The organism is Uliginosibacterium sediminicola, assembly GCF_039631295.1.
GTDB classification, from domain to species: domain Bacteria; phylum Pseudomonadota; class Gammaproteobacteria; order Burkholderiales; family Rhodocyclaceae; genus Viridibacterium; species Viridibacterium sediminicola.
Genome location: NZ_JBDIVE010000017.1, coordinates 1 through 40,739, shown reverse-complemented (window position 1 = coordinate 40,739; position 40,739 = coordinate 1). Strand labels below are relative to the sequence as shown.

At 61.5% G+C, this 40,739-nt stretch carries 59 protein-coding genes; 45 read left to right on the top strand and 14 right to left on the bottom strand.

The features are described from left to right. The 30 genes from ABDB84_RS19495 to rplQ form a co-directional block, all read left to right on the top strand. A partial coding sequence (locus ABDB84_RS19495; protein WP_080248470.1) for an EF-Tu C-terminal domain-related protein occupies positions 1-99 on the top strand: 99 nt, incomplete at its 5' end. A gap of 104 nt (positions 100-203) precedes the next feature. Then, positions 204-515: a 30S ribosomal protein S10 gene (gene rpsJ, locus ABDB84_RS19490; RefSeq protein WP_345533810.1), complete on the top strand. Its 312-nt coding sequence runs from the start codon at positions 204-206 to the stop codon at positions 513-515. Between the two features lie 131 nt (positions 516-646). Then, a complete protein-coding gene (gene rplC, locus ABDB84_RS19485) occupies positions 647-1,285 on the top strand; it encodes a 50S ribosomal protein L3 (protein ID WP_345921454.1) in 639 nt (212 codons plus the stop codon). A gap of 11 nt (positions 1,286-1,296) precedes the next feature. Further along, entirely contained in the window at positions 1,297-1,917 is a 621-nt protein-coding gene (gene rplD / locus ABDB84_RS19480) for a 50S ribosomal protein L4 (RefSeq protein WP_345921452.1), read from the top strand. Further along, positions 1,914-2,222: a 50S ribosomal protein L23 gene (rplW, locus tag ABDB84_RS19475; RefSeq protein ID WP_345921451.1), complete on the top strand. Its 309-nt coding sequence runs from the start codon at positions 1,914-1,916 to the stop codon at positions 2,220-2,222. Before rplD ends, rplW begins: the two co-directional genes overlap by 4 nt. Beyond that, a complete protein-coding gene (gene rplB, locus ABDB84_RS19470) occupies positions 2,219-3,046 on the top strand; it encodes a 50S ribosomal protein L2 (protein WP_345921456.1) in 828 nt (275 codons plus the stop codon). The genes rplW and rplB overlap by 4 nt, the downstream gene beginning before the upstream one ends. A gap of 9 nt (positions 3,047-3,055) precedes the next feature. Then, complete coding sequence (gene rpsS, locus ABDB84_RS19465) at positions 3,056-3,331, top strand: 30S ribosomal protein S19 (protein ID WP_345921450.1); 276 nt, start codon at positions 3,056-3,058, stop codon at positions 3,329-3,331. A gap of 9 nt (positions 3,332-3,340) precedes the next feature. Continuing rightward, complete coding sequence (gene rplV, locus ABDB84_RS19460; RefSeq protein WP_345921449.1) at positions 3,341-3,670, top strand: 50S ribosomal protein L22; 330 nt, start codon at positions 3,341-3,343, stop codon at positions 3,668-3,670. Positions 3,671-3,679: 9 nt separating this feature from the next. Beyond that, the gene (rpsC, locus tag ABDB84_RS19455) at positions 3,680-4,468 is read left to right on the top strand and encodes a 30S ribosomal protein S3 (protein ID WP_345921448.1); all 789 of its coding nucleotides are present in this window, start codon (positions 3,680-3,682) and stop codon (positions 4,466-4,468) included. Then, on the top strand, positions 4,452-4,868 hold the full coding sequence (gene rplP, locus ABDB84_RS19450; protein ID WP_345921447.1) for a 50S ribosomal protein L16: 417 nt from the start codon (positions 4,452-4,454) through the stop codon (positions 4,866-4,868). Before rpsC ends, rplP begins: the two co-directional genes overlap by 17 nt. Before the next feature lie 2 nt (positions 4,869-4,870). Then, entirely contained in the window at positions 4,871-5,065 is a 195-nt protein-coding gene (gene rpmC, locus ABDB84_RS19445; RefSeq protein WP_345921446.1) for a 50S ribosomal protein L29, read from the top strand. After that, positions 5,062-5,334, top strand: a complete 273-nt coding sequence (rpsQ, locus tag ABDB84_RS19440) for a 30S ribosomal protein S17 (RefSeq protein ID WP_345921445.1) — start codon at positions 5,062-5,064, stop codon at positions 5,332-5,334. The genes rpmC and rpsQ overlap by 4 nt, the downstream gene beginning before the upstream one ends. Before the next feature lie 161 nt (positions 5,335-5,495). Next, on the top strand, positions 5,496-5,864 hold the full coding sequence (gene rplN / locus ABDB84_RS19435) for a 50S ribosomal protein L14 (RefSeq protein WP_345921444.1): 369 nt from the start codon (positions 5,496-5,498) through the stop codon (positions 5,862-5,864). Between the two features lie 10 nt (positions 5,865-5,874). After that, positions 5,875-6,192 (top strand): 50S ribosomal protein L24, encoded by a 318-nt coding sequence (gene rplX, locus ABDB84_RS19430; protein WP_345921443.1) that lies wholly within the window; start codon positions 5,875-5,877, stop codon positions 6,190-6,192. A 9-nt stretch (positions 6,193-6,201) separates the two neighbouring features. Next, entirely contained in the window at positions 6,202-6,741 is a 540-nt protein-coding gene (gene rplE, locus ABDB84_RS19425) for a 50S ribosomal protein L5 (protein WP_345921442.1), read from the top strand. A 7-nt stretch (positions 6,742-6,748) separates the two neighbouring features. Beyond that, a complete protein-coding gene (gene rpsN / locus ABDB84_RS19420; RefSeq protein WP_345921441.1) occupies positions 6,749-7,054 on the top strand; it encodes a 30S ribosomal protein S14 in 306 nt (101 codons plus the stop codon). Between the two features lie 12 nt (positions 7,055-7,066). Beyond that, positions 7,067-7,462 carry a 30S ribosomal protein S8 gene (gene rpsH / locus ABDB84_RS19415; protein WP_345921440.1) on the top strand — a complete coding sequence of 132 codons (396 nt, stop codon included), beginning with the start codon at positions 7,067-7,069 and terminating at the stop codon, positions 7,460-7,462. Between the two features lie 10 nt (positions 7,463-7,472). Beyond that, a complete protein-coding gene (rplF, locus tag ABDB84_RS19410; RefSeq protein ID WP_345921439.1) occupies positions 7,473-8,006 on the top strand; it encodes a 50S ribosomal protein L6 in 534 nt (177 codons plus the stop codon). 11 nt (positions 8,007-8,017) lie between these two features. Further along, entirely contained in the window at positions 8,018-8,371 is a 354-nt protein-coding gene (rplR, locus tag ABDB84_RS19405) for a 50S ribosomal protein L18 (RefSeq protein WP_345921438.1), read from the top strand. A gap of 11 nt (positions 8,372-8,382) precedes the next feature. Then, positions 8,383-8,907, top strand: a complete 525-nt coding sequence (gene rpsE / locus ABDB84_RS19400) for a 30S ribosomal protein S5 (protein WP_345921437.1) — start codon at positions 8,383-8,385, stop codon at positions 8,905-8,907. Between the two features lie 3 nt (positions 8,908-8,910). Then, a complete protein-coding gene (gene rpmD / locus ABDB84_RS19395; RefSeq protein WP_345921436.1) occupies positions 8,911-9,093 on the top strand; it encodes a 50S ribosomal protein L30 in 183 nt (60 codons plus the stop codon). After that, positions 9,093-9,542, top strand: a complete 450-nt coding sequence (rplO, locus tag ABDB84_RS19390; protein WP_345921435.1) for a 50S ribosomal protein L15 — start codon at positions 9,093-9,095, stop codon at positions 9,540-9,542. The genes rpmD and rplO overlap by 1 nt, the downstream gene beginning before the upstream one ends. Before the next feature lie 23 nt (positions 9,543-9,565). Continuing rightward, a complete protein-coding gene (secY, locus tag ABDB84_RS19385) occupies positions 9,566-10,894 on the top strand; it encodes a preprotein translocase subunit SecY (RefSeq protein WP_345921434.1) in 1,329 nt (442 codons plus the stop codon). Positions 10,895-10,897: 3 nt separating this feature from the next. Further along, the gene (gene infA / locus ABDB84_RS19380; protein WP_345921433.1) at positions 10,898-11,116 is read left to right on the top strand and encodes a translation initiation factor IF-1; all 219 of its coding nucleotides are present in this window, start codon (positions 10,898-10,900) and stop codon (positions 11,114-11,116) included. 24 nt (positions 11,117-11,140) lie between these two features. Next, positions 11,141-11,254, top strand: coding sequence for a 50S ribosomal protein L36 (rpmJ, locus tag ABDB84_RS19375; RefSeq protein WP_345533788.1), 114 nt, complete (start codon positions 11,141-11,143; stop codon positions 11,252-11,254). Between the two features lie 115 nt (positions 11,255-11,369). Then, positions 11,370-11,732, top strand: a complete 363-nt coding sequence (gene rpsM / locus ABDB84_RS19370; protein WP_345921432.1) for a 30S ribosomal protein S13 — start codon at positions 11,370-11,372, stop codon at positions 11,730-11,732. Positions 11,733-11,744: 12 nt separating this feature from the next. Continuing rightward, the gene (gene rpsK, locus ABDB84_RS19365; RefSeq protein WP_345921431.1) at positions 11,745-12,134 is read left to right on the top strand and encodes a 30S ribosomal protein S11; all 390 of its coding nucleotides are present in this window, start codon (positions 11,745-11,747) and stop codon (positions 12,132-12,134) included. A 13-nt stretch (positions 12,135-12,147) separates the two neighbouring features. Beyond that, on the top strand, positions 12,148-12,777 hold the full coding sequence (gene rpsD / locus ABDB84_RS19360) for a 30S ribosomal protein S4 (RefSeq protein WP_345921430.1): 630 nt from the start codon (positions 12,148-12,150) through the stop codon (positions 12,775-12,777). Between the two features lie 64 nt (positions 12,778-12,841). Beyond that, positions 12,842-13,822: a DNA-directed RNA polymerase subunit alpha gene (locus ABDB84_RS19355; protein ID WP_345921429.1), complete on the top strand. Its 981-nt coding sequence runs from the start codon at positions 12,842-12,844 to the stop codon at positions 13,820-13,822. A gap of 44 nt (positions 13,823-13,866) precedes the next feature. Continuing rightward, positions 13,867-14,265 (top strand): 50S ribosomal protein L17, encoded by a 399-nt coding sequence (gene rplQ, locus ABDB84_RS19350; RefSeq protein WP_345921428.1) that lies wholly within the window; start codon positions 13,867-13,869, stop codon positions 14,263-14,265. Positions 14,266-14,367: 102 nt separating this feature from the next. On the opposite strand, the gene uvrA is transcribed toward rplQ, so the two are convergent. Continuing rightward, complete coding sequence (gene uvrA, locus ABDB84_RS19345) at positions 14,368-17,190, bottom strand: excinuclease ABC subunit UvrA (RefSeq protein ID WP_345921427.1); 2,823 nt, start codon at positions 17,188-17,190, stop codon at positions 14,368-14,370. 194 nt (positions 17,191-17,384) lie between these two features. Here uvrA and ABDB84_RS19340 point away from each other — a divergent pair, with 194 nt between their 5' ends. Genes ABDB84_RS19340 through ABDB84_RS19325 form a run of 4 tightly spaced genes read left to right on the top strand, consistent with a single transcriptional unit; the run spans position 17,385 to position 20,264 of the window. Continuing rightward, a complete protein-coding gene (locus tag ABDB84_RS19340) occupies positions 17,385-18,608 on the top strand; it encodes an MFS transporter (protein WP_345921426.1) in 1,224 nt (407 codons plus the stop codon). Positions 18,609-18,651: 43 nt separating this feature from the next. After that, positions 18,652-19,152 carry a single-stranded DNA-binding protein gene (gene ssb / locus ABDB84_RS19335; RefSeq protein WP_345921425.1) on the top strand — a complete coding sequence of 167 codons (501 nt, stop codon included), beginning with the start codon at positions 18,652-18,654 and terminating at the stop codon, positions 19,150-19,152. Positions 19,153-19,174: 22 nt separating this feature from the next. Beyond that, complete coding sequence (locus ABDB84_RS19330) at positions 19,175-19,798, top strand: response regulator (RefSeq protein WP_345921424.1); 624 nt, start codon at positions 19,175-19,177, stop codon at positions 19,796-19,798. Between the two features lie 10 nt (positions 19,799-19,808). Continuing rightward, positions 19,809-20,264, top strand: coding sequence for a hypothetical protein (locus tag ABDB84_RS19325; protein ID WP_345921423.1), 456 nt, complete (start codon positions 19,809-19,811; stop codon positions 20,262-20,264). On the opposite strand, the gene ABDB84_RS19320 is transcribed toward ABDB84_RS19325, so the two are convergent. The 8 genes from ABDB84_RS19320 to coaBC all read right to left on the bottom strand — a co-directional run bounded on the left by ABDB84_RS19320 (position 20,249) and on the right by coaBC (position 25,939). Continuing rightward, a complete protein-coding gene (locus ABDB84_RS19320) occupies positions 20,249-21,403 on the bottom strand; it encodes a MalY/PatB family protein (protein WP_345921422.1) in 1,155 nt (384 codons plus the stop codon). The two genes, ABDB84_RS19325 and ABDB84_RS19320, sit on opposite strands and share 16 nt — an antisense overlap. Before the next feature lie 7 nt (positions 21,404-21,410). Beyond that, positions 21,411-22,301 carry an acetylglutamate kinase gene (argB, locus tag ABDB84_RS19315; RefSeq protein ID WP_345921421.1) on the bottom strand — a complete coding sequence of 297 codons (891 nt, stop codon included), beginning with the start codon at positions 22,299-22,301 and terminating at the stop codon, positions 21,411-21,413. A 124-nt stretch (positions 22,302-22,425) separates the two neighbouring features. Next, positions 22,426-22,839 (bottom strand): Hsp20/alpha crystallin family protein, encoded by a 414-nt coding sequence (locus ABDB84_RS19310; RefSeq protein WP_428715109.1) that lies wholly within the window; start codon positions 22,837-22,839, stop codon positions 22,426-22,428. A 68-nt stretch (positions 22,840-22,907) separates the two neighbouring features. After that, entirely contained in the window at positions 22,908-23,357 is a 450-nt protein-coding gene (nudB, locus tag ABDB84_RS19305) for a dihydroneopterin triphosphate diphosphatase (RefSeq protein WP_345921419.1), read from the bottom strand. 18 nt (positions 23,358-23,375) lie between these two features. Continuing rightward, entirely contained in the window at positions 23,376-23,822 is a 447-nt protein-coding gene (locus ABDB84_RS19300) for a barstar family protein (protein WP_345921418.1), read from the bottom strand. Further along, positions 23,819-24,187 carry a guanyl-specific ribonuclease gene (locus ABDB84_RS19295; RefSeq protein WP_345921417.1) on the bottom strand — a complete coding sequence of 123 codons (369 nt, stop codon included), beginning with the start codon at positions 24,185-24,187 and terminating at the stop codon, positions 23,819-23,821. The genes ABDB84_RS19300 and ABDB84_RS19295 overlap by 4 nt, the downstream gene beginning before the upstream one ends. A 74-nt stretch (positions 24,188-24,261) precedes the next feature. Further along, positions 24,262-24,711, bottom strand: a complete 450-nt coding sequence (gene dut, locus ABDB84_RS19290) for a dUTP diphosphatase (protein WP_345921416.1) — start codon at positions 24,709-24,711, stop codon at positions 24,262-24,264. Between the two features lie 43 nt (positions 24,712-24,754). After that, entirely contained in the window at positions 24,755-25,939 is a 1,185-nt protein-coding gene (gene coaBC, locus ABDB84_RS19285; RefSeq protein WP_345921415.1) for a bifunctional phosphopantothenoylcysteine decarboxylase/phosphopantothenate--cysteine ligase CoaBC, read from the bottom strand. A 56-nt stretch (positions 25,940-25,995) separates the two neighbouring features. Here coaBC and radC point away from each other — a divergent pair, with 56 nt between their 5' ends. The 8 genes from radC to bamC all read left to right on the top strand — a co-directional run bounded on the left by radC (position 25,996) and on the right by bamC (position 32,968). Next, a complete protein-coding gene (radC, locus tag ABDB84_RS19280) occupies positions 25,996-26,673 on the top strand; it encodes a RadC family protein (RefSeq protein ID WP_345921414.1) in 678 nt (225 codons plus the stop codon). Between the two features lie 319 nt (positions 26,674-26,992). After that, complete coding sequence (rpmB, locus tag ABDB84_RS19275) at positions 26,993-27,229, top strand: 50S ribosomal protein L28 (protein WP_345921413.1); 237 nt, start codon at positions 26,993-26,995, stop codon at positions 27,227-27,229. 32 nt (positions 27,230-27,261) lie between these two features. Then, a complete protein-coding gene (gene rpmG, locus ABDB84_RS19270) occupies positions 27,262-27,429 on the top strand; it encodes a 50S ribosomal protein L33 (protein ID WP_345921412.1) in 168 nt (55 codons plus the stop codon). Between the two features lie 102 nt (positions 27,430-27,531). Next, on the top strand, positions 27,532-28,611 hold the full coding sequence (locus ABDB84_RS19265) for a 3-deoxy-7-phosphoheptulonate synthase (protein ID WP_345921411.1): 1,080 nt from the start codon (positions 27,532-27,534) through the stop codon (positions 28,609-28,611). A gap of 16 nt (positions 28,612-28,627) precedes the next feature. Then, on the top strand, positions 28,628-29,866 hold the full coding sequence (locus ABDB84_RS19260; protein WP_345921410.1) for a DUF1015 domain-containing protein: 1,239 nt from the start codon (positions 28,628-28,630) through the stop codon (positions 29,864-29,866). A gap of 88 nt (positions 29,867-29,954) precedes the next feature. Further along, complete coding sequence (locus ABDB84_RS19255) at positions 29,955-30,881, top strand: histone deacetylase family protein (protein WP_345921409.1); 927 nt, start codon at positions 29,955-29,957, stop codon at positions 30,879-30,881. A 49-nt stretch (positions 30,882-30,930) separates the two neighbouring features. Further along, the gene (gene dapA / locus ABDB84_RS19250; protein WP_345921408.1) at positions 30,931-31,809 is read left to right on the top strand and encodes a 4-hydroxy-tetrahydrodipicolinate synthase; all 879 of its coding nucleotides are present in this window, start codon (positions 30,931-30,933) and stop codon (positions 31,807-31,809) included. Between the two features lie 13 nt (positions 31,810-31,822). Next, the gene (gene bamC, locus ABDB84_RS19245) at positions 31,823-32,968 is read left to right on the top strand and encodes an NlpB/DapX family lipoprotein (RefSeq protein WP_345921407.1); all 1,146 of its coding nucleotides are present in this window, start codon (positions 31,823-31,825) and stop codon (positions 32,966-32,968) included. Positions 32,969-33,235: 267 nt separating this feature from the next. Here bamC and ABDB84_RS19240 read toward each other — a convergent pair whose 3' ends face one another. The 4 genes from ABDB84_RS19240 to ABDB84_RS19225 form a co-directional block, all read right to left on the bottom strand. Next, positions 33,236-34,519, bottom strand: coding sequence for an MFS transporter (locus ABDB84_RS19240; RefSeq protein WP_345921406.1), 1,284 nt, complete (start codon positions 34,517-34,519; stop codon positions 33,236-33,238). A 196-nt stretch (positions 34,520-34,715) separates the two neighbouring features. Next, positions 34,716-35,438, bottom strand: a complete 723-nt coding sequence (locus tag ABDB84_RS19235; protein ID WP_345921405.1) for an anaerobic ribonucleoside-triphosphate reductase activating protein — start codon at positions 35,436-35,438, stop codon at positions 34,716-34,718. Further along, the gene (nrdD, locus tag ABDB84_RS19230) at positions 35,404-35,580 is read right to left on the bottom strand and encodes an anaerobic ribonucleoside-triphosphate reductase (RefSeq protein WP_345921404.1); all 177 of its coding nucleotides are present in this window, start codon (positions 35,578-35,580) and stop codon (positions 35,404-35,406) included. The genes ABDB84_RS19235 and nrdD overlap by 35 nt, the downstream gene beginning before the upstream one ends. 31 nt (positions 35,581-35,611) lie before the next feature. Further along, entirely contained in the window at positions 35,612-37,609 is a 1,998-nt protein-coding gene (locus ABDB84_RS19225; RefSeq protein WP_345921403.1) for a ribonucleoside triphosphate reductase, read from the bottom strand. Between the two features lie 241 nt (positions 37,610-37,850). On the opposite strand from ABDB84_RS19225, the gene ABDB84_RS19220 reads away from it, so the two are divergent. From ABDB84_RS19220 to ABDB84_RS19210, 3 genes are all read left to right on the top strand, one after another. Beyond that, complete coding sequence (locus ABDB84_RS19220) at positions 37,851-38,438, top strand: class I SAM-dependent methyltransferase (protein WP_345921455.1); 588 nt, start codon at positions 37,851-37,853, stop codon at positions 38,436-38,438. A gap of 132 nt (positions 38,439-38,570) precedes the next feature. Continuing rightward, positions 38,571-39,677, top strand: coding sequence for an ABC transporter substrate-binding protein (locus tag ABDB84_RS19215; protein WP_345921402.1), 1,107 nt, complete (start codon positions 38,571-38,573; stop codon positions 39,675-39,677). 100 nt (positions 39,678-39,777) lie between these two features. Continuing rightward, entirely contained in the window at positions 39,778-40,020 is a 243-nt protein-coding gene (locus ABDB84_RS19210) for a hypothetical protein (protein WP_345921401.1), read from the top strand. A 244-nt stretch (positions 40,021-40,264) separates the two neighbouring features. Here the strand turns inward: ABDB84_RS19210 and ABDB84_RS19205 are convergent, their stop codons facing one another. Further along, entirely contained in the window at positions 40,265-40,645 is a 381-nt protein-coding gene (locus ABDB84_RS19205) for a peptidoglycan-binding domain-containing protein (RefSeq protein WP_345921400.1), read from the bottom strand. Positions 40,646-40,739 lie beyond the last annotated feature (94 nt).

Below are 40,739 nucleotides of genomic sequence, written 5' to 3'. Positions count from 1 at the left end.
CTGATCGCGCCGATCGCCATGGAAGAAGGTCTGCGTTTCGCCATCCGTGAAGGCGGTCGTACCGTCGGCGCAGGTGTCGTCGCGAAGATTATCGAGTAATATGTCGTCCCTGCGACGGATCGCGTGATCCGTCGCCTTTTGTTTGCAGTCGTTTGTCGTGACACTCGGCTGCGCTTTTGCTCTTTCGCTCTTTAGGAAAAATCATGGCAAACCAGAAAATCCGTATCCGCCTCAAGGCCTTCGACTATCGCCTGATCGACCAGTCTGCACTGGAAATCGTGGATACGGCCAAGCGCACTGGCGCTGTCGTGCGTGGCCCGGTGCCCCTGCCGACCCGCATCGAACGTTTCAACATCCTGCGTTCGCCGCACGTGAACAAGACTTCGCGTGACCAGTTCGAAATCCGCACCCACCAACGCCTGATGGACATCATCGACCCGACCGACAAGACGGTTGACGCGCTGATGAAGCTGGACCTGCCGGCTGGCGTGGATGTCGAAATCAAGCTGCAATAAACATCGCTTGCATTTGCTCGTGGAAACCCGCTAGAATTGCGGGCTTCGCGCATTCTGTCTTTTTGGGTGCGTCATTTGTAGTTGTTTTAATGGCGATCCGGTCAATCGAAACCGGGTCATAGGAGAAAAAAATGAGTCTAGGCCTTGTCGGTCGCAAGGTCGGCATGACTCGCATTTTTGCCGAGGACGGCGTGTCCGTTCCGGTGACAGTGCTTGACGTGTCGAACAATCGCGTGACCCAGATCAAGACGCCTGATGTGGACGGTTATTCCGCCATTCAGGTTGCATACGGCACTCGCCGCGCATCTCGCGTGAACAAGTCGCTGGCCGGACATCTCGCCAAGGCGGGTGTCGAGGCAGGCAGCATTCTGCGCGAATTCCCCCTGACTGCTGAGCAAGTCAGTGCCTACAAGGCAGGGGATGTCATCAGTATCGAAATCTTCGCAGTCGGTCAGAAGGTTGATGTGACGGGTACGACCCTTGGTAAGGGTTATGCCGGCGTTATCAAGCGTCACCACTTCTCGTCGAACCGTGCTTCGCACGGTAACTCGCGTAGCCACAACGTGCCGGGTTCTATCGGTATGGCGCAGGATCCGGGTCGTGTTTTCCCGGGTAAGCGCATGACGGGCCACCTGGGTGATGTGAAGCGTACGGTGCAAAATCTGGAAGTGGTGCGCGTCGATAGCGAGCGCGGCCTGCTTCTCGTCAAGGGCGCAGTGCCCGGTCATGACGGCGGCGACGTGATCGTTCGTCCGGCTGTTAAAGGTTGATCGGAGACGCCATGGAACTCAAGCTGATCAATGATCAAGGCCAGGCTGCTTCGACGCTGCAAGCGTCGGACGCGCTGTTCGGTCGTGAATACAATGAAGCGCTGATTCACCAGCTCGTGGTGGCTTATCAAGCCAATGCGCGTTCGGGTAATCGTGCGCAAAAGGATCGTGGCGAAGTGTCGCACACGACCAAGAAGCCTTTCCGCCAGAAGGGTACGGGTAATGCGCGTGCTGGTATGAGCTCCTCGCCGCTGTGGCGTGGGGGTGGTCGCATTTTCCCGAATCGTCCGGACGAAAACTTCAGCCAGAAGGTCAATCGCAAGATGTACCGTGCTGGTATGGCTTCGATCCTGTCGCAGCTGGTGCGTGAAGATCGCATCGCTGTCGTCGAAAACCTGTCGCCTGAAGCACCGAAGACCAAGCTCTTCGCGCAAAAGCTCAAGGGTTACGGTGTTGAGTCGGTGCTCGTGATCACCGACGAGATCGACGAAAACCTGTTTCTGTCGTCCCGCAATCTGCCCAATGTGCTGGTGCTTGCCGCCCACGAAGCTGACCCGGTTTCCCTGGTTCGCTTCCCGCGTGTGCTGATCACCCGTGCTGCGGTCGCAAAAATGGAAGAGGTGTGGCAATGAGCTTCAGCCAGGAGCGACTGCTGCAGGTGCTGCTCGCACCGCAGGTCTCGGAAAAGGCTACGTATGTGGCCGACAAGAATGAGCAAGTGATCTTCCGTGTTGCATCGGATGCGACCAAGCCTGAAATCAAGGCGGCTGTTGAGCTGCTGTTCAAGGTTGAAGTCAAGTCTGTGCAGACCCTGAACGTCAAGGGTAAGGTCAAGCGTTTCGGCAAGAGCACGGGTCAGCGCAAGGGCTGGAAGAAAGCCTTCGTCTGCCTCAAGCCGGGTCAGGAAATGAATTTCGTTGAAGGGGGGGCAGCATAATGCTGGTCAAAGTCAAGCCGACATCCCCGGGTCGTCGTGGTCTGGTCAAGGTCGTTACCCCGAATCTGTACAAGGGTCGCCCTGTGGCTTCGCTGGTCGAAAGCCAGTCCAAGACTGCCGGCCGCAACAACAACGGCCGCATCACCACGCGTCATATCGGTGGCGGTCACAAGCAACACTATCGCCTAGTTGATTTCAAGCGCAACAAGGACGGCATCCCGGGCAAGATCGAGCGTATTGAATACGATCCGAACCGTACCGCCCACATCGCGCTGGTCCTGTACAAGGATGGTGAGCGCCGTTACATCATCGCCCCGCGTGGCGCTGTGGTGGGTCAGGAAATCCTGAGCGGCTCGCAAGCACCGATCAAGTCGGGTAACGCTCTGCCGATCCGCAATATCCCGGTCGGTAGCACGATCCACTGCGTTGAAATGATGCCCGGCAAGGGTGCTCAGATTGCGCGTTCGGCAGGCACCTCGGTGCAGCTGCTGGCACGCGACGGCACTTACGCTCAGCTGCGTCTGCGCTCGGGTGAAATTCGCCGTGTCCACGTCGATTGCCGCGCCACCATCGGTGAAGTCGGTAACGAAGAGAACAACCTGCGCAAGATCGGTAAGGCCGGTGCGCAACGTTGGCGTGGTATCCGTCCGACGGTTCGTGGTGTTGCCATGAACCCGGTGGATCACCCGCATGGTGGTGGTGAAGGTCGTACGGGTGAAGGCCGTGTTCCGGTGAGCCCGTGGGGTACGCCGGCCAAGGGTTATCGTACGCGTAGCAACAAGCGCACGGATACGATGATCGTGCAGCGTCGTCACAAGCGTTAAGGGGTAGTCATGGCTCGTTCTATTAAAAAAGGACCTTTTGTAGACGCCCACTTGATCAAGAAAGTGGATGCTGCAGTAAGTTCCAACGACAAGCGCCCGATCAAGACCTGGTCGCGCCGTTCGACCGTTCTTCCGGAATTCGTGGGTTTGACGATTGCCGTGCATAACGGTCGTCAACACATCCCCGTCTATGTTTCTGAAAACATGGTCGGTCACAAGCTCGGCGAATTCGCGCTGACGCGGACCTTCAAGGGTCACGCCGCCAGCAAGAAGGCCAAGAAGTAAGAGGTGATCATGGAAACTAATGCCATTCTGCGCGGCGTACGCCTGTCGGCCCAAAAGGGTCGTCTGGTGGCCGATCTCGTGCGCGGCAAGCCTGTAGATCAGGCCCTGAACATTCTGGCGTTCTCCCCGAAAAAGGGTGCAACGATTATCAAGAAGGTTCTGGAGTCCGCGATTGCCAACGCCGAGCACAACGACGGCGCCGATATCGACGCCCTGAAGATCAAGACGATCTATGTCGAAAAGGGTGCTTCCCTGAAGCGTTTCACTGCCCGTGCAAAGGGTCGTGGCAATCGCATCGAGAAGCAAACCTGCCACATTTTCGTGACTGTCGGGGAATAAGGGGAAATCATGGGACAGAAGATTCATCCGACCGGTTTCCGCCTCGCGGTCACGCGTAACTGGAGCTCGCGCTGGTACGCCAACAGCCAGAACTTCGGCCGCATGCTGCAAGAGGACATCAAGGTCCGCGAACATCTTTCGAAGAAGCTCTCGCACGCTTCAGTGGGTCGTGTGCTCATCGAGCGTCCGGCCAAGAACGCCCGTATCACGGTGTTCAGCGCGCGTCCGGGTGTGGTGATCGGCAAGAAGGGCGAGGATATCGAGCAGCTCAAGAGCGATCTGCAAAAGATCATGGGTGTGCCGGTTCACGTCAACATCGAAGAAATCCGCAAGCCGGAAATCGACGCACAGTTGATCGCTGATTCGATTGCCCAGCAGCTTGAAAAGCGCATCATGTTCCGCCGCGCCATGAAGCGTGCGATGCAGAACGCCATGCGTCTGGGTGCCCAGGGCATCAAGATCATGAGCTCGGGTCGTCTGAACGGCGCCGAGATTGCACGTACCGAGTGGTATCGCGAAGGCCGTGTGCCGCTGCACACGCTGCGCGCCGATATCGACTATGGCACGGCAGAAGCACGTACGACCTATGGCCTGATCGGCATCAAGGTCTGGGTGTACAAGGGTGAGTACGTCGGCCGCGGTGAAGCCGCAGCTGCACCGGAAGCAAATGATAACGAGGCCCGTCGTGGTCGCCGCCCCTCGCGTAACGAGGGTGACGGCAAGCCCGCCGCGCGCCGCACTGTGCGCAAGGGCGCAGGTGTGAAGACAGCAGGAGCGAGCGATGCTGCAGCCGAATAGAAGGAAGTACCGCAAGGAGCAAAAGGGCCGTAACAAGGGTGTCGCAACCCGTGGTGCAGCCGTGAGCTTCGGTGAGTTCGGTCTGAAGGCAATTGGCCGTGGCCGTCTGACCGCCCGCCAGATCGAGTCCGCTCGTCGTGCGATGTCGCGTCACATCAAGCGTGGTGGTCGTATCTGGATCCGCATCTTCCCGGACAAACCCATCTCCAAGAAGCCTGCCGAAGTCCGTATGGGTAACGGTAAGGGTAATCCGGAGTACTGGGTTGCTGAAATCCAGCCGGGCAAGGTGCTGTACGAGATGGACGGCGTTGATGAAGTGCTGGCGCGCGAGGCGTTCCGTCTGGCCGCAGCCAAGCTGCCGATCGAGACCGCGTTTGTCACGCGGCATGTGGGAGTTTGATCATGAATGCAAGTGATCTGCGTTCGAAGAGCGCCGAAGAGCTGCAGACCGAATTGCTCGGTCTGCTCAAGGAACAGTTTTCCCTGCGCATGCAACACGCCACGCAGCAGTTGGCGAATCACGCACAGCTGGGCCGTGTCCGTCGTGACATCGCTCGTGTGCGCACCATCCAGCGTGAAAAGGCGGTGAAGCAATGAGTGAAGAAATCCAAACGACGGTGCGCCGCACCCTGGTTGGTCGTGTCGTCAGCGACAAGATGAACAAGACGGTGACGGTGCTGATCGAGCGCCGCGTCAAGCATCCGCTCTACGGCAAGGTGATCATTCGTTCGAACAAGTACCATGCTCACGTTGAAGGCGGCGTTGCTGCTGAAGGTGACCTGGTCGAGATCGAGGAATGCCGCCCGATTTCCAAGACCAAGAGCTGGCGCGTGACCAAGGTCGTCGAGAAAGCTCAAGGCCTGTAAGAAAAGTGGGCTGTTTTTTAACAGCCCACTTGCAACAGATTTAAAAGTCGGCTTATAATAGTCTGCTCATCTCCTCACGAATTTGTGGGGGCAATTTCCCGAACGGGATCCAAGACTGGGTGCTTCTTCGTAGGCGCGCCAAGTTGGATGGAGTTTAAAAAATGATCCAAATGCAGTCGATTCTCGACGTCGCCGATAACACCGGCGCGCGTTCGGTGATGTGCATCAAGGTGCTGGGTGGTTCCAAGCGTCGCTATGCGGGCGTGGGTGACATCATCAAGGTCAGCATCAAGGATGCAGCGCCCCGTGGGCGTGTCAAGAAGGGTGATGTGTACAGCGCTGTGGTCGTGCGTACTGCCAAGGGCGTGCGTCGCCCGGACGGTTCCTTGATCAAGTTCGACAAGAACGCCGCTGTGCTGCTCAACAACAAGCTGGAGCCTATTGGCACTCGTATCTTCGGGCCGGTTACGCGTGAATTGCGTACCGAGCGCTTCATGAAGATCGTGTCGCTGGCGCCGGAAGTTCTCTGAGGAGCTCAGGATGGACAAGATCCGTAAAGGGGACGAAGTAATCGTCCTGGTTGGCAAGGACAAGGGCAAGCGCGGCACGATCACGCTGCGCGTGTCGGCTGAGTATGTTGTTGTCGAAGGCGTCAATCGCGTCAAGAAGCACGTCAAGCCGAATCCGGTCAAAGGTCAGGTGGGTGGCATTGTCGAGAAAGAAATGCCGATCCATGTTTCGAATGTTGCGCTGTTCAATGCGGCCACCCAAAAGGCGGATCGCGTTGGCTTCAAGACGCTGGAGGATGGCCGCAAGGTGCGTTTCTTCAAGTCTAACGGCGAACTGGTCAGCGCATAAGGAATTGTCATGGCCCGTCTTCAAGACTATTACAAGGCAACTGTAGCGCCCGAGCTGCTCAAGCAGTTTGGCTACAAGTCCATCATGGAAGTGCCGCGCATCACCAAGGTCACCCTCAATATGGGTGTGGGTGAAGCGATTGGCGACAAGAAGGTGCTGGAGCATGCGCTGGGTGATCTGACCAAGATCGCTGGCCAAAAGCCGGTGACCACCAAGGCCAAGAAGTCCATCGCAGGTTTCAAGATCCGCGAAGGTTACCCGATTGGTTGCATGGTCACGCTGCGTGGTCCGCGCATGTTTGAGTTCCTCGATCGCCTGATCACCATTGCCATGCCGCGTATCCGCGATTTCCGCGGTATCCAGAGCAAGGGTTTTGATGGTCGTGGCAACTACAATCTCGGTGTGAAAGAGCAGATCATTTTCCCCGAGATCGAGTACGACAAGATCGATGCACTGCGTGGGCTGAACATCAGCATCACGACGACCGCGAAGAATGATGCTGAAGCGCGTGCGCTGCTGGCGTTGTTCAAGTTCCCGTTCAAGAACTGAGGCTCACATGGCAAAACTGTCTCTGATCAATCGTGATGAAAAGCGTCGCAAGCTGGCTGAAAAGTATGCGCCCAAGCGCAAGCAGCTGACCGATGTCATCAACGATGCCTCGTTGTCTGACGAAGAGCGACAAGCTGCACGTTTGAAGTTGCAACAACTGCCGCGTAACGCCGCGCCGACCCGTCAGCGTAGCCGCTGTGCAATTACGGGCCGTCCGCGTGGTGTGTTCCGCAAGTTCGGCCTGTGCCGTCTGAAGATTCGTGAAGCCGCATTCCGGGGTGAAATCCCTGGCATGACCAAGGCGAGCTGGTAAGGAGATCGAAGAATGAGTATGTCCGATCCGATCGCCGATATGCTGACGCGCATTCGCAATGCGCAGCTGGCGGAGAAGGCCTCTGTTTCGATGCCTTCATCCAAGCTGAAGATTGCAATCGCCAAAGTGTTGAAGGACGAAGGTTATATCGATGATTTCGCCGTGCGTGGCGAGGCTGCCAAGAGCGAACTGCACCTGGCACTCAAGTACTACGCAGGTCGTCCTGTTATCGAACGCATTGAACGCGTGAGCCGTCCCGGCCTGCGTGTTTATAAGGGTAGCGACGAGCTGCCGCGCGTCATGAACGGTCTGGGTGTGGCGATTGTGTCCACGCCGTCCGGCGTGATGACGGACCGTCGTGCGCGCGCCAGCAATGTCGGCGGCGAAGTTCTCTGCATCGTCGCGTAAGGGGAAGAACATGTCGCGTGTTGCTAAGAATCCGGTTGCTCTGCCTGCGGGCGTTGAAGCAACCATCGCTGGAAGCGAGATTGTGGTGAAGGGTGCGCTCGGTACGCTGCAGCGCTCCATCCACCCGTCGGTGACGGTTGTTCGCGAAGGCGCAAGCCTGGTCGTCAAGCCCATCGATGGCGCAGATAATGCCAACGCACTGTCGGGTACGACGCGTGCGGTGATCAACAACATGGTGACCGGCGTCAGCAAGGGTTTCGAGCGCAAGCTCAACCTGGTTGGTGTGGGTTACCGTGCGCAAGCTCAGGGTGACAAGCTGAATCTGTCGCTGGGCTTCTCGCATCCGGTGGTGCATCAAATGCCTGCCGGTGTGAAGGTTGAAACGCCGACGCAAACCGAGATCATCATCAAGGGTGTCGACAAGCAACAAGTTGGTCAGGTTGCTGCAGAAGTGCGCGCCTACCGTGCTCCTGAGCCGTATAAGGGCAAGGGTGTGCGTTATTCCGACGAAGTTGTGGTCATCAAAGAGACCAAGAAGAAGTAAGGGCGGACTTTATGAACAAAAAAGAAGCACGTTTGCGCCGGGCCCGCAAAACTCGCGCCCGTATCGCCGAGCTGAAGGTTGCCCGTCTGACGGTCTACCGTTCAAACCTGCATATCTACGCACAGGTCATTTCCGACTGCGGCTCCAAGGTGCTGGCTTCGGCCTCGACGGTCGAGCCGGCAGTGCGCGGTCAGGTCGCCAATGGCGGCAATGTGGCTGCAGCTACGGTGGTTGGCAAGTTGATTGCCGAGCGCGCGGTGGCAGCAGGTGTCCAGTCGGTCGCATTCGACCGTGCCGGTTTCCAGTATCACGGTCGCGTCAAGGCTCTTGCCGAAGCGGCTCGTGAAGGCGGCCTCCAGTTCTAAGCGAGAGAATAATGGCTAAGCAACAATCAAAGAAACCCCAGGCATCCGAAGAGCGTGATGATGGTCTTCGCGAAAAGATGGTCTCCATCAATCGCGTTACCAAGGTGGTGAAGGGCGGCCGGATTCTCGGTTTCGCAGCACTGACCGTGGTGGGCGATGGTGATGGTGCCGTCGGCATGGGTAAGGGCAAGTCGCGTGAAGTGCCGGTTGCGGTGCAAAAGGCGATGGACGAAGCACGCCGCAAGATGGGCAAGGTGCCCCTCAAGAGCGGTACGCTGCATCACACGGTGATCGGTCGTCACGGCGCTTCGGTGGTCCTGATGCAACCGGCTCCGAGCGGTACCGGCATCATCGCAGGCGGCGCCATGCGCGCAGTCTTCGAAGTGATGGGCGTGACCGACGTGATCGCCAAGTGTCTGGGCTCGACCAATCCTTACAACGTCGTTCGTGCCACGCTGGACGGCCTGTTCAAGATCAACACGCCTGCCCAGATTGCTGCCAAGCGCGGCAAGACGGTGGAAGAGATCCGGGGTTAAGAAATGGCCGACAAGAAGATTCGTGTGACGCTCGTCAAGAGCATCATCGGCACCAAGGAATCGCACCGTGCAACGGTGCGTGGCCTCGGGCTGCGTCGTATGAACCATACGGTGGAACTTGCTGATACGCCCGAAGTGCGCGGCATGATCAACAAGATCGCCTACCTGCTGAAGTGGAGTGTGTGATGGAACTGAACAAGCTGAAGCCCGCTGACGGCGCGACGCATGCCAAACGGCGTGTGGGTCGTGGTATCGGCAGCGGCCTGGGCAAGACTTGTGGCCGCGGCCACAAGGGTCAGAAGTCGCGCGCTGGCGGTTTCCACAAGGTTGGCTTCGAAGGCGGTCAAATGCCGATGCAGCGTCGTCTGCCCAAGCGCGGCTTTGTGTCGCTGACGGCTGGCCGCAATGTCGAAGTTCGTCTGTCTGAAATCAACGACCTGCCGATCGATGAAATCGATCTGCTCGCCCTCAAGCAAGCGGGTGTCGTGCCTGCTGATGTGCTGTCGGCCAAGGTGATCCTGTCCGGCGAAATCAGCCGTGCAGTCAAGCTGCTGGGCGTGGGTGCAACCAAGGGTGCGCGTGCTGCAATCGAAGCAGCGGGTGGCTCGGTTGCTGATATCGCCGCTGCGGCTTAAGTTGGCGAATCGGGACAGCTTACGTGGCTAACCAGACTGCATTGCAGGCTAAAGGCGGTAAATTTGCGGACCTCAAGAAGCGCCTGCTGTTTTTGCTGGGCGCGCTTGTGGTGTATCGGATTGGTGCGCACATCCCTGTGCCGGGTATCGACCCGGATCAGCTGACGCGCCTTTTCGATTCGCAAAAGGGCGGCATTCTCGGCGTGCTCAACCTGTTCTCGGGTGGTGCACTGTCGCGATTCACGATTTTTGCGCTGGGCATCATGCCGTACATCTCGGCCTCGATCATCATGCAATTGCTGACGATCGCATCGCCGACGCTGGAAGCCCTCAAGAAAGAGGGTGAGGCAGGGCGCCGCAAGATGACGCAGTACACGCGCTACGGAACCGTGGCTTTGGCGCTGTTCCAGGCGATCAGCATTTCGGTGATGCTGGAGCAACAAGCAGGTTTGGTTCTGAATCCTGGTTTGATGTTCACCATCACCACGGTGACGACGCTGGTGACGGGTACGCTGTTTCTGATGTGGCTGGGTGAGCAGATCACCGAGCGCGGTGTCGGTAACGGTATCTCGATCATCATCTTCAGTGGTATCGCGGCGAATCTGCCGAGCTCTGTCGCCGGCTTGTTTGAACTGGTTCATACCGGTGCGATGAATCCGCTGATTGCGATTCTCATCGTGGCAGCCATTGGTGCAGTGACGGCGGGTGTGGTGTTCGTGGAACGCGGCCAGCGCAAGATCCTGGTCAACTACGCCAAGCGTCAGGTGGGTAACAAGGTTTACGGCGGTCAAAGTTCGCATTTGCCGCTGAAGCTGAATATGTCGGGTGTGATTCCGCCGATCTTTGCATCGTCGATCATTCTGTTCCCGGCTACGGCAGCACAATGGTTTGGTAGCTCCGAAAGCATGCGTTGGCTGAAGGACATTGCAGGAGGCCTGTCGCCGGGACAACCGGTGTACATCCTGCTGTATTCGGCAGCAATCGTGTTCTTCTGTTTCTTCTATACGGCCCTGGTCTTCAACTCGAAGGAAACGGCTGACAATCTGAAGAAATCAGGTGCCTTCGTGCCCGGGATTCGTCCCGGTGATCAGACGGCTCGTTACATCGACCGCATCCTCATGCGTCTGACTTTGATTGGTGCAATCTACGTCACGCTGGTGTGCTTGTTGCCCGAGTTGCTGATTCTGAAGTTCAACGTACCGTTCTATTTCGGCGGCACTTCACTACTGATTATCGTGGTGGTGACCATGGACTTCATGGCTCAGGTGCAGGCTTACGTGATGTCTCATCAGTACGAGAGCTTGCTCAAGAAGGCGAATTTCAAGGGTGGTACGGCGCTGCCAGCGAAGTGAGCTATGTCGAAGGAAGATATGATCGAGATGCAGGGGGAAGTGACAGAAACCCTGCCTAACGCGACCTTCAAGGTCAAGCTGGAAAATGGCCACATGGTGTTGGGCCACATCTCCGGCAAGATGCGCATGCATTACATCCGGATTCTACCGGGCGACAAGGTGACAGTTCAGCTGACACCCTATGACCTCACCAAGGGGCGGATTACCTTCCGCGCCAAGTGAGAAAGATTGTTGAGGAGTTGGAAAATGCGAGTACAAGCTTCGGTCAAGCAGATTTGCCGCAAGTGCAAAATCATCCGCCGCAAGGGCGTGGTCCGTGTGATCTGTGAAGATCCGCGCCACAAGCAGCGTCAAGGTTGATTGACGAACACAAGTCTGTTATAATTTTGTGTTTCGCTTCTTGCGCCTTTAGTTTTAGGCGAAAAGACGCGGTGGCTGCAAGGCCAACACAGGTCACAAGAAAAGGTTAAAAGTCATGGCCCGGATTGCTGGTGTAAACATTCCGAACCACAAGCACGCAGAAATTGCGCTGACCGCCATCTACGGCGTTGGTCGCACGCGTGCTCAGAAGGTGTGCGATGCCGCGGGTGTGCCGCGCAGCGCCAAAGTCAAGGATCTCACAGAAGAGCAGATGGAACGTCTGCGTGATGAAGTGGGTAAGTTCACGGTTGAGGGTGACCTGCGCCGTGAAGTGACCATGAACATCAAGCGTCTGATGGATCTGGGCTGCTACCGTGGTGTGCGTCATCGTCGCGGCTTGCCGTGCCGTGGGCAACGCACCCGCACGAATGCGCGTACCCGCAAAGGTCCGCGCAAGACGATCGCTGGCAAGAAGTAATCAGGAATAAACATGGCTAAGACTGCTGCGAAGGTTCGCAAGAAGGTCAAGAAGAACGTTGCCGAGGGTATCGCCCACGTTCACGCTTCCTTCAACAATACGATCATTACGATTACCGACCGTCAGGGCAATGCCCTGTCGTGGGCTACCTCGGGTGGGGCCGGCTTCAAGGGCTCCCGCAAGAGCACGCCGTTTGCTGCGCAGGTGGCTGCTGAAGCCGCCGGCAAGGCTGCCCAGGAGTGCGGTGTCAAGAATCTGGAAGTGCGTATCAAGGGCCCTGGTCCTGGTCGTGAATCCGCTGTCCGTGCGCTCAACGCGCTGGGCCTGAAGATTACGTCGATCACCGACATCACCCCGATCCCGCACAACGGCTGCCGTCCGCCGAAGCGCCGCCGCATCTAAGAAGGAGTAAATAGTGGCCCGCAATCTCGACCCCAAGTGCCGTCAGTGCCGTCGCGAAGGTGAAAAGCTCTTCCTCAAGGGCGAAAAGTGTTTCACCGACAAGTGCGCAATCGAGCGTCGTGCATACGCTCCTGGACAGCATGGTCAAAAATCTGGTCAGCGTCTGTCCGGTTACGGTCAGCAGCTGCGTGAAAAGCAAAAGATCCGTCGTATCTACGGCGTGCTCGAGCGTCAATTCCGCAAGACCTACTTCGAAGCTGACCGCAAGAAGGGTCAGACCGGTGAAAACCTGCTGCAACTGCTGGAAGGCCGTCTGGACGCTGTGGCGTTCCGCATGGGCTTCGGTGCTTCGCGTGCAGAAGCGCGTCAAGTGGTTCGCCACAACGGCGTGCTGGTCAACGGCAAGCGCGTGAATATTCCTTCCTACACGCTGCGCCCGGGTGATGTGGTTCAGCTGGCAGAGTCGACCAAGGGTCATCTGCGTGTGAAGGCTGCGCTGGAAGCGGCTGAAGGCCGTGGCTTCCCGGAATGGCTGGAAGTGGATGCCAAGGCTGGCAAGGGTGTGTTCAAGGCTTACCCGCAACGTGCGGAACTGCCCTCGACCATCAACGAGAGCCTTGTGGTCGAACTGTACTCGCGCTAATACAGCGCGAGTTGTTTGATCCCGTTCTCCTTGTCCTCAAAGATTCCTTCAAGAAGGATAAGCAATGCAGAGTAACAGCCTGTTGAAGCCACGCATCATTGACGTCCAGAACGTTTCTCCGGTGCATGCCCAGGTGGTGATGGAACCGTTTGAACGTGGCTATGGCCACACGCTGGGCAATGCGCTGCGTCGCATCCTGCTGTCGTCGCTGCCCGGCCATGCGGCTACGGAAGTGTCGATTGATGGCGTGTTGCACGAGTACTCGACCATTGACGGTGTGCGTGAAGATGTCGTCGACATCCTCCTCAACCTCAAGGGTGTGGTGTTCAAGCTGCACAGCCGTACCGATACCGTGGTGCGCCTGTCCAAGTCTGGCGAAGGTGTTGTCAAGGCCTCGGATATCGAGCTGTCGCATGATGTCGAGATCGTCAATCCGGACCACGTGATCGCTCACCTGGCACCGGGTGGCAAGCTGGACATGCAGATCCGTATCGAGCAAGGCCGTGGCTATGTGCCCGGCAATGCCCGTCCGGTGTCGGCTGAAAGCAAGACCATCGGTCGCGTGATGCTGGACGCTTCGTTCAGCCCCGTGCGCCGTGTCAGCTACCAAGTCGAGAGCGCTCGTGTTGAGCAGCGTACCGACCTGGATCGTCTGGTGATCGATATCGAAACCAACGGTGCAGTCGAGCCGGAAGAAGCGATTCGCTACGCCGCTCGCGTGCTGATGGATCAGCTGTCGGTGTTCGCTGACCTCGAAGGTACGCCGGTTGCTGCAGAAGCGCCGCGTGCGCCGAGCATTGACCCGATCCTGCTGCGTCCGGTCGATGATCTGGAGCTGACGGTGCGTTCGGCCAACTGCTTGAAGGCTGAAAACATTTACTACATCGGTGATCTGATCCAGCGCACCGAGACCGAGCTGCTCAAGACGCCGAATCTGGGTCGCAAGTCGCTCAACGAGATCAAGGATGTGCTTGCTTCGCGTGGTCTCACGCTGGGCATGAAACTGGAAAACTGGCCGCCCGCAGGGCTGGAAAAACTCAGCTGAAGCTCGGTTGGCACTGAGCTGACACAGGGCATAAGGAAAATAAAATGCGTCACGGTAACGGACTCCGCAAACTCAATCGCACCAGCAGCCATCGCCTCGCGATGCTGCGCAACATGACCAACTCCTTGCTGCGTCACGAGGTCATCAAGACCACGCTGCCGAAGGCAAAGGAACTGCGTCGCGTTGTTGAACCCATCATCACCCTCGGCAAGAAGCCCAGCCTGGCAAATCGCCGTCTGGCTTTCGATCGCCTGCGTGACCGTGACATGGTCGTCAAGGTCTTCAACGAACTGGGCCCGCGTTTCTCGGCACGCAATGGTGGTTACCTGCGTATCCTGAAGTGTGGTTTCCGCGTTGGCGACAAGGCTCCGATGGCTTACGTCGAACTGCTGGACCGTCCTGAAGGCGGCGAAGTGGTGAGCGGTGAAGTGGTGGCTGAGTAAGCACTGCTGCAAGCTTCAAGAAAAAGCCCGCTGCGTGCGGGCTTTTTTTCGTCTGTCGCAAGTGATTGCCGACTATCTGCTGCGTCGCCAAAGCGCTGTTGTTCAGGCTTTGGCGAGGATGCGCTTGAGGTAGCGGCCGGTGTGGCTGAGCGGATGCTCGGCGACGGTTTCCGGCGTGCCGGAGACGAGGATCTCGCCGCCGCCGTTGCCGCCTTCCGGGCCCAGATCGATCAGCCAGTCGGCGGTCTTGATCACATCGAGATTGTGTTCGATCACCACGATGGTATTGCCGGCGTCGCGCAGGCGCTGCAGCACCTTGAGCAGCAGCTCGATGTCCTGGAAGTGCAAACCCGTCGTTGGCTCGTCGAGGATGAACAGGGTGCGGCCGGTGTCGCGCTTGGAGAGTTCGAGCGCCAGCTTGACGCGTTGCGCCTCGCCGCCCGACAGTGTGGTCGCGCTCTGGCCGAGGCGGATGTAGCCGAGGCCGACTTCGATCAGGGTGTCGAGCTTGCGCGCGATGCCGGGCACGGCTTCGAAGAAGCGCTGTGCGTCTTCGACCGTCATCTCCAGAATCTCGGCAATATTGCGGCCCTTGTAACGTACTTCCAGGGTTTCGCGGTTGTAGCGCTTGCCGTGGCAGACATCGCAGGGCACGAAGACGTCCGGCAAGAAGTGCATCTCCACGCGCAGCATGCCGTCGCCCTGACAGGCTTCACAGCGCCCGCCCTTGACGTTGAAGGAGAAGCGCCCCGGCTCGTAGCCGCGCGTGCGTGCTTCCGGCGTGCCGGCAAACAGTTCGCGGATCGGCGTCAGCAGGCCGGTGTAGGTGGCCGGATTGGAGCGCGGCGTGCGGCCAATCGGGGACTGATCGACGCTGATGATCTTGTCGAAGAACTCCAGTCCCTCGACTTGCGCGTAAGGCGCCGGCTCGATGGACGAGCCATTGATGGCACGCGCTGCGACGGCATACAGGGTGTCGTTGATCAAGGTGGATTTGCCCGAGCCGGAAACGCCGGTGACGCAGGTCATCAGGCCAACCGGCAAGGCCATGCTGACATCTTTGAGATTATTGCCGCGCGCACCACTGAGGCGCAGCATGCGCTCAGCGTCTGGCGCTCGGCGCTGGGCCGGCACTTCGATGCTGCGGCGGCCGGACAGATAAGCGCCTGTCGCCGATTGCGGATTCGCGGCGACTTCGGCGGGCAGGCCCATGGCGACGATTTCGCCGCCGTGTTCGCCGGCGCCCGGACCCATATCGATGACGTAATCAGCCATGCGGATCGCGTCTTCATCATGTTCGACGACGATCACCGTATTGCCGATGTCGCGCAGGCGCTGCAGGGTGCCCAGCAGGCGATCATTGTCACGTTGGTGCAGGCCGATTGAAGGCTCGTCGAGCACGTACATGACGCCGGTGAGGCCCGAACCGATTTGCGAAGCCAGGCGGATGCGCTGTGCTTCGCCGCCCGACAAGGTGTCAGCGCTGCGGTTGAGGCTCAGATAATTGAGCCCGACATCGATCAGGAACTGCAGCCGGGTGACGATTTCCTTCATCACCTTGTCCGCCACCTGCGCTTTGTTGCCTGTGAGCTGGGTATTCTGGAAATAGTCGCGGCACTGGCCGATCGGCAGGTTGCCCAGTTCGGGCAAGGTACGCGTACCGATGCGCACGAAGCGCGCTTCACGGCGCAGGCGGCTGCCGCCACAGGCCGGGCAGGCCTGCACGCTGCGGTACTTGGCCAGCTCTTCGCGCACGACCACAGAATCGGTTTCCTTGTAGCGACGCTCCAGATTCGGCACGATGCCTTCGAAGCTGTGCTCCTTGGTGACCATGCGGCCGGATTCGGAGAGGTACTTGAAGGGCAGTTTGCGCGTGCCCGAACCGAACAGCACGACCTGGCGCACTTCCTCGCTGAGCGACTCGAAAGGCGCTTCGACATCGAAGTCATAGGCGCTGGCCAGCCCCAGCAGCATCTGGAAGTAGAACTGGTTGCGCTTGTCCCAGCCGCGGATCGCGCCGGAGGCGAGCGACAGCTCGGGGTGGGCGACCACGCGCTGTGGATCGAAGAATTCCAGGCTGCCCAAGCCGTCGCATTCCGGGCAGGCGCCGACCGGGTTGTTGAAGGAGAACAGGCGCGGTTCGAGTTCCTGCACCACGAAGCCGCACTGCGGGCAGGCGTAGCGTGCCGAGAACAGATGCTCGGTGCCGCTCTCCATCTCCAGCGCAATGGCGCGCCCCTCGGCGTGCGCCAGGGCGGTTTCGAAGCTCTCGGCCAGGCGCTGGCGTGAATCGGGGCGCACACGCAGGCGGTCCACCACCACGTCGATGCTGTGCTTGCTGGTCTTGGCCAGGGCCGGCACGGCGTCGATCTCGCAGATCTCGCCATTGACGCGCAGACGGATGAAGCCTTGCGCGCGCAGCTCGGCGATCAGCTCTTCGTGCTGGCCTTTGCGCTCGCTGACCACCGGCGCGAGGATCATCACGCCAGTGCCTTCGGGCAGCGCAAGCACATGATCGACCATCTGCGAGACGGTTTGTGATTCCAGCGGCAGCTGGTGATCCGGGCAGTGCGGCGTGCCGGCGCGTGCGAACAGCAGGCGCATGTAGTCGTGGATCTCGGTGACCGTGCCGACGGTGGAACGCGGATTGTGGCTGGTCGCCTTCTGCTCGATGGAAATCGCCGGCGACAGGCCCTCGATCAGATCGACATCGGGCTTTTCCATCAGCTGCAGGAATTGCCGCGCGTAGGCCGACAGCGACTCGACGTAGCGGCGCTGCCCTTCGGCGTACAGCGTATCGAAAGCCAGCGAACTCTTGCCCGAACCGGAGAGACCGGTGATGACCGTCAGCTGGTTACGCGGAATGTCGGCATTGACGTTCTTGAGATTGTGCGTCCGGGCGCCGCGAATCCTGATCCATTCCATGAGGGGGTCTGCACGTGAGTAACCCGCAACTATAACTTTGCGCAGGGCTGAGGGCCAAGCGCAATCTTCCGTCCAGCGCGCGGGCGCCCGAATGCCGGCCCGCAGTCGGGGCAGTCTGCTAAAATCGCAAGCTATTCCATCCCTGTCCGGCTTCGGCGGCACTTTGCGTGCGGGTCGATGTTCGCCCCTTGTCAATGAGTCATGAATCCGTCGTAACGCCTGATCGCATGTCCGCCAAGGAATGGCGAGTCGGCATCTCGCTCGCAGCGATCTTCGGTTTGCGCATGCTGGGCCTGTTCCTCGTGCTGCCGGTATTTACCGTTTTTGCGTCCGCGCTGCCGGGGGGCGATAACTTCCAGCTGGTGTCCTGGGCCTTCGGCATCTTCATGCTGGTGCAGGCCTTCCTCTACCTGCCGCTCGGCTACGCCTCGGATCGTTTTGGCCGCAAGCCGGTGATTACCTTCGGTTTGCTGCTGTTTGCGCTGGGCGCCTTGATGGCAGCCTGGGCGCCCGATATCTACTGGATGATTGCGGCGCGTAGCCTGCAAGGCGCCGGTGCCATCTCGGCTGCGGTGATGGCGCTGGCTGCCGACCTCACGCGCGAACAGCATCGCACCAAGGTGATGGCGATGATTGGCTCAACCATCGGCCTGGTGTTCTCGGTCTCGCTGGTGGCGGCGCCGGGGCTCTATGGCTGGATCGGCATGCGCGGCATGTTCCTGCTGATTGCAGCGCTGGCGCTGGCGGCTATTCCACTGCTGCACAGCGTGGTGCCGGATGTGCCGGAGCAGGCTCACACGCCGCAGCCCTTGCCGCTGAGTCAGGCCTTGCATGACACGGGTCTGCTGCGCCTGAACTTTGGCATCTTCTCGCTGCATGTGATGCAGACCGCGCTGTTCCTCGTCGTGCCGCGCGAGCTGGTCAGTCTGCAGCACATCGAGCTGGGCGCGCACTGGCACATCTACCTGCCGGTGGTGCTGGGCAGCTTCGTGCTGGCGATTCCGGCGATCATGCAGTCCGAGCGCCACGGCCGCACCCGCGCGGTGTTCCTCGGTTCGATCCTGCTCTTGCTGATTGCCCAATTGGGCCTGTTGCTGGGCATGCATAGTTTTGTCAGCATCATCGTCATGTTGTTGCTGTTTTTTGCCGCCTTCAATGTCCTGGAGGCTTCTTTGCCTTCACTGGTGTCGCGTGCGGCGCCAGCGCAGCTGCGTGGCGCGGCGATGGGCGTCTTCAATACCACCCAGGCGCTGGGGGTTGCGGGCGGCAGTGTTGTAGGTGGGTGGATTGCGGTACATTGGGGCGCCAATGGCGTTCATGGCATGACGGTCGTGCTGGCTTTTGCCTGGGCGCTGATTGCCCTGGGCATGAAGTTCCCGCGCCGCCCTGGCTATCGAAGCGACGCCGCCGTCGCCTGAGTGGCACGGCCGGCGCAATCTTTAAAATCTTGAGGAGAGCCAGATGGCATCTGTAAACAAAGTGATTCTGGTTGGCAATCTCGGGCGCGATCCTGAAACGCGCTATGCACCGAGCGGGGACGCAATCTGCAACGTCACCCTGGCAACCACGGACACCTGGAAGGACAAGGCGTCCGGTGACAAGAAAGAGCAGACCGAATGGCATCGCGTCGTCTTTTTCGGCCGTCTGGCGGAAATAGCCGGCCAATACTTGCGCAAGGGCTCGCAAGTCTATATTGAAGGCAGTCTGCGCACACGAAAGTGGCAGGACAAGGACGGTCAGGAGCGCTACACCACCGAGATCCGCGCAGACGCCATGCAGATGCTGGGCAGCCGCGAAGGTCGTGGCGATGCGCCGGCGCGGCAGGATAACAATGAATACGGTAGCAGCACGCGCCCGAGCGCCCGCGACAACCGGTCGAGCGCGCCGGCTGCCAGTCAGGCGCCCAGCGCGGCTTCAGGCGGCGGCTTCGCGGGTGACTTCGATGACGACATTCCGTTCTGAACAATTTGAAAAGGCATGAGGCATGAGTGAAGTTTCGCAGGGCAGCAGCAAAGCAGTAGATCGCGAATATTGCAGCACCAGTGAAGCAGCACAGATGCTGAGCGTATCGCTGGGGACGGTGCAGCAGATGGTCGAAACAGGCTTGCTGGATGCCTGGAAGACCGCCGGCGGCCACCGTCGTATCCGCATCACCTCGGTCGAGTCCTTCCTGCGCAAGCGCCAGAGCGGCCCGGCTGCACCGCACTCGGGCAATTTGCGCATCCTCGTGGCCGAGGACGATGTGGTGATGCAGACGCTCTACCAGCGCACGCTTGCGCTGTGGAACATGCCGATTGAAGTGAAAATTGTCAGCAGTGGTTTTGAAGGCTTGCTGGAAATCGGGCGCCAGGTGCCAGACCTCCTGGTGTCCGATCTGGTGATGCAGGGACTGGACGGCTTTTCGATGATCCGTCGCCTGCGCAGCGAACCGCAGCTGGCGCAGATGGACATCATCGCCGTCACCGGTTTGAGTCAGGAAGATATCGACAAGGAGGGCGGTCTGCCGGACGACGTCATCATCTACACCAAGCCGATTCCTTTCCGCGAGCTCAAGGGCTATATCCAGGCCAAGCTCGTGCAAAGTCAGAAACGCGGCTTGCGCGCCTGAGCCCCTGCATATGCTACGGCCCCGTTCCCTGATCGCGCTGCTGCTGGTTTTGGCCAGCTTCGGCGCGCTGGCTGTGGCGCCGGAAATGCCGCGCCTGCCCAATCAACCGATCAATGAGTTTCCCAGTGTGCTCGACGCGCTCAAGGGTTTGCTCGGGCGGCGCAATGCCAAGATCGAGCTGCATGCCGGCTGGACTATCATCACCGAGCATTCAGGCCTGATCTGGACCTTCGTACCGATTGATCATCCGGGTTACCCCAGCGTGATGCGTCAGCGCGTCAGCTATCAACCCGATGGCGGCGTGGTGGTCGACATGGCGGTGCTGTGCCAGACGCGCAAAGTGCCGTGCACGCAGATCATCGACGAGTACCGCACGCGCAATCAGCAGACGGCGCAGCAGCTCGCGCAGCTCGTCGTGCAGCAAACGATGGCGGCTGAAGAGAATCAGCTTCAGGCGCGTCGCTGAGCGAGCGCCTGGCGCATGCGCGCCAGCGCTTCATCAAGCAGGCTGCGACTGCAGCCAAAATTCAGACGCAGGAAGCCGGGCGCGCCAAAGTCGCGACCGTCCGACATCAACACGCCTTGCGCTTCAAAGAAGCGCGCCGGGTGCTCCAGTGCCAGCTCCCGGCAATCGAGCCAGGCCAGATAGGTCGCCTCCACCGGTGTGCTGCTAACGCCAGGCATTTCGGCCACTGCCGCGGCGACGCGGGCGGCATTGCCGCGCAGGTAGTCGAGCAAGGCTTGCCGCCAGTCCTCGCCATGGCGATAGGCCGCCTCGGTTGCGACCAGACCCAGCAGATTGGTATGCGGCAGGATGCCCTCGGCGGCACGCTTGAAGCGCGCACGCAGGCGGGCGTCGCTGATCACCGCGAACGCGCTGGAGAGGCCGGGAATGTTCCAGGTTTTGCTGGGCGCCATCAGGGTGATGCAGCGCTTGGCGGTGTCCGCATCAAGCGAGGCCAGCGGGATGTGCGGCGCGCTGTCGTCGAGTACCAGGCCGCAATGGATTTCGTCGGAACAGATCAGTAGATCGTTCTTCTCGGCATACGCCGCGAACTGCTGCAGTTCTGCGCGGCTGTAGCTGCGCCCGACCGGGTTGTGCGGATTGCACAACATCAGCAGGCGGCTGTGCGCCGGCGTTTGCGCCTGCAGGGCGTCGACGTCGCAGACCCAGCGCTCACCCTGGCGTTGCAGATCGCTGCGGATCAGCTCGCGTGCGCTGTTGCCAGGCGCGCTGAGGAAGGGCGGATAGACTGGCGTCAGGGTCACCACGGCATCGCCAGGCTCGCCCGCCAGTTCGCAGGCCAGGTTGAAACCGCTGACCACGCCGGGGATGAGCACGATCCACTCGGGCTGGATCTGCCAGCCATGATCGCGCGCCAGGGCCTCGACGATGGATTCGAGCAGCGAGGGCCAGGGCATGCTGTAGCCCATGACGCCGTGCGCGAGCGATTCCTGCAGCGCGGCGAGCACCGGCGGCGGCGCGGCAAAGTCCATGTCGGCCACCCACATCGGCAGCACGTCGCGCCCGGCGACGCGCCCCCATTTCATGCTGTGCGAGGCGCGCCGCTCGGGCGGGTTGTCGAAGTCGTAGCAGTTGTTCAAGGCGTGCTCAGCGGCTCTTGATCATGGTGCCCACGCCGTGGTGGGTGAGGATTTCGAGCAGCAGACAGTGTTCGACACGGCCATCGATGATGTGCACCGAGCGCACGCCGTTACGGGCCGCGTCGAGTGCCGAGCTGATCTTGGGCAGCATGCCGCCGGACAGGGTGCCGTCTTCAACTAGCTCATCGATCTGCTTGGGCGTGAGGCCGGTGAGCAGCTTGCCGGATTTGTCGAGCACGCCGGGCGTGTTGGTGAGCAGCACCAGCTTTTCGGCCTTGAGCACTTCGGCCAGCTTGCCGGCGACCACGTCGGCATTGATGTTGAAAGTTTCACCGTCTTCACCGACGCCAATCGGCGCGATTACCGGGATGAAGTCGCCGCCGTCGAGGAAGCTGATGATCGACGGGTCGATCGAGGAAATCTCGCCAACCTGGCCGATGTCGATCATCTCGTCAGGCTTGTCCTTGTTGGGCATCAGCAGCTTGTGGGCGCGGATGAAGGCACCGTCCTGGCCGGTCAGGCCCACGGCCTTGCCGCCATGGCGGTTGATGAGGTTGACGATGTCCTTGTTGACCTGGCCACCGAGCACCATTTCGACGACGTCCATGGTTTCGTCGTCAGTGACGCGCATGCCCTGGATGAACTCGCCTTTTTTGCCCAGGCGATCGAGCAGGTCATTGATTTGCGGGCCGCCGCCGTGCACCACCACCGGGTTCATGCCGACCAGCTTGAGCAGCACGACGTCGCGCGCGAAGCAGTCCTTGAGCTTGTCGTCGGTCATGGCGTTGCCGCCGTATTTGATGACGATGGTTTTGTCGTAAAAGCGCTTGATGTAGGGCAGTGCTTCGGCGAGCACGCCAGCTTTGACGACGGGGCTGAGATCGGGAGTGTCAGACATGGCGGGGGAGTCGTAGGAAAGAAGCGAGCCCCGATTCTATCGGCTGTGGCGGCAAACCAAAAGCGTGCTGAACGCGCGCTGGCAAAGCCTGGTGGCTTTCGCCAGCGCGCTTGGGGTTTGTCACTTACTGCACGGTCAGGCGGCGGGCTTGCGCGACGGCCTTTTTGGGCAGCAGCAGGGTCAGCACACCATCGTTGTAACGTGCTTGTGCCTGGGCCTCGTCGATCTCCTGGCTGAGCTGGAAGCTGCGGCTGAGCTTGCCGTAGCCGAACTCGCTACGCAGCAGGCGCTCGCCTTCGCGCAAGGGGCTGGCCTTGCGTTCGGCACTGATGCTCAGCACCTTGCCGTCGATCTGGACTTCGATGTCTTCCTTGCGTACCCCGGTGAGCTCGGCGCTCAGTTCGAAAGCTTCGGTGCTCTCGCGGATCTCGACCGGCAAGTCACGCTTGTCGGTGTTCTGCTGCAGGCCGACAGGCTGCACGAAAAAGCCACGCAGCAATTCGTCGAAGGGGTCACGGCGGACGATGTTGATCATGATGCGCTCCTGTTTGTGGTGATGGGGATTGCACCCCGATGTCACCTATCTAGGAGCGCCCACGCACTGTTTCAAGAGGCGACGCGATGCGGCAGCATGAGGATGGCGTCGCGGTTACTCCACGAGAAGCACAGCTCGGCCGCTTCGCGCCAGCTGCGCCATTGCCAGGCGCTGTGTTCATCCGCTGCGATGCGGATCGGGTAATCCGCGGCGACCTCCACGCTGAACACATGTTCAAGATTGTGGGTGATGCCGGGCGCATAGCGCTGGCGCCACTGCGGGAAGATCTCGAAGCGATTGCTCAGTCGCCAGTCGCAGAAGGCGCTGGCCGGCAGATCGATGCCGGTTTCCTCGCGCGTCTCGCGGCGTGCAACTTCGAGCAGCGCTTCCTCGTCTTCACGGCTGCCGGTCACTGATTGCCAGAAACCGGGCTGGCGCGCGCGTTCGAGCAGCAACACATCGAGTGCTGCGGTGTGGATGAGGACCAGCACCGAAATCGGCTGTTTATAGCGCGTATCCATTGCGGGCGCCTCAGTGCCTCAACACTTGGGCGGCCAGGGCGCCAGATGCTGTGCGGGCGCTTCGACCAAGACCCAGAACGGCACATTGTCGGCCTTCCAGAGCTGGCTGGCGCCGCCGAGTATGTCGACCAGCTGCGTCCAGCCGGCTTGCAAGCGCAGCAGGTCGCGGCTGCTGCCGTGAATGCTGAGCAGATATCCGCTGGCAGGGTTCCACGACAGATCGTTGAGGCAGTCCGCGGCAGCATCCCAGTTGCCGCCGAACCACGCGGGGAATTCGGCGACACGGGCGAGCGCCTGGAGCAGCTCGGCATCGTCGTTGAGCGTCGCCAGATCCAGCGCCCAGACGCGGAAGCCGAGTGCCTGCGCAACGCTGACGATGTCAGCTGCATGCTGCATGGGAACCTGGAAAATGCCGCTGGCCTGCGCATCGGCCAGCAGGGCGCGGGGCGTGCTGTGCTGCTTCATCGTGTAATCCTGCGGAAGCTGCGGTAGTGGTCCGCAGTGTAATAGGCCTCGTCAGGCTGGCCGGTGACGATGCGCCGCGCGCCGCGGTCGGCGGAGCCTGGCGTCGGCACCGTGTATTCGCGGTAGTAACCGCGTTCGCGGCGCGGCAAGCGCTTTTCTCGGTTCTGGAATTCAATGCCGTCGCGCCGGTACGGGAAGGGCCCGCCGTTGCGGATCAGCTGCAGCGTTTGCTGCGCTTCGGGCGGCAATTCGCTGACGCTGATGGTGGCGAGTGCAGATGCTGCGTCGCGCAGATCGCGCGCGCCGGCCGGAAGACAACACAGCAGCACGGCAAACAGTGCGGCTGACAGAATGCGTCGAATCATGATCAGGGAGAGAGCAGCAGAACGTGACAGAGCGGCAATGTAACAGCTTGCCGCATCTGGCTTAACAAATCTTATCAGTGCTTGCCTGTACTGCCGAATCCACCCGCGCCGCGCTCGCTGCTGGCGAACTCATCAACGATATTGAAGGCTACTTGCAGCACCGGCACGATGACCAGCTGGGCGATGCGATCGAGCGGCTGAATCGTGAAGCTCTCCTTGCCGCGATTCCAGGTCGAGACGAAGAGCTGGCCCTGGTAATCGGAATCGATCAGGCCGACCAGATTGCCCAGCACGATGCCATGTTTATGACCCAGGCCTGAGCGCGGCAGAATGATCGCTGCGTAGCCCGGATCGGCCAGATGGATCGCCATGCCGGTCGGAATCAGCTGGGTGTCACCGGGCTGCAGGGTCAGCGGTGCGTCGAGCGCAGCGCGCAGGTCGAGGCCCGCGGCGCCGGGTGTGGCGTACTGGGGCAGGGCATCCTTGATGCGCGGGTCGAGAATCTTGATGTCGATACTGTTCATGTCGGGGCTGGGGGCGAATGCGCCGCGGAGCGGCGCTGGGTGTTTACTTCAAAAGACCGGCCAGATGGCTGACGATGCGCTGCGCGACATCATCTTTGCTGGCCGGCGGTAGAGGATGGCGGCCGGCGGCATCGTAGAGCACAACCGCGTTGCTGTCGCGGCCGATGCTGTCCTGCACCAGGTTGCCGACCACCAGTTGCAGCTTCTTGGCCTGCAGCTTGCCCTGCGCGTAGCCATCCAGATTGCGGCTCTCGGCGGCGAAGCCGACGCACAGTGGCGCATCGGGCTGGGCTGCGACGGCGGCGAGGATATCAGGATTGCGCAGCAGTTCCAGCGTCAGCGTGTCGGCGCTCTTCTTGATCTTGTCGGCAGCGGCCTGGCTGGGGCGGTAGTCCGCCACGGCGGCAACGCCGATGAACACATCCTGGCCGGGCAGGGCGCCGAACACCGCATCGTGCATCTGGCTGGCCGATTGCACGTCGATGCGTGTGACGCCCTGCGGCGTCGGCAAGCTCACCGGCCCGCTGACCAGGGTCACGTGGGCGCCCGCTTGCACGCAGGCGCGTGCCAGCGCAAAACCCATCTTGCCCGAGCTCAGATTGGTCAGGCCGCGCACCGGATCGAGCGCTTCGAAGGTCGGCCCGGCGGTCATCAGCACGCGGCGGCCTGCCAGCAGCTTGGGCTGGAAGTGCGCCAGCAGGTGTTCGAACAATTCCTCGGCTTCCAGCATGCGCCCTTCGCCCACTTCGCCGCAGGCCTGTGAGCCGCTGGCCGGGCCGAGCAGGCCGATGCCGTCGGCCGCCAGCTGGGCGACATTGCGCTGCGTGGCCGGATTGCCCCACATCTGCAGATTCATCGCCGGGGCAACCAGCAGCGGGCAGTCGCGCGCCAGGCACAGCGTGCTCAGCAGATCATTGGCATGGCCCTGGGCCAGGCGGGCGATGAAGTTGGCGGAGGCGGGGGCGATCAGGGCCAGGTCGGCGGTACGGCTCAGATTGATATGCGCCATACCGTTGGCCGACTGCGGATTCCACAGCTCGGTCCACACCGGATTGCCGCTCAGCGCCTGGAAGGTCAGTGGCGTGACAAAACGCGTTGCCGCGTCGGTCATCACCACCTGCACCTGGGCGCCCGCCTTGACCAGCAGGCGCACCAGTTCAGCCGATTTGTAGGCTGCGATGCCGCCGGTAATGCCGAGCATGATGGTCTTGCCCGTCAGTGCAGTCATGAAATGCTCACAAATCACAGAGAATTTGCGAATTCTATCCTCTGGAGGCGCTCGCCGTGTCCATTGCCGATTGGCCCGCCCAGGAACGCCCGCGCGAGCGCCTGCTGGCGCAAGGGGCGGAAGTGCTGTCCGATGCGGAGTTGCTGGCCATCTTCCTGCGTGTCGGCATCCGCGGCAAAAGCGCGGTCGATCTGGCGCGCGAGCTGCTCAGCCATTTCGGCAGCCTGACGCGTCTGTTTGCGGCCAGCGCCGATGCGCTGCAGGCGGTGCCCGGCATGGGGCAGGCCAAGTACGCGCAGCTGCAGGCGGTGCTGGAGATGTCGCGCCGCGCCCTGGCCGAGGAGCTGCGCAGTCGCGACCTGCTCGGTGCGCCGCAGGCGGTGCGTGACTGGCTGCGCTTGCGCATGGCCAGTCTGCCGCATGAAGTCTTCATGATCCTCTTGCTGGATGCGCAAAATCGCCTGATCGACGCTGTCGAGCTGTTTCGCGGCACGCTCACCCAGACTTCGGTCTATCCGCGCGAAGTGGTCAAGCTGGCCTTGGCGCATAATGCGGCGGCGGTGATCCTCGCGCACAATCACCCCTCCGGGCTGGCCGAGCCGAGCCAGGCCGATGAGCTGCTGACCCGTTCGTTGCGGCAGGCGCTCGCCTTGGTGGATGTGCGCGTGCTCGATCACTTTGTCGTAGCGGGTAGCGCTGCGCCCTTGTCGTTCGCCGAGCGTGGCCTGCTCTAGGGCCTTGCGGCAGCTAGCGCTGGTGAGGCTTGAACGGGTTTGGCGAAATAGGGCTTGAAAAGTCTTTAAGCTGCCTTGTATAATCGGCGGCTTTCCCGCAATTGGCGCGAACGGATGAGCTTGTCCTCTAGGGTGGCTTGAGCATTCGTGTGGCGTGTTGTGCGGGGCCGGAACAAGCGTGGCGCCTGCATTGCAGGGGGTCAAGTGGTTGTGAAGCGGGTTGTACAAGGGGTTGCGAAGCGGGAGAGTCGGTAACGATTCGGCCAGCGGAGCGCCAGACGCGGAAACGGCCGAAGATATTAAGGCTTAGGAGCGAGAGATGTCTCGAGTTTGCATCGTGACGGGCAAGGGCCCGATGGTGGGTAACAATGTTTCCCACGCCAATAACAAGACCAAGCGCCGTTTTCTGCCCAACCTGCAGAATCGTCGTTTCTGGGTTGAATCTGAAAACCGTTTCGTGAGCCTGCGCGTTTCCAACGCTGGCTTGCGCACTATCGACAAGCGCGGCATCGATGTCGTTCTGGCCGAGCTGCGCGAGCGCGGCGAGCGCGTTTGAGCCACCAAGCTCAAGACTAAGGAGTACTGAAAATGGCAAAAGGCGGACGTGAAAAGATCAAGCTGGAGTCCTCTGCGGGCACCGGCCACTTCTATACCACCAACAAGAACAAGCGCACCACGCCGGAAAAGCTTGAGTTCATCAAGTATGACCCGGTTGTTCGCAAGCACGTGGCGTACAAGGAAACCAAGCTCAAGTAAGCTTGACCCCGCCTGACCCAGGCGTGGTTCCGGTTCCAGCACAAACCCGCCACATGGCGGGTTTTTGTTTTGCGTTTTCACTTCATCTCACTCCTTACTGTCATGAGCCACGCTTCCACCGAGAATCTCAATGTCGCCGCTTTTGATCCGATGCCCTCGCCGGGCGAGATCAAGGCGCGCGTGCGACTGACCGATACGGCAGCGCAGACGGTCACCGAAGGGCGCCGCACCCTGCAGCGCATCCTCGATCGCCAGGATCCGCGCTTCCTCGTCATCGTCGGTCCCTGTTCGATCCACGATCCTTCGGCGGGTATCGAATACGCCCGCCGCCTGCGTCAGCTGGCTGAGGAATTGTCCGAGACCCTGTACGTCGTGATGCGCGTGTATTTCGAGAAGCCGCGTACTTCGACGGGCTGGAAGGGCTTCATCAATGACCCGCGCATGGATGACTCCTTCCACATCGAGGAAGGCATGGAGCGCGGTCGTCGCTTCCTGCTCGATGTGGCCGAATTCGGCTTGCCGGCGGCGACCGAAGCGCTGGACCCGATCTCGCCGCAGTACTACGGTGATCTAGTCAGCTGGACGGCAATCGGTGCGCGCACCGCTGAATCGCAAACGCACCGCGAGATGGCTTCGGGTTTGTCGACGCCGGTAGGCTTCAAGAACGGTACCGATGGTTCGCTCGATGCGGCCACCAACGGCATCCTCTCGGCCTCGGCCGCGCACAGCTTCCTCGGCATCAATGACAAGGGCGAGGCGGCGATCATCCGCACGCGTGGCAATCGTTACAGCCACCTCGTGCTGCGCGGTGGTGGCGGACGCCCGAACTACGATACGGTGTCGGTCTCGCTGGCCGAGCAGGCGCTGGCCAAGGCCAAGCTGCCGCAGAACATCATCGTCGATTGCTCGCACGCCAATTCCTGGAAGAAGCCCGAGCTGCAGCCGCTGGTGATGCGTGACGTGGTCTCGCAAGTGGTGGCCGGCAATCAGTCGATCATCGGCGTGATGATCGAGAGCTTCCTGGAGGCGGGCAATCAGCCGATTCCCGCCAATCTGGCTGAACTCAAGCGCGGCTGCTCCGTCACCGATGCTTGCATCGGCTGGGACACCACCGAAACCCTGCTGCGCGCCAGTGCAGAATCCTTGCGCAGCCTGGTGGCCGCGCGTGCCGAAAAACTCTGAACCGAAGCGAACAAGCATGCACCTGATCCAAGCTTTCAAGGGGCTGCGCCCCGCCAGTGGCCGCGCCCCCGAGATCGTCGCCCCGCCTTATGACGTGCTCTCCAGCAGCGAGGCGCGCGAGCGCGCGGCCGGCAAGCCGTTTAGCTTCCTGCACATCTCCAAGCCGGAAATCGATCTGCCGCTCGATACCGACATCTACTCGCCGCAGGTCTATGCCAAGGCGGCCGAGAACCTGCACAAGATGATCGAGGCTGGCGTGCTGGTGCGCGATGCGGCAGCGAGCTATTACGTCTATCGCATCATCATGGGCAGCCATGTGCAGACGGGTCTGGTGGCGTCCGCTTCGGTGGCGGACTACGACAAGAACCGCATCCGTCGCCACGAGCTGACGCGTCCGGACAAAGAGGACGACCGTGTGCGCCAGATCGAAGCGCTGTCCGCGCAGACCGGTCCGGTGCTGCTCGCCTACCCGAAAGCGCCGGTCGTCGATGCGATCCTGCAGGCGGCCACCGCTGCCGAGCCGATTGCCGATGCCGTCGCCGATGATGGCATTCGCCACACGGTGTGGGCGATCAGCGATGTCGCCACGCTGGAACAGCTGACGGCGCAGTTCGACGCCATGCATGCGCTCTACATTGCTGACGGCCACCATCGTTCGGCCGCCGCCTCGCGCGTCTGCGCGGCACGCAAGGCCGCCAATGCCGCTCACAGCGGCAGCGAGTCCTACAACTACTTCCTGTCGGTGATCTTCCCCGATCATGAGCTGAAGATTCTCGACTACAACCGCGTGGTCACCGATCTCAACGGCCTCACGGCCGAACAGTTCCTGGCAAGCATTGCAGGCGCGTTCAGCGTCACGCCGAGCGCGGCTGCGGTCAAGCCGGCGCAGCATGGCGAAGTCGGCATGTTCCTCGGCACGCAGTGGTATCGCCTGCAGATCAAGCCCGAACTGGTGCCGCAAGATCCGGTGGCGCGTCTCGATGTGAGCCTGCTCTCCGAACACCTGCTGGGGCCGGTGCTGGGCATTGCCGATCTGCGTCGCGACAAGCGCATCGATTTCGTCGGCGGTATCCGTGGTTTGCCGGAACTGGAAAAGCGTGTCGCCAGCGGTGAAATGGCTGTGGCATTCGCGATGTATCCGACCACCATGGCCGACCTGATGGCGGTAGCCGATGCAGATCAGATCATGCCGCCCAAGTCGACCTGGTTCGAGCCCAAGCTGGCCGACGGCCTGCTCTCGCACGTGCTCGACTGACGCAGCGGGTTTGCCCGGCTTGAATTCCGCTGCCGGCTGCGGCACCGTGAGGGCTGAGGTTCCCTGAGTTTTCACAGAGGCTGGCGACATGTCAGGTACTGCATTCATTTCGCATCCGGATTGCAGCTTGCACAATATGGGCAAGACGCATCCGGAATCGCCTGACCGGCTGGCCGCGATCCAGGATCGCCTCATCGCCTGCGGGCTGGAGATGTACCTGGAGCATTTCGAGGCGCCCGCTGCGAGCATCGAGCAATTGCAGCTGGCGCACTCGCCACCGTATATCCGCCACCTCTTCGAGAGTTCGCCGGAGAGCGGCATCGTCCATCTGGACCCCGACACCGCGATGTGCTCGCGCACCCTGGCCGCAGCGCAACGTGCGGCGGGTGCGGGCATCCTGGCCACCGATCTGGTGCTGCGCGGCGAGGTCGATACCGCCTTCTGCGCCGTGCGCCCGCCCGGTCACCATGCCGAGCGCGACCGCGCCATGGGCTTCTGCTTCTTCAACAATGTGGCGATTGCCGCCCGCCATGCCCTGCAGGTGCACGGCCTGGAACGTGTTGCCATCGTCGATTTCGATGTCCATCACGGCAATGGCACCGAGGACATCTTTGCTGACGATCCGCGCGTGCTGATGGTCGGTTTTTTCCAGCATCCGCTCTATCCCTACAGCGGTGCCACGCCGCGCGGCCCGAACATGCGCAACGCGCCGCTGCCGGTGCACAGCAAGGGCGATGTGGTGCGCGAACTGGTCAGCAATACCTGGCTGCCCGCGCTGGCCGAACACCGGCCGCAGATGCTCTTCGTCTCGGCCGGCTTTGACGCCCACTACGAGGACGATATGGCCTCGATGGGCCTGTTCGAGCACGACTATGCCTGGATCACCGAGCAGCTCTGCGACTTTGCCCGCCAGCATTGCGCGGGGCGCATCGTGTCGATGCTGGAGGGCGGTTACGACCTGTCGGCGCTCGGTCGCAGCGTCGCGGTGCACATCAAGGCGCTGGCAGGCATTTGAGCCCTTGCTCGGGTACAATGCCGGATTCGATTTTCAGCCGAAGAGTGTCATGTTGACAGGTTCTCTCGTTGCGCTGGTGACGCCGATGCTGGCGGACGGCCAGCTTGATCTGGTGCGTTTCCGCGCGCTCATTGATTTTCATGTGCGTGAAGGTTCTGATGGTCTGGTGATCGTCGGCACGACCGGCGAATCGCCGACGGTCAATGTCGAGGAGCATTGCAGCCTGATCCGCGTGGCGGTTGAGCACGCCGCAGGGCGCATTCCCATCATCGCCGGCACGGGCGCCAATTCCACCTCCGAAGCCATCGAGCTGACCCGCTTTGCCAAGGAAGTCGGTGCGCAGGCCGGTTTGTCGGTGGTGCCCTACTACAACCGCCCGACGCAAGAGGGCATGTACCAGCACTTCAAGGCGATTGCCGAAGCGGTCGAGCTGCCGGTCATCCTCTACAACGTGCCCGGTCGCACGGTGGCGGATCTGCAGAACGACACGGTGCTGCGCCTGGCCCAGCTGCCCGGCATCATCGGCATCAAGGACGCCACCGGCAGCGTCGAGCGCATCACCGATCTGGCGATGCGCGCACCCAAGGATTTCCTGCTTTACAGCGGCGACGACATGACGGTGCTGCCCTTCATTGCCCTGGGCGGCCACGGCGTCATTTCCGTGTCGGCCAATGTGGCACCGCGCCTGATGCACGAGCTGTGCGTCGCGGCGCTGGCCGGTGATATCGCCACGGCGCGCGAAATCAACCGGAAACTTTATCTGCTCAATCGCGATCTGTTCGTCGAGGCCAACCCGATTCCGGTCAAGTGGGCTTGTGCCCAGATGGACCTGATCGGCGACAGCATCCGCTTGCCGCTGACCCGCCTCTCCGAGACTTACCACGAACGTGTCCGTGCTGCACTGCTTGCAGCCGGTGTTCTGAACTGAAAGGATTGACTTGATGATGTCCCGCCTTGTTTCCCGCTCGCCTGCTTTGCTGGCGAGTGCGCTCGTGCTGGTCCTGCTGGCCGGATGTGCGTCGACCGAAAAGAAGGAGTATCTGAGCGACGCCTCGCGCGACACCGCCCGCAAGACGCTGGAAGTGCCGCCGGACCTCGTCAGCCCGGGGCGTGATGATCGCTTCCAGACGCCGACCGATCCGCGCAAGAGCTCCACCGCGCTGTCGACCTATAGCCGCGCACCTGAAGCCCAGTCGGCCGCCGCTGCGACCCTCGCCACGACGCCGGACGTGCTCGGCAAAGCCCGCGTGGTGCGTTCCGGCAACCAGCGCTGGCTGGTGCTGCCCGGCACGCCGGCAGTGCTTTACCCGCAACTGCGCAAGTTCTGGGAAGACCTGGGTTTCACGATTGCCGTCGATGCGCCGCAGCTGAACATCATGGAAACCGACTGGGCCGAAAAGCGCTCCAAGGCGCTGACCGGCTGGATGGCCAATCTCAACATGCTGCAGTCGCTTACCAGCACTGGTCAGCGTGACAAGTTCCGTACGCGTATCGAAGCGGGTCAGGATGCGGGTACGGTTGAGATCTACGTCAGCCATCGCGGTCTCGAAGAGGCGACTCTGAGCAGCAGCTATACCGGTCCGGGCTGGATCTTGCGTCCTGCCGATCCCGATCAGGAACTCGAAATGCTGCGCCGGATGATGATCACCTTCGGCAGCGATGCCGGTGCCGCCGCGCTGGCCACCAAGAGCGAACAGGTGATTGCCGACAAGTCGCGTCTGGCCACGGCGACCGATGGCAGCCAGCAACTGCTCGTCGATGAAATCTTCGACCGCGCCTGGCGCCAGATCGGTCTGAGCTTGGACCGCATCGGCATGGTGGTGGAAGATCGTGACCGCACCAAGGGTCTCTATTTCGTCCGCTACATCACCGACGAAGACCTGGGCCGCAAGAAGGACAGCAGCTGGTTCAGCTGGATGGCTTTCTGGCGCAGCGAGGACAAGAAGTCCGATGTCGACCAGTACCGCATCGTCGTGCAGTCCGAGGGCAACAAGACCACGGTGCGCGTGCAGAACAAGGCCGGTGCCGCCGCTTCGCCGGCAGCGACCAAGCAGATTCTCTCCTTGCTCAACAACGAGCTGAAGTAAGCCGCAGCGCGACACCTCAGATCCGAATGGCCCGCCTTGTGCGGGCCATTTTTTTTGGGTTGGGAGTTGGGAGTTGGGAGTTGGGAGTCGGGAGTCGGGAGGCGGGAGGCGGGAGTCGGGAGGCGGGAGGCGGGAGGCGGGAGGCGGGAGGCGGGAGGCGGGAGGCGGGAGGCGCCAGATATGACGAGGGCCGCACAACACGCGTTTGGCGTGCGGTGCGGCCCTGGGGGGCGTCCGTGCCTGCGCTGGTCGCAGGCAGTCGCGTGATCAGGCTGGCTTGAGTGCGCTCTTGCGGAGTCCGCCAACTTGCAGGCCGAGGCCGATGACAAAGCCCAGCAAACACAGCGCCAGCACGTAGTACGAGGGGGCCAGCGGTGTCCAGCGTTGCAGCAGGGTGATCAGCACCGGCGTCAGGCCGCCGAAGATGGCGTAGGAGACGTTGTAGGAAAACGAGATCCCGGAAAAGCGCACGGCCGGTGGGAAGGACTGCACCATGATGTAGGGCACCGTACCGATCACGCCCACCGCCAGACCGGCGAGGCCGTAGAGCGGGAACAGCAGCTCGGGCGCCGCACCCAGTGACTGATAGAAGGCACTGCTGAACACCGCCAGCAGGACGCTGCCGATGAGCAGCACGCGGCCCGGCCCGAAGCGGTCAACCAGGATGCCGTTGAGCACGCAGCCGATGCTCAGCATCAGGGTGGCGATGCAGCTGGCCAGCAGGGCGCGTGCCGGAGCGATGCCGAACTGCTTCTGCAGCAGGGTGGGCGCCATCAGGATGACGACGACGATGGCGGCCGAAAGCATCCAGGTCAGGGCCATCGACAGCGCGACACCGCCCTTGTGCTCGGCCAGCACGGTCTTGAGCGGCAGCTTGGCCGACAGCGCGCGGCGCGCTTTGAGCTCGGTGAACACCGGCGTTTCCTCCAGCCAGCGGCGCAGATACATGGCGATCAGGCCGAAGCCGCCGCCGAGCAGGAAGGGCAGGCGCCAGATGCCTTCGCGCACTTCGGCACTGCTCCAGATGGCATTCACGGCGGTGGCGATCAGCGAACCGAGCAGGATGCCGCCGGTGAGGCCCGCAGTGAGGGTGCCGCAGGCATAGCCGATCTTGCGTGCCGGCACATGCTCGGCTACGAAGACCCAGGCGCCCGGCACCTCGCCACCAATCGCCGCGCCCTGGGCGATGCGCAGCACCAGCAGCAGGATCGGCGCCCAGGGGCCGATGCTGGCATAGGTCGGCAACAGGCCCATCAGCAGGGTGGGCAGGGCCATCAGCAGGATGCTCAGGGCGAACATGCGCTTGCGGCCGAACTTGTCGCCAAAGTGCGCCATGATGATGCCGCCGAGCGGGCGCGCCAGATAACCGGCAGCGAAGATGCCGTAGGTTTGCAGCTGGCGCAGCCAGTCCTCGCTGTGGGCGGGGAAGAACAGGTCGCCGATCACGGCGGCGAAGAACACGAAGATGATGAAGTCGTAGAACTCCAGCGCGCCGCCGAGGGAGGCGAGGGCGAGCGTCTTGTAGTCCCGGGTGTTGAGGGGACGGTGCATGGGTTGATCGTTGGTGTGCATGAAGCGGGTCCTGCGGGTGTTGGCTGAAAGGGTCTGAGCAGCGAGCCTAGCAGCATTGGCTGCGGGCGCTCTGTCTGAAGTCAGAAGGCCGCCATCATACGGACCTTGCGGCCGCAAGAGGGCGTGCTGTGCCGCGACCGATAGACTTTATCCACCGCCTCCCGCAGCTGGCGCGCTAGCTGAAGCCACGCAGCGTCAGCTGGGGCAGCTGTTCAGCCCAGCGCGCCAGGGCGTCCGCGCTGTAGTGGGCATTGCTGCGCGTGGCGCCCGGCGCGCGTGCCGCCTGGATCGCCACCTGCTGCGCGCCGAGTGCTGCCAGCTCGGCGATCAAGGCGTCCAGGCGCGCTTCAGGCAGCCAGTTGGGATGCGCGGTGATGCGCAGCTCGTGATCGCAGCCGGATTCCAGCACCAGCTTCAGGCTGGCCCAGGCTTTGGCACCGCTGCCCGGACAGCCGGTGAGGGCGTCGTACTCAGCGGGCAGGGTCTTGATGTCGAGGCCGATCCAGTCGAGCTTGTCGAGCAGCGCGGCAAGCTTGTGCGGATGACTGCCGGCGCTGTGCAGCGCGACCTTCAGGCCCAGCGCACGCACGGCGTCGATGGCGGCCGGCAGGGCCGCATCGATCGTCGGTTCGCCACCCGAGAAGACCACGCCGTCGAGCAGCGCACGGCGCGTGGCGAGCAAGGGCAGCAGATCGTCCCAGTGCAGATCGGAGAGCGCCTGACGCGACTGCAGATGCGGGTTGTGGCAGTAGTGGCAACGCCAGGCGCAGCCGGCGAGGAACACCACCGCCGCCAGCTGGTCCGGCCAGTCCTGCGTGCTGCAAGGGACGAAGCCGCCGATACGCAGATCGGCGGCGGGACGCTCAGCGCGGCTCGTTGAAAAAACTGCGCTCGGCATGTTCGCCTTGTTTGCCGATGTTGAACGAGGCAACCGGGCGGTGATAGCCCATCACGCGCGTCCACACTTCACAAGGCGTGCGTTCTTCGTCCTTGAGTTCGATCTGGATTTCGGCAACGACGGGCAGGGCGAGTTGATTCATCGGTAAGACTCCTGATGGTAAATGTTGGGGTTCAGTCGCAGCAAGCGAGCTTCTTGGCGATCAGCGCTTCGTCGCACTTCGGGCAGAACTTGTGTTCGCCCTTGAGGTAACCGTGCTTGGGGCAGATCGAGAAGGTCGGCGTGACGGTGATGTAGGGCAGGCGGAAGTTTTCCAGCGAGCGCCGCACCAGCTTCTTGCAGGCATTCACGCTCGATATGCTTTCGTTCATGTACAGATGCAGCACGGTGCCGCCGGTGTAGCGCGTCTGCAGCGGCTCCTGGCGCGTGAGGGCCTCGAAGGGGTCGTCGGTGAAGCCGACCGGCAGCTGCGAGGAATTGGTGTAGTACGGCTGATCCTTGCTGCCCGCTTGCAGGATGTCGGGCCAGCGCTTGCGGTCCTCGCGGGCGAAGCGGTAGGTGGTGCCCTCGGCCGGCGTCGCTTCGAGATTGAAGAGGTGGCCGGTCTGTTCCTGGAACTCGCTCATGCGTGCGCGGATGTGGTTGAGCAGGCGCAGCGCGAAGTCGTGACCCCATTCGCTGGTGATGTCATGCGCATCACCAGTGAAGTTGCGGATCATCTCGTTGATGCCATTCACGCCCAGGGTGCTGAAGTGATTGCGCAGCGTGCCCAGATAGCGCTTGGTGTAGGGGAACAGCCCGGCGTCGATGAGTTGCTGGATCACCTGGCGCTTCACTTCGAGGCTGTCGCGGCCCAGTTCGAGCAGGCGGTCGACGCGGGCGAACAAGCCCGCTTCATCGCCCTTGTGCTGGTAACCGATGCGCGCGCAATTGATCGTCACCACGCCCAGCGAGCCGGTCTGCTCGGCGGAGCCGAACAGGCCGTTGCCGCGCTTCAAGAGCTCGCGCAGATCGAGCTGCAGGCGGCAGCACATGCTGCGCACCATGTTCGGCGTCAGCTCCGAGTTGAGGAAGTTCTGGAAATAGGGCAGGCCGTACTTGGCCGTCATTTCGAACAGGCGGTTGGCGTTCTCGCTGTCCCAATCGAAATCCGGCGTGATGTTGTAGGTTGGAATCGGGAAGGTGAACACGCGGCCGAACTTGTCACCGGCCGTCATCACGTCGATGTAGGCGCGGTTGATCATGTCCATCTCGGCCTGCAGCTCGCCGTAGGCAAATGGCATCTCTTCGCCGCCGATGTAGGGAATCTGCTCGCGCAGGTCTTCCGGGCAGACCCAGTCAAAGGTCAGATTGGTGAACGGCGTCTGCGTGCCCCAGCGGCTCGGCACATTGAGGTTGTAGATCAACTCCTGGATGCACTGACGCACTTGCGCGTAGGACAGATTGTCCTTGCGGATGAAGGGCGCGAGATAAGTGTCGAAAGAGCTGAAAGCCTGCGCGCCGGCCCATTCGTTTTGCAGGGTGCCGAGGAAGTTCACGATCTGCCCGACCGCCGAACCCAGGTGCTTGGGCGGCGCCGATTCGACCTTGCCCGGCACGCCGTTGAAACCTTCGGTCAGCAGGGTGCGCAGTGACCAGCCGGCGCAGTAGCCGGACAGCATATCGAGGTCGTGGATGTGCACATCGCCGTTGCGGTGCGCTTCGCCAATCTCTTTGGCATACACGTGGTTGAGCCAGTAATTGGCGATCACCTTGCCCGACACATTGAGGATCAGGCCGCCCAGCGAATAGCCCTGGTTGGCATTGGCGTTGACGCGCCAGTCGCGGCGGTCCAGATACTCGTTGATGGCGTTTTCGACATCGACCACGGTCTTGTGATCGGTGCGCAGACGCGAGCGCTGTTCGCGATAGACGATGTAGGCGCGCGAGGTGCGATACCAGCCGGCGGCCATCAAGGACACTTCGACGGTGTCCTGCACGCGTTCGATGCTCGGCACCAGCTCGCCTTGTGCGCTCAGCCGGTCGACGACCAGGCGCGTGATGCGCGCCGCCTCCGAAGGCTGGAATTCGCCGCTGGCCTGCCCCGCCTTGGCGATGGCCGCTTCAATCTTGCTGGCATCGAATGGCAGCAGCCTGCCATCGCGCTTGATGACCCCCGTCAGTTCCTGCATCAACCCCTCCTGATACTAGATGTAGTTGTTTGTTGCTCATTAATCCCTATATATAGTTACCCATGCGCCGGCTTTTTGACTTTTGATCCGCATCAATTGCGCGCTCCAGATGATTGTCAGAAGCCCGGCGAAGTGGATGCGGCAGACGCCTCCAGGCTATCGTTCCGCTCGGCGCTACGCTGCCGCATCGGCGGCCGATGGCTTAAGATGAAGACCCTGAGCCAGCCCGGAGGATGCCGTGATGTGGGACCAGCGCTACAGCAGCGAAGACTATGCCTATGGCAAGGACGCGAACGATTTTCTGGTCGCCCACTGTGCGGCCTTGCCCAAGGGGCGCGTGCTCAGCCTGGCCGAGGGCGAGGGGCGCAATGCCGTGTTTCTGGCCGCGCAGGGCTACGCCGTCAGCGCGGTGGATGCTTCGGCCGTCGGCCTCGCCAAGGCGCGCAAACTGGCGGAGGAACGTGGCGTCAGCCTGGAACTGATCCACGCCGATCTGAGCCAGTTCGAGCTCGGCGAGAACTGCTGGGACGCCATCATCTCGATCTTCTGCCCCTTGCCCAGCGCGGCACGCAGCCTGCTGCATGCCAAAGTCGTACGCGCGCTCAAGCCCGGCGGCGTGTTCCTGCTTGAGGCCTACCGCCCCGAGCAGCTCCATTACGGCACCGGGGGCGGCCCCTCGGTCGATACCAAGACCACGCCGGAATCGCTGCATCTCGAACTGGGCGCGCTGCATTTCGAGCACTTTGCCGCGCTGGAGCGGGACGTCATCGAAGGGCATTACCACACCGGCCGTGGCGCCGTGGTCCAGCTCATCGCGCGCAAGCCTTAGCGGCGTTGTGCAGCACAGCAAATACCCTGCTGTAAAGCCTTGGACGACGCATGGTGTTTGTGGAAAACCCGCATCGTTCGCCTGCGCCGGCTGTACTACCTTGATCGTTCACCGGAGCGATCAGGAGCAGCAATGTCTTGTTTTAAATGGATTATCCTCGCCGCGCTGAGTCTGGCGCTGCCGGCTCGTGCCGACATCCTCATCGGCCAGACCACGGGCTTGACCGGTCCGGTAGCGGCCGGCGTCAAGGAGACCCAGCTGGGCGCCCAGCTCTATCTCGACGCCATCAATGCCCAGGGCGGCGTGCATGGCCAGAAGGTCCGCTTGCTCACCCTGGACGACCAGTTCGAAGCGGCCAAGGCCGCCAACAATGCCGAGACCCTGATCACCCAGAACAAGGTGCTGGCGCTGTTCCTCTCGCGTGGCACGGCCACCACGGAAGCGATGTTGCCCCTGGTCGAGCGCTACGGCGTACCGCTCATCGCCCCATCGAGCGGCGCGCAAAGCCTTTACGAGCCGGTGAAGAAGCAGGTCTTCATCGTGCGCACGCCCTACCGCCTCGAAGCCGCGCAAACCATCGTGATGATGAGCAAGATGGGCGCCAGCCGCATCGGCGTGGTGTATCAGGACGATGCCTTTGGTGCCGACGGTCTCGCCGGGGCGAAAGAGGGCTTCAAGGAACTGGGCTTCGACCCCGCCTTTGTCGACAAGATCGACCGCAGCGCGCCGAACTTCGCGCCGATCAGCAAGCGCCTGGCGCGCACCGATGTGCAGAGCGTGCTGATCATCGCCTCGGCCAAGTGGGCTGCGCAGGGCATCGTGCAGATGCGCGACGAAGGCATCACGACGCAGTTCGCCAGCTTGTCCAACAACGCCTCGGAAGGCTTCATCAAACTGCTGGGCAAGCATGCCAAGGGCGTCATCGTGGCCCAGGTCTTCCCCTATGAGCGCTCGGTGGTCTATCCCATGGTCAAGGAGGCCGCCAAGCTCCTCAAAGGCCAGAAGGATGAGGCGGTAACGCCCTCCATCCTCGAAGGACTGGCCGCCGCCAAGGTGCTGGTCGGCGCCCTGCGCGCCGCCGGCCCCAACCCCAGCCGCAGCAGTCTGCAGACCGCGCTCGAAGGCCTGCACAAATTCGATGTCGGCGGTCTGGACCTCAGCTACGGGCCGAATGACCATCGCGGCCTCAGCTTCGTCGAGCTGTCGATCATCTCCGGCAACGGCACCTTCCTGCGCTAACGCCGGATTTGCAGGACTTAACCCGTGGCGCCGCAGGCTTAACCGGAGCTTGCAGCGCCGCTTGCTAGCATCGGCCACAACTCATGTGTGGAGCTTCACGATGCGTGCGACAAAACTCCTGCTCAGCCTGTGCGGCCTGCTGTGCTCAGTCTCCTGGGCCGCCAGCAGCTCATCTGCCAGCAACCCCGGCCCCGGCGGCCAGCCACCGCTGAGCGCCGAACTCAAAGCCGCGTTTGACGCCTGCAAACCGCAAGGCAAGCCCGGCGACGCCGCCTTCGAAGCCTGCATGAGCAGCAAGGGCTTCAAGAAACCCGAAGGCGCCCCCAAACCGCCCGAACGATAAGCCTTGCCCGCGCCTCCCCGGCGGCTGATTTCAGCGAGCTGAGAAAGGCATTCACCGCAAAGGTGCAAAGGCAACGCAAAGGGCCGCGAAGGAAGGTCAGGCTTTCCCCTCGCCCGCTTGCGGGAGAGGGGGGGCGCGTAGCGCCGGGAGAGGACTTGGCGGCGACGTGAGAAGGGCGTGACTGCGCAGGCTGCGCAGGCTGTGAATAGGGGGGGCGGCGTTCTAACTCCGCCCAAAGCCTTATTCAATTCATCGGAAAAAGCTTCATCGCCGCCATGGTTTCCCGGTCGAGTTCGCCTGTCACCGGAATGCCTTTTTCCTCTTGAAACCGCTTGAGCGCCGCGTTTGTTTGCGGCCCCATGAAACCATCGGCAAACACCGCATAACCCGCTGCGGACAGAACCGCTTGCGCGTTCCGCACGTCAATCGAGCGCTTGAGATTCGTGACCGACTTCGCGACTTCAAGCGCCACGCTCTCTGTCTTCTCGATTTTCTCAATCGCCGCGCCGGTTTCCGCTTTGACCTCGGCCGCAAACTGTTCGAACTTCGCCGTAATGCCCTTCTCATCGATGGAAAGATCAATATTCCGCCAGACGGACAGGCTGATCAAAATGAGTCCGAACAAGGCGAGGGCGATACCTGTGAATCGCCCCGGGTTTTCTAGACACCCTGAAGCCTTAAACTTTCAGGCTGATGGAGGTGTTTATGAGCAACAAGCG

Coding starts and splice junctions, on each gene's coding strand:
- rpsJ (WP_345533810.1), top strand. CDS start 204: ATGGCAAACCAGAAAATCCGTATCCGCCTCAAGGCCTTCGACTATCGC.
- rplC (WP_345921454.1), top strand. CDS start 647: ATGAGTCTAGGCCTTGTCGGTCGCAAGGTCGGCATGACTCGCATTTTT.
- rplD (WP_345921452.1), top strand. CDS start 1,297: ATGGAACTCAAGCTGATCAATGATCAAGGCCAGGCTGCTTCGACGCTG.
- rplW (WP_345921451.1), top strand. CDS start 1,914: ATGAGCTTCAGCCAGGAGCGACTGCTGCAGGTGCTGCTCGCACCGCAG.
- rpsS (WP_345921450.1), top strand. CDS start 3,056: ATGGCTCGTTCTATTAAAAAAGGACCTTTTGTAGACGCCCACTTGATC.
- rplV (WP_345921449.1), top strand. CDS start 3,341: ATGGAAACTAATGCCATTCTGCGCGGCGTACGCCTGTCGGCCCAAAAG.
- rpsC (WP_345921448.1), top strand. CDS start 3,680: ATGGGACAGAAGATTCATCCGACCGGTTTCCGCCTCGCGGTCACGCGT.
- rplP (WP_345921447.1), top strand. CDS start 4,452: ATGCTGCAGCCGAATAGAAGGAAGTACCGCAAGGAGCAAAAGGGCCGT.
- rpmC (WP_345921446.1), top strand. CDS start 4,871: ATGAATGCAAGTGATCTGCGTTCGAAGAGCGCCGAAGAGCTGCAGACC.
- rpsQ (WP_345921445.1), top strand. CDS start 5,062: ATGAGTGAAGAAATCCAAACGACGGTGCGCCGCACCCTGGTTGGTCGT.
- rplN (WP_345921444.1), top strand. CDS start 5,496: ATGATCCAAATGCAGTCGATTCTCGACGTCGCCGATAACACCGGCGCG.
- rplX (WP_345921443.1), top strand. CDS start 5,875: ATGGACAAGATCCGTAAAGGGGACGAAGTAATCGTCCTGGTTGGCAAG.
- rplE (WP_345921442.1), top strand. CDS start 6,202: ATGGCCCGTCTTCAAGACTATTACAAGGCAACTGTAGCGCCCGAGCTG.
- rpsN (WP_345921441.1), top strand. CDS start 6,749: ATGGCAAAACTGTCTCTGATCAATCGTGATGAAAAGCGTCGCAAGCTG.
- rpsH (WP_345921440.1), top strand. CDS start 7,067: ATGAGTATGTCCGATCCGATCGCCGATATGCTGACGCGCATTCGCAAT.
- rplF (WP_345921439.1), top strand. CDS start 7,473: ATGTCGCGTGTTGCTAAGAATCCGGTTGCTCTGCCTGCGGGCGTTGAA.
- rplR (WP_345921438.1), top strand. CDS start 8,018: ATGAACAAAAAAGAAGCACGTTTGCGCCGGGCCCGCAAAACTCGCGCC.
- rpsE (WP_345921437.1), top strand. CDS start 8,383: ATGGCTAAGCAACAATCAAAGAAACCCCAGGCATCCGAAGAGCGTGAT.
- rpmD (WP_345921436.1), top strand. CDS start 8,911: ATGGCCGACAAGAAGATTCGTGTGACGCTCGTCAAGAGCATCATCGGC.
- rplO (WP_345921435.1), top strand. CDS start 9,093: ATGGAACTGAACAAGCTGAAGCCCGCTGACGGCGCGACGCATGCCAAA.
- infA (WP_345921433.1), top strand. CDS start 10,898: ATGTCGAAGGAAGATATGATCGAGATGCAGGGGGAAGTGACAGAAACC.
- rpmJ (WP_345533788.1), top strand. CDS start 11,141: ATGCGAGTACAAGCTTCGGTCAAGCAGATTTGCCGCAAGTGCAAAATC.
- rpsM (WP_345921432.1), top strand. CDS start 11,370: ATGGCCCGGATTGCTGGTGTAAACATTCCGAACCACAAGCACGCAGAA.
- rpsK (WP_345921431.1), top strand. CDS start 11,745: ATGGCTAAGACTGCTGCGAAGGTTCGCAAGAAGGTCAAGAAGAACGTT.
- ABDB84_RS19355 (WP_345921429.1), top strand. CDS start 12,842: ATGCAGAGTAACAGCCTGTTGAAGCCACGCATCATTGACGTCCAGAAC.
- rplQ (WP_345921428.1), top strand. CDS start 13,867: ATGCGTCACGGTAACGGACTCCGCAAACTCAATCGCACCAGCAGCCAT.
- uvrA (WP_345921427.1), bottom strand. CDS start 17,190: ATGGAATGGATCAGGATTCGCGGCGCCCGGACGCACAATCTCAAGAAC.
- ABDB84_RS19340 (WP_345921426.1), top strand. CDS start 17,385: ATGAGTCATGAATCCGTCGTAACGCCTGATCGCATGTCCGCCAAGGAA.
- ssb (WP_345921425.1), top strand. CDS start 18,652: ATGGCATCTGTAAACAAAGTGATTCTGGTTGGCAATCTCGGGCGCGAT.
- ABDB84_RS19330 (WP_345921424.1), top strand. CDS start 19,175: ATGAGTGAAGTTTCGCAGGGCAGCAGCAAAGCAGTAGATCGCGAATAT.
- ABDB84_RS19325 (WP_345921423.1), top strand. CDS start 19,809: ATGCTACGGCCCCGTTCCCTGATCGCGCTGCTGCTGGTTTTGGCCAGC.
- argB (WP_345921421.1), bottom strand. CDS start 22,301: ATGTCTGACACTCCCGATCTCAGCCCCGTCGTCAAAGCTGGCGTGCTC.
- nudB (WP_345921419.1), bottom strand. CDS start 23,357: ATGGATACGCGCTATAAACAGCCGATTTCGGTGCTGGTCCTCATCCAC.
- ABDB84_RS19300 (WP_345921418.1), bottom strand. CDS start 23,822: ATGAAGCAGCACAGCACGCCCCGCGCCCTGCTGGCCGATGCGCAGGCC.
- ABDB84_RS19295 (WP_345921417.1), bottom strand. CDS start 24,187: ATGATTCGACGCATTCTGTCAGCCGCACTGTTTGCCGTGCTGCTGTGT.
- dut (WP_345921416.1), bottom strand. CDS start 24,711: ATGAACAGTATCGACATCAAGATTCTCGACCCGCGCATCAAGGATGCC.
- coaBC (WP_345921415.1), bottom strand. CDS start 25,939: ATGACTGCACTGACGGGCAAGACCATCATGCTCGGCATTACCGGCGGC.
- rpmB (WP_345921413.1), top strand. CDS start 26,993: ATGTCTCGAGTTTGCATCGTGACGGGCAAGGGCCCGATGGTGGGTAAC.
- rpmG (WP_345921412.1), top strand. CDS start 27,262: ATGGCAAAAGGCGGACGTGAAAAGATCAAGCTGGAGTCCTCTGCGGGC.
- ABDB84_RS19265 (WP_345921411.1), top strand. CDS start 27,532: ATGAGCCACGCTTCCACCGAGAATCTCAATGTCGCCGCTTTTGATCCG.
- ABDB84_RS19260 (WP_345921410.1), top strand. CDS start 28,628: ATGCACCTGATCCAAGCTTTCAAGGGGCTGCGCCCCGCCAGTGGCCGC.
- ABDB84_RS19255 (WP_345921409.1), top strand. CDS start 29,955: ATGTCAGGTACTGCATTCATTTCGCATCCGGATTGCAGCTTGCACAAT.
- dapA (WP_345921408.1), top strand. CDS start 30,931: ATGTTGACAGGTTCTCTCGTTGCGCTGGTGACGCCGATGCTGGCGGAC.
- bamC (WP_345921407.1), top strand. CDS start 31,823: ATGATGTCCCGCCTTGTTTCCCGCTCGCCTGCTTTGCTGGCGAGTGCG.
- ABDB84_RS19240 (WP_345921406.1), bottom strand. CDS start 34,519: ATGCACCGTCCCCTCAACACCCGGGACTACAAGACGCTCGCCCTCGCC.
- ABDB84_RS19235 (WP_345921405.1), bottom strand. CDS start 35,438: ATGCCGAGCGCAGTTTTTTCAACGAGCCGCGCTGAGCGTCCCGCCGCC.
- nrdD (WP_345921404.1), bottom strand. CDS start 35,580: ATGAATCAACTCGCCCTGCCCGTCGTTGCCGAAATCCAGATCGAACTC.
- ABDB84_RS19225 (WP_345921403.1), bottom strand. CDS start 37,609: ATGCAGGAACTGACGGGGGTCATCAAGCGCGATGGCAGGCTGCTGCCA.
- ABDB84_RS19220 (WP_345921455.1), top strand. CDS start 37,851: ATGTGGGACCAGCGCTACAGCAGCGAAGACTATGCCTATGGCAAGGAC.
- ABDB84_RS19215 (WP_345921402.1), top strand. CDS start 38,571: ATGTCTTGTTTTAAATGGATTATCCTCGCCGCGCTGAGTCTGGCGCTG.
- ABDB84_RS19210 (WP_345921401.1), top strand. CDS start 39,778: ATGCGTGCGACAAAACTCCTGCTCAGCCTGTGCGGCCTGCTGTGCTCA.